Source organism: Paracoccus simplex (assembly GCF_042648325.1).
GTDB classification, from domain to species: domain Bacteria; phylum Pseudomonadota; class Alphaproteobacteria; order Rhodobacterales; family Rhodobacteraceae; genus Paracoccus; species Paracoccus simplex.
On the sequence record NZ_JBHRXE010000037.1, the window covers coordinates 221,667 to 270,496 of the forward strand.

The following is a 48,830-nucleotide window of genomic DNA, read 5'->3' on the forward strand; positions in this document are numbered from 1 at the left end:
CCCCCGCCGGTGGCCGGCGGGGGCATGCGGTCACTCTGCCGCCTCGGCATAGGCCTCAAGCGGCGGGCAGGTGCAAATCAGGTTGCGATCGCCATAGGCATTGTCCACCCGCCCGACCGGAGGCCAGTATTTGTCCACCCTGAAAGCGCCCGGCGGGAAGCAACCCTGCTCGCGCGAATAGGCGCGGTCCCAGTCGGCGACCAGATCCTCGACCGTATGCGGGGCGTGGCGCAGCGGGCTGGCCTCGGCGCTGATCCGGCCCTCGGCGATCTCGGTGATCTCGTCGCGGATCGCCAGGAAGGCGGTGATCAGCCGGTCGATCTCGGCCTTGGTTTCCGATTCCGTCGGCTCGACCATCAGCGTGCCGGCGACCGGCCAGCTCATCGTAGGCGCGTGGAAACCGTTGTCGATCAACCGCTTGGCGATGTCGTCCACGGTCACGCCATGGTCCTGGAACGGCCGCGTGTCCAGGATGCATTCATGCGCCACCCGGCCGCGATTGCCCATGAACAGCACCGGATAGGCCCCGGCCAGCCGGCTGGCGACATAGTTCGCGTTCAGGATCGCCACACGCGTCGCCTGGGTCAGCCCCTCGCCGCCCATCATCAGGATATACGCCCAGGAGATCAGCAGGATCGAGGCCGAGCCCCAGGGCGCCGCCGAGACCGCCCCCGAGCCGGTCCGCGGATCGGCGGGCAGGAAGGGCGCCAGATGCGCCTTGACCCCGATCGGCCCCATGCCCGGACCGCCGCCGCCATGCGGGATGGCGAAGGTCTTGTGCAGGTTCAGGTGGCTGACATCGCCGCCGATCTCGCCCGGCTTCACCAGACCGACCAGCGCATTCATGTTGGCGCCGTCGATATAGACCTGGCCGCCGTGCTCGTGGGTGATGCGGCAGACCTCGCGCACCGTGTCCTCGAAGACACCGTGGGTCGAGGGATAGGTGATCATCACCGCCGCCAGCCTGTCCCCGGCCTTCGCCGCATGTGCGGCGAAATCCTCCAGGTCGATATCGCCGTTCGGCGCCGATTTCACCACCACGACCCGCATTCCCGCCATCTGCGCGCTGGCCGGGTTGGTGCCATGGGCGCTGACGGGAATCAGGCAGATGTCGCGCGTTTCGCCGCGCGCCTTGTGATAGGCGGCGATGGTCAGCAGGCCGGCATATTCGCCCTGCGCGCCGCTGTTCGGCTGCAGCGAGAACGCGTCATAGCCGGTGATCGCGCAGAGCTTCTCGGTCAGGTCGGCAAAGACCTCGTGATAGCCGGCGGCCTGGTCCTCGGGCGCAAAGGGATGCAGCGCGCCGAATTCCGGCCAGGTGATCGGCATCATCTCGGCGGCCGCGTTCAGCTTCATCGTGCAGCTGCCCAGCGGGATCATCGCCCGGTCCAGCGCCAGGTCGCGGTCCGACAGCCGGCGCATATAGCGCATCATCTCGGATTCCGCCCGGTTCATGTGGAAGACCGGATGGGTCAGGTAGTCGCTTTCGCGGATCAGCGGCTCGGGGATCGCCGGCGCCTCGGCCGGCGCGGCCGGATCGGTGATGCCGAAAGCGTCCAGCACCCGGGCGATCACGCCCGCATCCGTGGTCTCGTCGACCGAGATGCCGACCCGATCGCGCCCGACCTTGCGCAGGTTGATGCCGCGATGCCGGGCGGCGGCCAGGATCCCCGCCTGCCCCACGCCCACCCGCACGGTGACGGTGTCGAAAAACGCCTCGGGCTGGAACTCGGCCCCGGCGGCGCGCAGCGCCTCGGCCAGGGTGACCGCGTTCAGATGCACCCGCTGGGCGATGGCGCGCAGGCCCACCGGCCCGTGGAACACCGCATAGAAGCTCGCCATCACCGCCAGCAGCGCCTGGGCGGTGCAGACGTTCGAGGTCGCCTTTTCGCGGCGAATATGCTGCTCGCGGGTCTGCAGCGACAGGCGATAGGCCTGGTTGCCCTTGGCGTCGATGGACACGCCGACGATCCGCCCCGGCATCGCGCGCTTCAGCTCGTCACGGCAGGCCATGAAACCGGCATGCGGACCGCCATAGCCCATGGGCACGCCGAAGCGCTGCGCCGAACCGATGGCGATATCGGCCCCCATGGCGCCCGGCTCCTTCAGCACGCAAAGCGCCAGCAGGTCGGTGGCCATGATCGCCACCGCGCCCGCCGCATGCAGCGCCGCGATCTCGGCGGAGTAGTCCCGGATCTCGCCGAAGGTGCCGGGATACTGGAAGATGGCGCCGAAGACCTGCGAAGGGTCGCATTGCCGGCCGCGGACGATCTCGATGCCCAAGGGCGCGGCACGGGTCTCGATCACGGCGACGGTCTGCGGATGCAGGTTTTCGCTGACGAAAAAGGCGCGGGCCTTGGACTTCGCCGCGCGCTGCGCCATGGCCATGGCCTCGGCGGCGGCGGTCGCCTCGTCCAGCAGCGAAGCATTGGCCACCGGCAGCCCGGTCAGATCGGCGACCATGGTCTGATAATTCAGCAACGCCTCCAGCCGGCCCTGAGCGATCTCGGGCTGATAGGGGGTGTAGGCGGTATACCAGGCCGGGTTCTCCAGGATGTTGCGCTGGATCGCCGGCGGCGTGACGGTGCCGTAATAGCCCTGCCCGATCAGGCTGGTCATGACCTGGTTCTTCGCCGCCACCTCGCGCATGCGCTGCAGCAGCGCCGCCTCGGACAGCGCCGGCCAGTCCAGCGGTTCGGATTGCCGGATGCTCGCCGGCACGGTCTGGCCGATCAGCTCCTCCAGCGTCTCGGTGCCCACGACCTTCAGCATCGCCGCCATCTCGGCCGGTGAAGGCCCGATGTGACGGCGATTGGCGAAATCGTCGGGATTATAGTCGGTCGGGGTCCATTTACCCATCACTGGCCTCGATGCATCGGTATGGTCTCAACATTGCCTTGGAAAAAGCGCAGAGGAACCGGCAACGCCCGCCCCGCCTTTTCCAAATACCCTCGGGGGGTCCGGGGGGCGAAGCGCCCCCGGCTTCCGCCGGGCCGCGGGGCCCGGCCATCTCAGCCGATCAGCGCCTGATAAGCCGCCTCGTCCATGAAACCGGACAGGTCGACCGAGACCGGCTTGATGCGGAAGAACCAGGCCGCCAGCGGGTCCTCGTTCACCGCACCGGGCGCGTCGGGCAGCGCCTCGTTGACGGCGGTGATCACGCCGGCGACCGGCGCCACGATATCCGAGGCGGCCTTGACCGATTCGATCACCACGATCTCCTCGCCCGCCTCGACCTCGCGCCCGACCTCGGGCAGCTCGACGAAGACGACATCGCCCAGCTGCTCGCTGGCATGGGCGGTGATGCCGACGGTGATCTCGTCGCCGTCCTGTTTCAACCATTCGTGGTCTTCGGTGTATTTCAGCATGCCTGGCCTCTCAGCGCTTGTAGCTCGGTTGGTGGAAGGGAAGCGGGGTGACGGTCACGGGCAGCCGCTTGCCGCGCAGCTCGGCCCACAAGGACGTGCCGGCGGCAAGCCCGGCAGGCAGGATCGCCATGGCGACCGGCCCGCCGACCGAGGGGCCGAAGCCGCCCGAACAGACCGTGCCGATCGCTGCGCCGCCCTCGGCCGCGTCGAAGATCTCGACCCCCTCGCGGATGGGCGCGCGGCCCTCGGGGCGCAGGCCCATGCGGCTGCGCGCCGCGCCTTCGGCCAGTTCCTGCAGGATCGGCCCGGCGCCCGGGAAACCGCCCGCCCGCGCGCCGCCCGCGCGGCGGACCTTGGGAATCGACCAGCCCAGCCCGGCCGCGCCCGGCAGGGTCGAGGCATCCATGTCATGGCCGTAAAGCGGCATCCCCGCCTCCAGCCGCAGGCTGTCGCGGGCGCCCAGCCCGATCGGCGCCACCTCGGGCTCGGCCAGCAGCGCCTCGGCCAGCGCGACCGTGCGGTCGCCGGGCACGGAAATCTCGAACCCGTCCTCGCCGGTATAGCCCGAGCGGCTGACCCAGAGCGTCGCGCCCTGCCAGTCGAACTCGGCCACGTCCATGAACTTCATCGCCTGCGCGCCGGGGACCAGCCGGGCCAGCACCTGCGCGGCCTCGGGGCCCTGCAGGGCCAGCAGGCCGCGATCCGTCACCGGCTGGACCGAGATGCCCGCGGCCTCCAGCCGGCGCAGATGGGCGATGTCCTGCTCGGCGCAGGCGGCATTCACCACCAGAAACAGGTGGTCGCCCTTGTTGGCGATCATCAGGTCGTCGAGGATGCCGCCCGCGTCGTTGGTGAACAGGCCGTAACGCTGCCGGCCCTCGGCCAGCCCGACCACATCTGCGGGCACCAGCGTCTCCAGCGCCTCGGCCGCGCCGGGGCCGCGCAGGATCACCTGACCCATGTGGCTGACATCGAACAGGCCGGCATGGCTGCGGGTATGCAGATGCTCGTTCAGCACGCCCATCGGATATTGCACCGGCATGTCCCAGCCGGCAAAGGGCACCATCTTCGCGCCGCGCGAAAGGTGCAGGTCGTATAGCATCGTGCGCCGAAGCTCGGCCATGGGCATCCCCTGTCTTGCGGGCGGACCGATCCCGCCCGGTTAGATGCCCCCTCTGTCCCTACCCCAAATGGGGGCGCCTGAGATCGTTATCCCTTCGGCGGGCGGCGGCGGCCGCCTCTCTCCAGAGCGTACATTGGAAAACGGTCCCTTTGCCTGAGAGATTCCCGGGGCGGTTGCTCCTTCGGCCCTAGCTTGCGCCAATGTCTCCCGATTTCCTACTTTTGTCGTAGCCGGGCGGCAGGGTTCTGGCAAGAGCCTTCCTGCGCCCGCCCGGCTACCCGCGCCCTCAGATCGAGATATTCGCGGCGCCGCCGTCCAGCAGGATGTTCTGCCCGACGATGAACCGGGCATGCTGGCTGCACAGGAAGGCGCAGGTGGCGCCGAAATCCTCGGGCAGGCCATAGCTGCGGGTCGGGATGGTCGCCTCGCGGCGTTGGCGGGCCGCGTCGACGCTGATGCCCTCGGCCCTGGCGACGCCGGAATCCAGGCTGTCGGCGCGGTCGGTGGCATGGATGCCGGGCAGCAGGTTGTTCACCACCACGCCATGCGGCGCCACCTGCCGCGACATGCCGGCGACAAAGCCGGTCAGCCCGGCGCGGGCGGTGTTCGACAGGCCCAGGATGGCGATGGGCGTGCGCACCGATTGCGAGGTGATGTTGACCACCCTGCCCCAGCCGCGTTCCATCATGCCCGGCACCAGCGCCTGCATCAGCGCGATGGCGGTCAGCATATTGGCGTCGATGGCCTTGATGAAATCCTCGCGCGACCAGTCGGTCCAGCTGCCGGGCGGCGGGCCGCCGGCATTGTTGACCAGGATGTCGGCCTGCCCGCCCAGGGCGTCGAGCACCGCGGCGCGGCCTGCCTCGGTGGTGATGTCGGCGGCGACCGGCGTGACCGAAACGCCGTGCTTCGCCGCGATCTCCTCGGCCGTGGCCGTCAGCGCCTCGGCGCCGCGGGCGTTGATGACCAGATCGACCCCGGCCTCGGCCAGCGCCTCGGCGCAGCCCCGGCCCAGGCCCTTTGACGCGGCGCAGACAAGGCCCTTCCTGCCCCTGATCCCCAGATCCATGGCTTCCCTCCTGTTCAGCTTGCCGACAAGGAAGCGCGGGGCGGCCGGATTGTCCAGTTCAGAAGCAGAGGATCTCGGCCTCGGCCTCGGCGCGGTGGAAATTCGCGACCATGTCGTTGGTGCCCATGTTGCGGAACGCGGCCGAGCGTTCGCCGCCCATCTGCCGCATGGCCATCACCGTCTCGGCCTTGACATAGGCGTCATAGGGCAGGATCTCGGCGATCTGGTCGATGGCGCAGCTGCATTTGTCCAGCACGTCGCGGGTTTGGCCGTTCGTCGCCATGCAGACGAAGACGTAATCGGCCCGCGCATTGGTCGGATAGTCGTTGACCGCCTGCGCCCCGGCCGTGCCGGCCCAGATCGCAAGCGCGGCCGTCAGGGTCGCCCGGATCATTTCAACACCATTTCGCTGTCATAGGCGGGCCGCCCGCCCGCCAGGGGTCCGGTCCGCGCCACCATGCTGCGGATCGGCTGCTTGGGATCGCCCAGGGTGAAGCGCAGCTCCAGCGTATCGAAGCCGGCCATGCGCTCGCGGTTCTTGTCGTCGCGGAACGGCGCGAAGCTGGCGATGGTGACGTCGCCCTCGTGCCGCAGCTCGCCGCCGCGGAACAGCGCATCCTTGAGGCGGTTGCGGATATAGAACGGGCTGCCGCCGGTCAGCGCCGCCATGTCCCGCGCGGTGGTTTCCAGAAAGAAGGTCAGCACCGGATCGCCGCCCGAAACCGGGAACGGCCCGATCCGGCGCTTGATGCGCGCCGTTTCCTCGGCCAGTTCCAGCACCGGCTTGCCGTCCGAGGGGTCTTTGGCGGCGCGCAGGGTGATCGTGCCCTCGCCCAGCGGCGTGAAGCCTTCGGCCACCGGCCCGGTCTGGCTGATCTGCCAGACCAGCGGCCCCTGCGCCAGGTTCCAGGGCCCGCGATCGGCAAAGACCAGGTCGCCCGCCTCGTCCGCCTGCAGCGGCGAGACGGCGGCGACAAGCCCGACCAGGGCCAGCATGCGCAAAACTCTCATGGCGGTTTCTTCCCTTCCCTGTTGCCGAGCCTGCCCCCGGCCGGCCGGCCGCGAAAGCCCGCGACCGGCAGTCTCGTGCTTTGGTCTTAGGCCAGCATGGCTTGCAGCATGGCCTGCAGATCCTCGGGCCGGATCGGCTTTTCCAGCAGCGGCACATCGACGGACTGGCTGGCGCGCGCCAGCTCGGGTGCCCGCTGGGCGGTGACCAGGATCGCCGGCACCGCCTGGCCCGCCGCCTGGCGCAGCGCCGCGATGGCCTGCAGGCCGGTATCGCCGTTGTCCAGGTTGTAATCGGCGATCACCACGTCCGGCGGCTCGTCCCCCATCTGCGCCAGCGCCTCGGCGATGCCGCCCGAGACGCGCGGCACCATGCCCAGCCGGTCCTTCAGCAGCAGTTCCAGCGCCCGGCGCATGGCGTCGTCATTCTCGACCACCAGCGCCACCCGGCCGCGCAGCGACGGGCCGCCGCCGGCGCCCTCGGCCCGGGCCGGCTCGACCCCCGGCGCCACCAGCGGCAGGCTGACGCGGAACACGGTGCCGCGCCCCGGCTCGCTGTCCATGGCGATGGGATGGCCCAGCTTGGCGCAGGCGCGGCGCACGATCGACAGGCCCAGCCCCATGCCCGGCACGCCACCGCCCTCGCGGCCGATGCGCTGGAACTCGTCGAAGATGCGGGCGCGGTCGGGGGCGGCGATGCCGATTCCGGTGTCGTAGATCTCCAGCCAGGCGCGCTCGCCGCGCTTCCTGACGCCCACCAGCACGCCGCCGCGGTCGGTATACTTGATCGCGTTCGAGATCAGGTTCTGCGCGATGCGCCGCAGGAAGGTCGGGTCGCTTTCCACCACAGCCATGGTCGGCGCGAAGCTCAGCCGCAGGCCCTTAGCCTCGGCCATCGGCGCGTATTCCACCGCCAGGCGGCGGAACATGTCGCCCAGATCCACGGGCTTGCGCTGGAACTCGATGCGCTGGCTGTCCAGCCGCGAGATGTCCAGCACCGCATGCATCAGCTCCTCGACCGATTCGAAGGCGCCCGACAGCCGGTCGGTCAGCTCGCGCTGCAAGGGGTCCAGCGTGGTGTCCTTCAGCGCCGACAGGAACAGCTTGGCCGCCGACAGCGGCTGCAGCAGGTCGTGGCTGGCGGCACGCAGGAAGCGGGTCTTCGAGCGGTTCGCCTCCTCGGCCGAGGCGCGGGCCACGGCCAGCTCGCGGTTGCGTTCGGACAGGTCGGCCAGCGCCTGTTCCAACTCGCGGGTGCGGACCTGCACCTCCTGCTCCAGCGCCACGGCGGCCTGGAACATCGACCAGGCCGAGCCGCGGCTTTCCTCCAGCCGGTCGATGCGTTCGACCAGCACATCGGCGATGCGCGTCAGCTTCTCGACCCGCCGGCCGGGGGGATCGTCGTCACGCAGGAACATGGCTCATCCCGCCTCGGGGGGCATCAGCGCCATGCCGACGAAGGTCTGGTTCACATGCATGCCGCTGTGCTGCTCGCCATAGGTGTTGAAGCCGACGACGCGGTAGCGGGCCAGCAGCTCGGACATCTGCCCGGTCATGCCGGCGCGTTCCAGCGCCAGGCGCCGCAGGATGCAGTCGAAGCCCAGCACCATCAGCGGCGGGCGCGGCAGCGCGTCCATCACCTCGGCAAAGCCGCGGGTCATGTCCATGGCCCGGCCCAGCGTCAGGATGTGGCCGGGCTCGGTGCCCGAAAGCAGCTCCAGCCCGCCCTCGCGGGTGATGGCGCGGATGGCCCGGACATGGTGGCGCTTGCCGGTGCGCAGCAGCAGCGGATGGCGGGCGAATTCCGTCTGGGTCAGCGCATGCAGCGGCACGCCGGCCAGCCGGGCATATTCCTGCGCCGCCGGCTCGGCGTTCAGCTCCAGGATGATGCGGTTATGGGTGTCGGCGGCGGTGACCACGGCGCGCTTGTCGGTGGGGCTGAAATGCGAGAACAGCACCTCGGAAATCGCCAGGTCGGTCTCGATCAGCACGAACAGCGCCGCGCCCTCGTGCACCGCGCCGTCGACCATCTGGCAGGTCGGCGCGAACAGCATCCCCTCGGCGCTGGAGCCGCCGACCACCGGCAGGCCGGGGATCGCCGCGTCCAGCGTCGCGGTCAGCACGTCCTCCTGCCGGGCCAGCGCGTCGGGCAGCAGCACCCCGAAGCTGGACCGGCGCAGGTCCGGCCGGAAATCGACATGGAAGCGGCGCAGCGTCGCCATCCATTCCGAGACCGGCACCAGCGCCTGGTCGCGCAGCACGCAGACGCCGACGCGAAAGCTGGCGGCGGGGAAACCCACGGCCGTCACCGTGGCCGCGCAATAGCCCTGCGGCCCGATCTCGCCGGCCGAGGAACAGCCGACCACCCGGCAATCCGGGCCAAGCCGCCGGCGCAGCTCGGCACCCAGCGCGGGCAGGCCCTCGGCCGGCATGCCGAACAGCAGGACCAGCGCCGGTTCCTGCGGCGCCATCGCCTGGGCGATGCAGGCGGCGGCATCGGCGCCGGCGGCCGGGACCGAGATGGCGACGGGCGCCGGCGCCAGGACCGGCCGCGCCCTGGCCCGCCGGCGCGGGCCTGGCCAGGGCTCGGGCGAGGCGGTGCTCATGCCGGTTCGAACAGCCTGACGCTATTGGCCAGCAGCACCGCCTGGGTGCGACGGCGGGCGTTGATCTTGGACATGATCGCGGTGATGTGGGTCTTGACCGTGGCCTCGGCGATGGACAGCTCGTAGCTGATCTCCTTGTTGGCCTTGCCCTGGCAGATCAGCCGCAGGATCTTCATCTGCTGCGGCGTCAGGCTGGCGAAGCGGCGGGCCAGCTCGGCGCGGGCGGCGTCCTCCTCGCCGATGCTGTCGGGCTGGTAGCTGTCGGGGGTCACCCGCTCGCCCTCCCACATGCGGCGCAGGCTGTCGACCAGCGCCTCGCGGCCCAGGGACTTGCTGATATAGCCCTGCGCCCCCGCCGCCATCGCCGCCGAGATCATGGCGTTCTCCAGATCGGCCGAGATCATGGTGATCGGCACGTCCGGGATCTGCCGGCGCAGCGTGACCAGCCCCTCGGCCCCGCGGGCATCGGGCAGGTTCAGGTCCAGGATCACCGCGTCCGGCGCCCCTTGGGCGCGAATCTGCTCCTGCGCGGCCGCCAGGCTGCGGGCGGTGCGGACGTTCTTCAGCCCGAAGCTGATCTTCAGCGTCAGGGCGAGCGCGTCGCACATCAGCGGATGGTCGTCCACGATCAGGATCTCGCGGACCCGATCAGCGGAGAGCCTTGGCGATGCGGCGCGGTCTTGCGACTGCATTTCGGCTGAGGCCATCGTTCTCCTCCCAAAGAAACGATAGGGGCCGGGGCTGTGGCGCACGCCGGCCTGTTGCTCCATCTTAAGACCACCGCCCGCCGGCGCAAGCCTGTTGGACCACGAACCCGGTTTCGGGTTACGACTTCCGATGTATTGGCCTGGATTCGGGCCCGTGTCACTTTCAACCAGTCCAAGGGGAAAATCAGCATGCGACTCAGCCGGAGAATCACCCTGATGGCCGGGGCGGCCGCCCTGGCCGGGCTGGCGCTGCCCGCCCGCGCGCAAACCCCGGTGATCCGCATCGGCACGCTGGAGAACGGCACCGTCAACTGGGAGATCGAGACGATCCGCAAGCGCGGCCTCGACACCGCGAACGGCTTCACGCTGCAGCCGATGATCCTGGCCGGCAACCCCGCCACCCAGGTCGCCATGCAGGGGGCCGAGGTCGACACCATCGTCTCGGACTGGCTGTGGGTGGCGCAGCAGCGGGCGCGCGGTACCGGCTTCCGCTTCTTGCCCTATTCCACCGCCGTCGGTGGGGTGATGGTGCGCGGCGACAGCCCGGCGCGATCGCTTGCCGACCTGAAGGGCAAGAAGATCGGCATCGCCGGCGGGCCGGTGGACAAAAGCTGGCTGATCCTGCGCGCCTGGTCGCGCGAGAAGCTGGGCGAGGATCTGGCCGAGGTGACGCAGCAGGTCTTCGGCGCGCCGCCGATGATCCTGAACGCCGCCGAGACCGGCGAGGTCGATGCCGCGATCAACTTCTGGCATTTCCAGGCCAAGATGAAGGCGCGCGGCATGCGCGAGATCATGTCGGTCGGCACGGCGGCGGCCGATCTGGGCCTCGATCCCTCGACCCCGCTGCTGGGCTATGTGCTGCGCGACGACTGGATCGCGGCCAACCCGCAGCTTGCCGCCGGCCTGGCCCGCGCCTCTCGCGCCGCCAAGGAGCTGCTGGCCCGGGACGACGCCGCCTGGGACGAGCTGCGCCCGCTGATGGAAACGGCCGACGATGCCGAGTTCCAGGCGCTGAAGGCCGGCTGGCGCGCCGGCATCCCCGCCCCCGGCCCGGTGAACGCCGAGAACGCCCAGAAGATGTTCGCCACCATGGCCGAACTGGGCGGCGAGGAACTGACCGGCGGCGTCACCGCCCTGCCCGAGGGCCTGTTCTGGTGGCCGGAGTAGCCCCGACTTGACCGGAACGCCGAAGCCCCTGTCGCCCCGCCCCGGCCTGGTGCCGGGGATGCTGTCGATCCTGGCCATGCTGCTGCTGTGGACGCTGGCCTCGCAGCTGACCGACCGGCCGCAGACCCTGCCGGCGCCCTGGGATGTCGCGGCCCGCATCGGCCGGCTGGCGGCGACCGGCGAGCTGTGGTTCAACGCCGGCATGACGCTGTTCCGCGTCGCCGCCAGCTTCGCGCTGGCCATGGCGGCCGGCATGGCGCTGGGGCTGTGGATGGGCCGCTGGCGCGGGGCGGACCAGTGGCTCAATCCCGGCGTCATCATCCTGCTGAACGTGCCGGCGCTAGTGGTGATCGTGCTGTGCTACATCTGGATCGGCCTCAACGAGACCGCCGCCATCCTCGCCGTGGCGCTGAACAAGATCCCGGTGGTCACGGTGATGATCCGCGAAGGCACCCGCGCGCTGCGCCCCGACCTCGATGACATGGCCCGCGCCTTTCGCATGGCGCCGCTGGCGCGGCTGCGCCACGTCGTGCTGCCGCAACTGGCGCCGCATATCGCCGCCGCGGCGCGGGCCGGCATCTCGCTGATCTGGAAGATCGTGCTGGTGGTCGAGTTCCTGGGCCGCTCGAACGGCGTCGGCTTCAAGATCCACCTGCTGTTTTCCAGCTTCGACGTGACCGGGGTGCTGGCCTGGGCGCTGGCCTTCGTCGCCGTCATGCTGGCCATCGACCTGTTCCTGCTGCGGCCATGGGAGGCCCGCGCCAACCGCTGGAGGCAGGATGCGGCTTGAGCTGGAAGCCAAGACCTTCGGCCCGCGGCCGGTGCTGGGGGGCTTGTCGCTGGCGGTCGCGCGGGGCGAGCGGCTGGCGATCCTGGGCCCCTCGGGCATCGGGAAATCGACGCTGCTGCGCATCCTCGCCGGGCTGGACCGGAACTATCGCGGCCGGCTGGACGGCGCCGACCGCCTGGCCGTGGTGTTCCAGGAGCCGGTGCTGCTGCCCTGGCGCGACGCGGTGGCGAACATCGCCATCCCGACCGGTTGCGATGCGGCCACGGCGCGGGACTGGCTGGCGCAGGTCGGGCTGGCCGGGCACGAGGCGAAATTTCCGCGCCAGCTTTCGCTGGGCCAGCAGCGGCGGCTGGCGCTGGCCCGCGCCTTTGCCGCCGGCCCCGACATCCTGCTGATGGACGAGCCCTTCGCCTCGCTGGATGCCGATACGGCGGCGCGGATGCTGGCACTGACCGATGCGCTGCTGACCCGCAGCGGCGCCGGGCTGGTGCTGGTCACCCATGACCCGCGCGAGGCCGAGGCGCTGCATGCCCGGCCGCTGCTGCTGACGGGCCAGCCGGCGCAACTTCAGACCCGGCCTCAGAACGACTGATCCCAGACCCGGCCGTCGGTGTCCTGGGCATGGACCGTCACCGGCCCCTCGCCCGGCGCATGGGCAAAGCGGAACACCGGGTCTTCCGAGATCGAGATCCCGGCCTCCATGGTGAACAGCGGCGTCTCGCCCTGCTTGACCTCCAGCACCTGGATGAACTCGGCCGGGATGGTCAGCAGCGTCACCTGGTCGCGCTGCAGGCCCGAGAAATTCGGGTGCCGGATCATCAGCGTGCCGACCTGCCGCCCGGCCTCCTCGGCCTGCCGGAACTTCATCTGGCCCATGGCGGCGCGCACCTCGTCCATGCTTTTGCCGGCCGGCGCCGCGCAGCCGCCCGAAGCCTTGACGAAGCGCCCGGCCATGACCTTGCGCCCGTCGGCCAGCGTGGCGATGGCGCGCAGGTCGGAATAGCTGTCCACGCGCACCCGCACCTCGAAATCCAGCGGCATCAGCGCCTCGCCAAAGGTGAACTCGGCCGCGACCGGCGCCGGATTGCCGTCCACCACCAGGGTCAGCGCGGTGATCGCCGGCGCGCCGGGCGGCTGGGTGATATGCACCGGCACCAACGCCGGATTGTCGGCGCGCGGCGGGGCATCCAGATCGAAGACCGCCGGATCGACCGGCGGCTCGGCCTCGGTGCCGATCACCGCCAGCCGCATGTCGTCCCACAGGGCCGAGGGCTGCATCGGGTTCGCCACCTCGGTCGCCCCCGCTTTCTGGACCAGGGCCGGCGCGGCCAGCAGGGCCATCACAAGGGCCACAATCAACGAATGTCTCATATCCGTTTCTCCTTCGCCATGCGGCGATAGACCAGCGCGGTATCGTCGCTGGCGGCATCCGCCTCGGCCTCGGCCCGCAGCCGGGCGTTGAAGGGCGAGCGCGAGCAGACCGGATCGGTGGCCCGCGCCGTCCCCGCCATGACCATGGCCTGGCAGCGGCAGCCGCCGAAATCCAGGTCGCGCCGCTCGCAGGACTGGCAAGGCTCGGGCATCCAGGCGGTGCCGCGAAAGGCGTTGAAGGCGTCGCCGTGATGCCAGATGCGCGCAAGCCGCACCTCGCGGATGTTGTCGAAATGCAGTTCCTTGATGGTCTGGGCGGCATGACAGGGCAGCACCGTGCCGTCTGGCGCGATGTTGAGGCCGGTCGAGCCCCAGCCGCCCATGCAGCTTTTCGGATAGGCGGCGTGATGGTCGGCCGGGACATAGTCGATGACCATGCGGCCGCGCAGCCGCTCGCGCGCCGCATTCACCACCTCGCGCGCCCGGGCGGCCTGGGCCATGGTCGGCATCAAGGGCCGGCGGTTCAGTTCGGCCCAGCCGTGGAATTGCACCGTCGCCACCTCGATCCGGCGGCAGCCCAGCCGCTCGGCCAGGTCGATCATCTCGGGCAGGCGGTCCAGGTTCTGGCGATGCACCACCGCGTTCAGGGTCAGCGGAAAGCCGATGGCGCGCACCCAGTCCGCCACCTGCATCTTGCGGGAAAAGCTGCCGCCATAGCCGCTGATCCAATCGGCCATGGCGGCGTCGATGCCCTGCAGCGACAGCTGGATGTGATCGACGATCCCGTCCAGCTCGCGCAGCCGCGCCTCGGTCAGGCCGATGCCCGAGGTGATCAGGTTGACGTAAAGCCCGGCGTCGCGGGCCGAGACCGCGATCTCGGTCAGGTCGCGGCGCGAGGCCGGCTCGCCGCCGGACAGATGCACCTGCAGCACCCCCAGATCGGCGGCCTGGCGGAAGACATTCGCCCATTCCGCCGCCGTCAGCTCGGCCTGGGCCCGGGTCAGTTCGACGGGATTCGAGCAATAGGGACAGGCCAGCGGACAGCGATGCGTCAGCTCGGCCAGCATCGCCATCGGCAGGCCGGGCCGGACCGGATTGCCGTCGATGTCGCGGGGGACGGGTTCGCCGGGGACGGGTTCGCGGGGGGCTGGCGCATCCATCATGCCGCGTCCTCCCGCTCGTCGCTGCCCTCGGCGCAGGCCAGGAAGACCATGCGCCGGTCCACCAGGCCGCGGATGAAATCGTGCACGTCGCCCTCGATCTGCTCGGCGGGGGTGGCATAGCGCCCGCACAGGTTCAGGATGACCTCGGCCAGGCTGCGTTCCCCGTCCAGCTCGGACAGGATGGCATCGCCGACCGCGTCCAGCTGCATGGCCCGTTCCGGCGCCAGAAGCACGCGGATGCCGCGCACGCGGTCGTCATGCAGCCGCACGCCGCGCGGCAGATAGGGCACGCAGGCGCCGCTGATGCGCCCCCCGGTCATGGGACCGCAGCCGCATTGGGGGCCGGGCCGGAAGCGGAAGCGGCATCGGGCGCCGGCTCGGGAATGGCCGAGTCCAGCAGCCCTTCGCCCGACCGCCAGGCGCCGGGGGGAAGCCGCCCCTCGACATAGCCGTGCCACAGCGCGTCGAGCTGCGCCCAAAGCACATCGGTCTTGAAGATCAGCGCCGCCGCCGCCGCGTCCTGCTTTTCCAGCGTGTCGGCATGGTCCAGCACATAGGTCAGGCCGAACTCGACATCCTTCGGCGCCTCGGTCAGCCGGTTGCGGAAATAGGCCAGGCTGGTCTCGTCGGCGAAATCGTAATGCTTCAGCAGCCCCTCGATGCGCTCGGCATGGATCTTGGGCGCGAACATCTCGGTCAGGCTGGCGGCCACGGCATCCAGCAAGGGCATGTCGCGCACGAAGCGGACATAGGCATCGACGGCGAAGCGCGTCGCCGGCATCACCCCCGCGCCGCCGGCGACGTAATCGGGATCGAGGCCCACGGCGCGGGCCAGTGCCAGCCAGCGCCGGATGCCGCCGCCCTGATCGACGCCGCCGTCGTGATCCTCGATCCGGTGGCGCCAGATGCGGCGCAGCTGCGGGTCGTCCAGCCGCGACAGGAAGGCCGCGTCCTTCATCGGGATGCGCGACTGGTAATGCCAGCGGTTGATGACCCAGGCCCGCACCTCGTCCGGCGTGCACTGCCCGCCATGCAGGCGTTTGTGGAACGGGTGACGGTCGTGATAGCGCTCGGCGCCGATGCGCTTCAGGCGCTCGTGGAACTCGGCGCGGGTCTGGGCGCGGTGGTCGGCAAGTTTCATGGCGCGATCTCCATACCGTCATGGCCGATCTGCCAGCCAGCCGCCTGCGCCTGCGCGCGCTCGGGGCTGGCGGGATCGACCAGCGGGTTCGAATTGTTCAGATGCACATAGATGCGGGCGCCCAAGGCCACCTGGCGCAGCCCGTCCAGGCTGCCGCCCGGACCCGATACCGGCACATGGCCCATGCGCCGCCCGGTCTTGGCGCCCAGCCCGGCGCGGACCATCTCGTCATCGGTCCAAAGCGTGCCGTCGAACAGCAGCGCATCCGCGCCTGCGATGCGGTCGCAAAGCCAGTCCGGAACCGAGGCGCAGCCGGGGATGTAGAACGCCCGCCGGCCATTGGCGGCCAGTTCGACACCGACGGTCTGCTCGCCCATCAGCCCGGTCTCGACCCGCGCGCCCTCCAGATACAGCGGCACCTTGCCGGGCACCGCGAACAGCGTGGCGGTCAGGCCCGGCGCCAGGGCGAAAGCGCGGTCCAGCGTCACCTCGCGCCGCGGCACCAGGCCGGGGGCCAGCGCCGACAGCATCGGATTGCCGGCCAGCACGGCATGAATGGCCGGGGTCGCGAACAGGTCGAAACCCTGCCCTTCGCGCAGGGTCAGCAGGCCGGCGACATGGTCGATGTCGCCATTCGTCACCAGCACCGACCGGATCGGAGAGCCGCGCAGCCCCTCGGGCCGCAGCGCCGGCGTCGCGGCCAGCTGCTGGCGCAGGTCGGGCGAGGCATTGATCAGCGCCCAGTCCCGGCCATTGGCGGATATGGCGATCCCGCTTTGGCTCATCGCGGGAATGCGCCCATTGCGCGCGGCATCGCAGTTGCGGCAACCGCAGTTCCACTGCGGCACACCACCGCCTGCGCCGCTGCCGAGAATCACGATACGCATGGTCAGGGGTCCGGCAGGCCCGGCCCCCGGCAAGCAGGGACCGGGCCCGGACATCGCCAGAACGGTTTAGAACAGGACCGGCTCGTCCTCGGCCGGGGCATACATGTTGATTTCCATGCCGCAGGCGATTTCCTTCAGCGCGGGTTTTGTCCAGGCCATATGGTTCTCCTCCTCCAGGTTGCCGCTTCGGGTGCGGACAAGTCGATGCTAGGCCACCGCGGTCGCCAGTCAACACGCCAAAGGTCGTAGATGGCCAGCCGACGGGGGCTGTGCTAACCTTGGATCCCGAAAGGAAAACGGATGTTCCATCTGGTCCTGGCCGCCTGCCTTGCCGCCCAGCCGGGCAGCTGCGAATCGCGGCTGCTGCCGGCCGGCGAGGCGGCGACGCGCGAGGATTGCCAGTTGCGCGCCGAGCCCATCGCCCGCGACTGGCTGGCCCGGCATCCCGACCTGGCCGATGGCGGCGGCACCCGCTGCGTCGAGACCGCGGAACTGCCCGCCCTGACCATGCAGGAGGTGGCCGAGGGCATCCACCTCCACCAGGGCGCCATGGCGGCGCTGTCGCCGCAGAACCGCGGCCGCATCGCCAACCTGTCCTTCGTCATCGGCGAGACGGTGGCGGTGATCGACGCCGGCGGCAGCCGGGCCGAGGGCGAGGCGCTTTACGCCGCCATCCGGCAGCTGACCGACAGGCCGGTCAGCCACGTCATCCTGACCCACATGCATCCCGACCACATCCTGGGCGCCGAGGTCTTCTCCGAGGCCGGCGCCACCATCGTCGCCGATGCCCGCCTGCCCGAAGCGGTGGCGCGGCGGGCGGAAAGCTGGATGATCTCGGTCCCGCGCCAGATCGGGGCGGCGAATTTCGCCGGCACCCGCATCGCCGCCGTGGACCACAAGGTCACCGCGCCCGAGACCATCTCGCTGGGCGACCGCAGCCTGCGGCTGACGCCGGTGCCGCCGGCCCATACCGACAACGACATGACGGTCCTGGACGAGGAAACCGGCACGCTGTTCACCGGCGATCTGGTCTTCCAGGGGCTGACGCCGTCGCTGGACGGCTCGCTGGCCGGCTGGCTCGACTGGATCGGCCGGCCCCCCGATCCGCCGCCGACGCTGATCGTGCCGGGCCATGGCCCGGCGGTGGAAGGCTGGGACGCGGCGGTGACGCCCGAGCGCCACTACCTGACCGCCTTGCGCGACGCCACGCGCGAGGCGCTGCGCCACGGCCTGGCGCTGTCGCGGGCCATTCCGGCGATCAGCCTGGCGATGAAGCCGGTCTCGGAGGGATGGGCGGGTTTCCAGGCCGTCACCGCCCGGAATGCCGCCACGGCCTTTGCCGAACTGGAATGGGAATAGATTGCCTCGCCCGCGCCCCGGTGCCACAACTATGCCGAGCGCAAAGGAATGGGGATGGTCATGGCACGTCTTGCCCGGCACGGTTTCATCGCGGCGGTCCTTGGCGGGCTGCTGCTGGCGGGCACGGCCCATGCGCAGGATGATGCCCCCCTGCCCGAGCGGCGGCTGTCCCTGCAGGCCGATACCGACCTGCCGGGCGGCGATCTGGGTCCGATCTTCGACACCACGCTGCAAGCCTGCGTGCAGGCCTGCCTGGGCAACGATGCCTGCACGGCGCTGACCTATAACGAACGCGCCCGCGCCTGCTTCCCCAAGGGCGAGGGCACCGGCGCCGCGGCCGGCTTTGCCGGTGCGCTGTCGGGCCATGTCGTCGCCGCCACGGCCGAGGAGCGGCTGCGCGCCGAATCCCGCGCCGGCGCCGCGCCCGTCATCGGCGCGCAGGATCTGGGCGCCGCGCGATCCCTGGCCCGCAGCTTTCCGGCGCTGCACCCGCCGCTGGCCGAATATGCCCAGGGCAGCGCCCAGCAGGCCGAACGGGGCGGCGACCTGGCGCTGGCGGCGCGCATCACCGCCGCCGAGGCGGCGCGCTACGACCGCGCGGCCGACTGGACCAACCTGGCGCGGCTGACGCTCTACACCAGCGACCAGGGCGACCGCGAGGCCTCGGCGGCCATCGCCTCGATGGCGATCAACGGCTATCTGCGCGGCGCCGAGGATGCGGTGGCCGCCCGGGCGCTGTCCTGGCTCGCCATGGCATGGGAGCGGCTGGACCGCGGCCACGACGCGCTGGCGGCGCTGCGGCTGGCGGCGAGGCTGTCGCCCGCCGATCCCGAGATCGCCTCGGCGCTGACGGAATCGCAGGCCCGCAACGGGCTGCGCGTCACCGACACCCAGGTCGAAGCCGAGGGCAAGACGCCGCGCTTCTGCGCCATCCTGTCGCGCGAACTGTCCTCGGGCACCGATTACGCGCCATTCCTGCGCCTGCCCGGCCGCGACCTGACGGTCGAGGCGGATGGCGAACGGCTTTGCGTCGCCGGCCTGACGCATGGGCAAGAGGTCGAGCTGACCCTGCGCGCCGGCCTGCCCGCCGCCGATGGCGAGGTGCTGGCCCGCGACGTGACGGTCAAGGGCTATGTCCGCGACCGCGCGCCCTCGGTCCGCTTTCCCGGCCGCGCCTATGTGCTGCCCGCCTCGGGCGACCAGCGGCTGTCGATGGTCACGGTCAATGCCGACACCATCAGCCTGCGGCTCTTGCGGATTTCCGACCGCAACCTGATCCGCGCCATGGCCGAGGACATGTTCGCGACGCCGCTGGACAGTTGGCAGGCGGATTACTTCAGCGACCGCATGGCGCGCGAGGTCTGGAAGGGCACGGCGCAGGTCGCCAAGCCCATGGGACAGGAGAGCCTGAACCAGGAGCTGACCACCAGCCTTGCCATCCCCGCCGAGGCCGGCCCGCTGGAGCCCGGCATCTATATCGTCGAGGCCGGGATCGAGAACGAGAGCGTCCAGGACACCGGGCTGGCCACACAATGGTTCGTGCTCTCGGATTTCGGGATCTCCACCTTCTCGGGCGCCGACGGGCTGACCGTGGCGGTGCGCAGCCTGGCCGACACCTCGGCCAAGGCCGGGGCCGAGGTGGCGCTGGTCAGCCGCTCGAACGAGGTGCTGGCCAAGGCCCGGACCGACGCAGAGGGGGTGGCGCATTTCGCGCCGGGCCTGTCCATGGGCAAGGACGGCGCCGCGCCGGCGCTGGTCACGGTGACCGACTGGCAGGGCGAGGGCGCCGAGCGCGCGCCCCGCGACATGGCCTTCCTGTCGCTGTCGGACCCGGAATTCGACCTTTCCGACCGCGGGGTCGAGGGCCAGCCCCCTGCCCCGCCCATCGACCTGTTCCTGACCACCGACCGCGGCGCCTATCGCGTCGGCGAGACGGTGAACGCCACCGTGCTGGCCCGCAATGCCGAGGCCCGGGCGCTGGAGACCCTGCCGCTGACCGCGGTGATCCTGCGTCCCGACGGGGTCGAGGCGACGCGCCTGCCGGCGCGGGATGCCGGCGCCGGCGGCGCCACGGTGGCCTGGTCGATCCCCGGCAACGCCCCGCGCGGCACCTGGCGGATGGAACTGCGCACCGAGGCGGACGGCCCGGCGCTGGCCACGGCGCGGATGCTGGTCGAGGATTTCCTGCCCGAGCGCATCGACTTTACCCCGCGTCTGCCCGAAGGCCCGGCCCGCGCCGGCGGCACGCTGGAGCTTTCGCTTGCCGCGCATTGGCTGTTCGGCGCCCCGGCCGCCAACCTGCCGGTCGAGGGGCAGTTGCGCCTGTCCCCCACCCGCAGCCTGAAAGGCTTCGACGGCTATGTCTTCGGGCGCGAGGATGACGACAGCTCGCCGGTGACCGACAGCCTGCCGCCGGGCACCACCGATGCGCAGGGCCATTACCAGACGCAGATCGAACTGCCGCCGGCCGGCCAGCTCGGCCCCCGCCCGGTCGCGGCCGAGGTGGTGCTGGACATTCGCGAAGGCGCCGGCCGGCCGGTCGAGCGCAGCGAATCGCGCGTGGTCATGCCCGAGGCGCCGGTCGTCGGCATCCGCCCGCTGTTCGAGGGCGACACCGTGTCCGAAAACGCCGAGGCGCGTTTCGCGCTGGTCGCGGTCGGCCCGGACCTGAAGCCGGCCTCGGAGCCGGTGCGCTGGGTGCTGAACCGCATCGACACCGATTACCAATGGTATTCGCTGGGCGGTCAATGGAACTGGGAGGTGATCACCAGCCGCACCCGCATCACCGAGGGCGTGGCCGAGCCGGGCGAGGCCCCAGCCGAGATCGCCGCCCCGGTCGAATGGGGCCAGTATGAGCTGGTGGCCGAGCCGGCATCCGGCCAGGGCGGGCAAAGCTCGACGCAGTTCTATGCCGGCTGGGGCGCGGTGGCGAATGCGGGCACCGAGACGCCCGACCGGCTGCAGGTGGTGCTGGACAAGCCCGCCTATCGCAGCGGTGACGTCGCCCGCGTCCGGGTCGAGGCGGCCAACGAGGGGCTGGGCCTGGTCTCGGTGCTGTCGAACCGGCTGGTCTCGATGCAGACCGTGGCGCTGAAGGCGGGCGAGAACAGCCTGGACCTGCCGGTGACCGACGATTGGGGCGCCGGGGTCTATGTCACCGTCAGCGCCATCCGCCCGCTGGCCGAGGCGCGGCCCGGCGACCGCCAGCCGGTCCGGGCGCTGGGTCTGGCCCATGCCGCCGTCGATCCCGGCGACCGCAGGCTTGCCGCCAGCATCGAGGCTCCGGCCGAGACCCGCCCGCGCGGCATGGTCCCGGTGACGCTGAAGGTCGAGGGCGCCGCGGCCGGCGAGACGGTGCAGGCCACCGTCGCCGCCGTCGATCAGGGCATCCTGAACCTGACCCGCTTCCAGCCGCCGAACCCGTCGCAGCATTATTTCGGTCAGCGCCGGCTGGGCGTGGCGCTGCGCGACCTTTACGGCCGGCTGATCCTGCCCACCGGCGCCCCCGACGGCGCGCTGCGCGAGGGCGGCGACGCCAGCCTTGCCGGCAATGCCGAGGCGCCGCCGCCGACCGAAAAGCTGATGAGCTGGTTTTCCGGTCCGCTGACCGTCGGCGCGGACGGCACCGCCACCATCGAGGTGCCGGTGGACGATTTCAACGGCGAGGTGCGGGTGATGGCCGTGGTCTGGTCGGCCAGGGGCGTGGGCCAGGCCGATACCTCGGTCCTGGTGCGCGACCCGGTGGTGATGACCGTGACCGCCCCCGCCTTCCTGGCGCCCGGGGACCGGGCGCAGGTCGGGCTGCGGCTGACCCATGCCTCGGGTCCGGCAGGCGAGATGCGGCTGGCCGTCCAGCAGGTCGGCGGCGACGCGCCGCTGACCACCAGCCTGCCCACGGACAGCGTGACCTTGGCCGAGAAGGCCGAGGCGCAGGTGCAGATGCCGGTGACGGCCGGCGATGCCGAGGGGCTGGCGAACCTGCGCCTGACCCTGACCACGCCGGGCGGCGAGGCGCTGACCAAGGACATCGCCATCCCGGTGGCGCTGAACGAGGCCGACATCCAGCGCCAGGACCGCATCGTGGTCGAGCCGGGGCAGAGCATCTCTGTGCCGCCGAGCCTGACCGAAGGCATGCTGCCCGGCGCGCTGCTGACCGCGGCGGTCGGGCCCTATGCGCGGCTGGACGTGGCGGGGGCGCTGGCCCGGCTCTCGCGCTATCCCTATGGCTGCACCGAGCAACTGACCTCGGGGGCCATGCCGCTGCTCTACCTGCCCAGCCTTGCGGCGCTGGAAGGAGTCGAGGGCGGCGAGGGCGGCGACACGGCCGAGCAGGTGCAGAAGGCGATCACCCAGATCCTGACCCGGCAGGGCAGCAATGGCGGCTTCGGCCTGTGGTCTGCCGATTCGGGCGACCTGTGGCTGGAGGCCTATGTCACCGACTTCCTGTCGCGGGCCCGGGCGGCGGGCTATCAGGTGCCCGATACCGGCTTCCGGCTGGCCATCGACAACCTGAGGAACCGCGCCAATTACGCCACCGAACCCGGCGCCGCCTCGGCCGAGGAAAACGCGGCGCTGGCCTATGCGCTGGCGGTTCTGGCCCGTGAACGCGCCGCCACCGTGGGCGACCTGCGCTATTACGCCGATACCGCCGCCGGGTCGTTCTCGACGCCGATGGCGGCGGCCAACCTGGGGGCGGCGCTGGCCTCCTATGGCGACCAGGGCCGCGCGGACCGCATGTTCACCCAAGGACGCAACCTGCTGAACCTCGGCGCGCCCGAACCCCACGCCTTCCGCGCCGATTACGGCACCAGGCTGCGCGACGCCACCGCGCTGCTGGCGCTGGCGGCCGAGGCAAAGACCCAGGCCGTGGACGAGACCGACCTGACCAGCCAGATCGCCGAGCGCATCGCGCGGGCCGAGCAGGACGGCCGCAGCCTGTCCACCCAGGAATCGGTCTGGACGGTGATGGCGGCGCAGTCGCTGTCGCGCTCGACCCCGCCGGCGACGCTGAACGGCGTGGCGCTGACCCAGCCGATCGCCAGCCTGCCCGACGCCGGGGCCAGCCTTGCCAATACCGGCGACCGCGCGCTGGAGGTGACGCTGACCGCGACCGGCAAGCCCGCCGGGCAGGTCGCGGCGGGCGGCAAGGGCTATGGCATCGCCCGGCGCTATTACAGCATCGAGGGCGAGGCGCTGGACCCCGAGAACCTGCCGCAAGGCACGCGCATGGTGGTCGAGCTGGAGATCTCGCCGCAAGCCGAGGGCGGCGGCCGGCTGGTCATCGCCGACCCGCTGCCGGCGGGATGGGAGATCGACAACCCGAACCTGCTGCGCGCCGGCGACGTCTCGGCGCTGGACTGGCTGGAGGGCGAGACCTCGGCCGAGATGACCGAGTTCCGCGCCGACCGTTTCGCGGCGGCGCTGACCTGGACCTCGGCCGAAAGGTTCCGGCTGGTCTATATCGTCCGCGCCGTGACGCCGGGCCAGTTCCGCCACCCGGCCGCCAGCGTCGAGGACATGTATCGCCCCGAGTTCCGCGCCTGGTCGGATGGCGGCACCGTGACCGTCGCGCCCTGACCAAGAGCCCCCGGCCCGCATGGGCCGGGAAGCCACCGCGGCGCCCTGACGAAAGCATTGCTTGCCCCATCGGCCTTGCCGGGCAATAATCCCCGCCATCGCGTAAGGAAGGGGAGGACGCCTTGCCCGAGACCCGCCCGACGACGACGCCGCCCGCGACGCGTCACGAGGATCGCGTGGCCCAGGCTTCGCAATCGCCCGGCGCCGTCACCCGGCTTGCCGCAAGCTGGCGCCGCTCGATGGTCAAGCACGGGCTGGACCCCGCGCGCCCGCCCGTGCAGCACCGGCTGACCGAACGCGAACTGGCCCTGCGCATCGAGCGCATGGACCGCTTCATCGCCGTCGCCCGGCCGCAGCTCGACCAGCTGTTCCAGCTGGTTTGCCCGACCGGCTGCAACCTGCTGCTGACCGATCCCGAGGGCATCGTGCTGGAACACCGGGTCAGCGAGGGCGACGCCGCCACCTTCCGCGACTGGGGGCTGTGGCGCGGCATGGACTGGTCCGAGGAGGTGCAGGGCACCAACGGCATCGGCACCTGCCTGGCCGAGGGGCGGCAGGTCACCATCCATCGCGACGAGCATTTCTATGCCAGCAATACCGGGCTGTCCTGCATGGACGCGCCGATCTGGGGCCCGGACGGCCGGCTGATCGCGGCGCTGGACGTCAGTTCCGCCCGCGCCGACCATACCGAGCGGCTGAACGCGCTGATCGCGGCGCAGGTCGCGCACAGCGCCCGGGCCATCGAGGCGGCATTCTTCCGGGTTTCCTTCCCCGGCGCGCGCATCATCACCGCCCAGGCGCCCGGCTCGGACGAGGCGGGACTGCTGATCGCGGTGGACAAGGACGACCTGGCCATCGGCGCCAACCGCGCCGCCCGCCGCGCCTTCGGGCTGGAGAAGGAGGGCCAGCTGCGGCCCCGGCCCGCCTCGGACCTGCTGGGCCGCGACGACGACACCACCGGCTTCGAGAAGGCCGAGCGCGCCGCGGTGATTCGCGCCCTGGCGCGGGCCGAGGGCAATGTCTCGGCCGCCGCCCGGGCGCTGGGTGTCGGGCGCGCCACGCTCTATCGCCGCATGCAGCGGCTGGGGATTTCGGAAAATCCGGGCAGACTGTCTCGGGGCTGAAACACATTCCGCGCTGCGGCATGGGGGGCGCGTTGATTTGCGGCCGCGCCCGTCCCAACCTTCTGGATGAACCGGCAGGAGGAGCCGGTCAGGACAGGAGGAAACCATGCCGAACGACCAGACGCATGACTTCAAGGGCGTCAACGTGATGCCTTTCGCCAAGCGCTACGACAACTATATCGGCGGCGAGTGGGTCGCGCCGAAATCCGGCAAGTATTTCACGAACACCACCCCGATCACCGGCGCCGAGATCGGCGAGATCGCCCGCTCGAACGCCGACGACATCGAATTGGCGCTGGACGCCGCCCATGCCGCCAAGGACAAGTGGGCCCATACCGCCCCGACCGAACGCAGCAACATCCTGCTGCGCATCGCCGACCGCATGGAGCAGAACCTGGAGCTGCTCGCCACCGCCGAGACCTGGGACAACGGCAAGCCGATCCGCGAGACCATGGCCGCGGACGTGCCGCTGGCCATCGACCATTTCCGCTATTTCGCCGGCGTGCTGCGGGCGCAGGAAGGCTCGATCTCGGAAATCGACTCGACCACCATCGCCTATCACTTCCACGAGCCGCTGGGCGTGGTGGGCCAGATCATCCCCTGGAACTTCCCGCTGCTGATGGCCTGCTGGAAGCTTGCCCCGGCACTGGCCGCCGGCAACTGCGTGGTGCTCAAGCCGGCCGAGCAGACCCCGGCCAGCATCATGGTCTGGATCAGCCTGATCGGCGACCTGCTGCCGCCGGGCGTGCTGAACGTCGTCAACGGCTTCGGTCTGGAAGCCGGCAAGCCGCTGGCCTCGAACCCGCGCATCGCCAAGATCGCCTTCACCGGCGAGACCACCACCGGCCGGCTGATCATGCAATATGCCGCCGAGAACCTGATCCCGGTGACGCTGGAACTGGGCGGCAAGTCCCCGAACGTCTTCTTCGCCGACGTGGCGCGCGAAGACGACGACTTCTTCGACAAGGCACTGGAAGGCTTCGCGATGTTCGCGCTGAACCAGGGCGAGGTCTGCACCTGCCCGTCGCGCGTGCTGATCCAGGAATCGATCTACGATCGCTTCATGGAACGCGCGGTCAAGCGCGTGCAGGCGATCACCCAGGGCGACCCGCGCGACGCCGCCACCATGATCGGCGCCCAGGCCTCGAGCGAGCAGAAAGAGAAGATCCTGAGCTATCTCGACATCGGCCGCAAGGAAGGCGCCGAGGTGCTGACCGGCGGCAAGGCCGCCGATCTGGGCGGCGAGCTGTCGGGCGGCTTCTACATCGAGCCGACGATCTTCCGCGGTCACAACAAGATGCGGATCTTCCAGGAAGAGATCTTCGGCCCGGTGGTCTCGGTCACCACCTTCAAGGACCAGGCCGAGGCGCTGGAAATCGCCAATGACACGCTTTACGGTCTGGGCGCCGGGGTGTGGTCGCGCGACGCCAACATCTGCTACCAGATGGGCCGCGGCATCAAGGCCGGGCGGGTCTGGACCAACTGCTATCACGCCTATCCGGCCCATGCGGCCTTCGGCGGCTACAAGCAGTCGGGCGTCGGCCGCGAGAATCACAAGATGATGCTGGACCACTATCAACAGACCAAGAACATGCTGGTCAGCTATTCGCCGAAGAAGCTGGGCTTCTTCTGACAGGGGCGGCGGCCCCGCCCGCGGGGCCGCTGCCTTCGGCGCGGGTATTTGGCAAAGGGAAGGGCATCATGGACCGGGTCACCGCCACCCCCGCCGCGCTGGAGCTTCTGGCCGAAATCGTCGCCGATCACGGGCCGGTGCTGTTCCACCAGTCCGGCGGCTGCTGCGACGGCTCCTCGCCCATGTGCTACCCGCAGGGCGATTTCCGCGTCGGCGAGCGCGACGTGAAGCTGGGCGAGATCGGCGGCATGCCGTTCTATATCTCGGCCAGCCAGTATGACACCTGGAAGCACACGCGGCTGACCATCGACGTGGTGCCGGGACGGGGCGGCATGTTCAGCCTCGACAATGGCCGCGAGAAACGGTTCCTGGTTCGGTCGGATATCTGCCGGATCTGACCGCCGGCGGGCGCGCGTCCTCCCCCAAGGCACCCGCGCGCCCGCGCTTTTTCCTCAGGCGCGGATCTGGCGTGCCTCGTCCAGCAGCATGATCGGGATGCCGTCGCGGATCGGAAAGGCCAGCCCCGCGGCGTCCGAGATCAGCTCCTGCGCCTGGGCGTCATAGCGCAGGGTGGCATGGGTCACCGGACAGACCAGCGCCTCGAGCATGTGGCGGTCATAGCCGCGTTCGGTCGTGTCGGTCACTGGATCGTCTCCTCGTTGTCGCCGCCATGCAGGGCGTATTCCAGCAGCCCGTCCAGCAGGACGCGGCGTTCGGACAGGGTCCGCGCCTCCAGCAGCGCCTGCTTTTCCTCGGGCGCGAAGGGCAGCAGCATGGACAGCGAATTGATCAGCGTCTCCTCCTCGGACGCCTCGGCGGCGTCCCAGTCGGTCGACAGGCCGCGCTGCTCCATGTAGCGGCCAAGCCGCGCCATGAAACCGGGGCGGTCGAAGCGCGGATCCTCCTCGGGCTGGACGGCCAGGTCCGGTTCGTAGCCGCGCCAGTCCACCTGGCCGCGCAGATAGGGGGTGAAGCCGGGCTGCACCTCGTTCAGCCGGAAGCGCGAGCGCGCCTTCAGCGAGATCATCAGCCGACCGTCGTCCAGTTCGGAAAAAGCCACGATGCGTCCGGCACAGCCGACCTGGGCCAGCGCGTCCAGCCCACCTTCGGCCGGCTGGATCATGCCGATCAGCCGCGAGGGGGTCTTCAGCACGTCCTCGACCATCTGCAGGTAGCGCGGCTCGAAGATCTGCAGCGGCAGGCGGGTGCGGGGCATCAGCACCGCGCCCGGCAGCGGGAACAGCGGGACGGTCTCGGGCAGGTCGATGCCGCGGGCCATGTCAGGCGAAGATCAGCGAGGACAGCCGGCGCCGGCCCTTCTGCGCCAGCGGATCGGTGGGCTTCAGGGCATCGAAGATGGTCAGCAGCTGCGCCTTGGCGGCGCCGTCGTTCCAGTCGCGGTCGCGGCGGAAGGATTCCAGAAGCTGGTCGATCGCCTCCTCGACCTGACCGGCGGCATGCAGCGCCGTGGCATAGTCGAAGCGCGCCTGCTGGTCGGCCGGGTCGGCCTCGACCTTCTGGCGCAGCTCGTCCAGCGGCCCGGCCTCGGCGGCCTGCCGCGCCAGCTGCAGCTGGGCGCGGGCAGCCTCGATGGGCGCGGCATTGGCGATGGCGGCGGGCACCTGCGCCAGGGCCTCCTCGGCGCGGTCGGCATGGCCGGCGGCCAGATGGGCCCGGACCAGCCCGCCCCAGGCGGCGGCGTTCTCGGGTTCTTCCTCGAGAATCGCGGCAAAGGTCTCGGCCGCATCCTCGGGCGCACCCTCGGCGATCATCGCCTCGGCCGCGTCCAGCGCCTCGGCCAGACCGCCGTCATCGCCGCCCATCGCCGCCAGCTTCTCGACGAACTGCTTGATCTGGCTTTGCGGGATCGCGCCCTGGAAGGCGTCGACCGGCTGGCCCTGGAAGAAGGCATAGACCGTCGGGATCGACTGCACGCGCAATTGCGCGGCGATCATCTGGTTCTCGTCCACATTGACCTTGGCCATGCGGACACGGCCTTTGTGGCGGGCGACCTCGGCCTCGAGCTGCGGGCCAAGCGTCTTGCAGGGGCCGCACCAGGGCGCCCAGAAATCGACAATGACCGGCACCGTCATCGAGGCATCGACCACATCGGCCATGAAGGTCGCCTCGGTCACGTCCTTGATGATATCGGCGGGGGCGGCATCTTTGGGGGCGGAGCCAAGCTCGAGCATCGGGTATCCTCATGCGACAGGGTTGCCCCCTAGATGGCGCAGCGACCGGCGCGATGCAAGATTGGGCCGGCCGTGCGGGGCACTGCGGCAAAGCGCCGCAGCGCAGGATCAGAGATCGAAGCTGGCCAGCACCGGCACATGGTCGCTGGGCTGCTGCCAGCCGCGCAGCGGCCGCAGGATGCGGCTGCCATGCCCGGCATTGGCGATGTCGGGCGTGGCCCAGATGTGATCCAGCCGCCGGCCCTTGTCGGCGGCGTCCCAGTCGCGCGCCCGATAGCTCCACCAGCTGTAAAGCAGGCCCTGGGGAATGTCCTTGCGGGTGATGTCCACCCAGCTGCCGGCATCCTGTGCCGCCCCCAGATGCTCGATCTCGATCGGCGTGTGGCTGACGATCTTCAGCAATTGCTTGTGCGACCAGACATCGTCCTCGCGCGGGGCGATGTTCAGATCGCCCACCATGATCGAGCGCGCGGGCTTGTCGGCGTGGAAGGCGTCGCGCATCTCGGTCAGGAAATCCAGTTTCTGGCCGAATTTCAGGTTTTGCTCGCGGTCGGGAATGTCGCCGCCCGCCGGCACGTAGAAGTTGTGGATGGTGACGCCGTTCTCCAGCCGGGCGGCGACATGGCGGGCATGACCAAGCCCGGCATAATCGCGGTCGCCCGCATCCTCGATCGGCAGCTTCGACAGGATGGCGACGCCGTTGTAGCCCTTTTGCCCGCGCGCCACGAAATGCCGGTAGCCCAGCGCCCGGAACGCCTCCAGCGGGATCTTCTCGACCGGGCTCTTGGTCTCCTGCAGGCACAGGATGTCCGGCGCCTCCTCGGTCAGGAAGCGGGCGACCAGCGCCTCGCGCAGGCGGACCGAGTTGATGTTCCAGGTGGCGATGGTGAACATGGCAGCTTCCTTTCGGGGACGGACCCTAGGGGCGCGAAGCGGGCTTGTCCACCGCCGGACCCCGCCTCACCGTTTCGCAAATACCCTCTGGGGGTGCGGGGGGCGAAGCACCCCCGCGGGACCGCGCCGAAAGAAAACCCGGCCGCCGGGCAGGCCGGGGCCGGGTCATCATGTGGCCGCATCCTCCGACCACCGGGCTTCGCAGGCAGAACCCGCAAGTCGGGCGCCGGTTCCGCCGGTGAACATTGATCAGGCCACGAGACGATAGCCGCCGGATTCCGTCACCAGCAGCCGCGCGTTCGAGGGATCGGGCTCGATCTTCTGGCGCAGGCGGTAGATATGCGTTTCCAGCGTATGCGTGGTCACGCCGGCATTGTAGCCCCAGACCTCGTGCAGCAGCACGTCGCGCGGCACCACCCCGTCCTGGGCGCGATACAGGAATTTCAGGATGTTGGTTTCTTTTTCCGTCAGCCGGATCTTGCGCTCCTTGGCGTCGATCAGCATCTTCATCGCCGGCTTGAACGTATAGGGGCCAAGCTGGAAGATCGCGTCCTCGGACTGCTCGTGCGTGCGCAGCTGGGCGCGCAGCCGCGCCAGCAGCACCGGGAACTTGAACGGCTTGGTGATGTAGTCGTTCGCGCCCGAATCCAGGCCCAGGATGGTATCGGCATCGGTATCGTGCCCGGTCAGCATGACGATGGGGCATTTGACGCCCTGCTTGCGCAGCCGCTTGCACAGCTCGCGCCCGTCGGTGTCGGGCAGGCCCACATCCAGCACCACCAGATCGAAGATGGCGCCCTTGCTCTTCTCGACCGCCTCGTGGCCCGAGCCGGCCTCGAACACCTCGAAATCCTCGGTGGCCACCAATTGCTCGGCCAACGCCTCGCGCAGGTCTTCCTCGTCGTCGACGAGCAGGATCTTTTTCAGTCCGGCCATTCTTGCCTCCTTTGGCGATATGGCGGAAAACTGTGGCGCGGCGCGGCAGGCGTCCAGCGGTTTGCAGCAATTCTCACATGGAGTTGTCGGAAATCCGCCCTATGTTTCAGATTGTTTCAACCGCACTGGCCCGATGACCCTGATCCCCACCCTGACCGAGACCCTGTCGCGCGCCCGCGCCGACCTGCGCATGGGCTTGCCCGTGGTCATCGGCGGCCAGCTGGTCGCGGCGGTCGAGACGCTGCGCGCCGACAGGCTGGACGCCATGCGCGCCCTCGGCCCCGCCGTGCTGGCGATCACCGAGCCGCGGGCCGAGACGCTGAAGGTCCGGGTCTATGACCGCGACCTGGCGCGCGTCGCGGTGCCGGGCGATGCCGATCTGGCCTGGCTGCGGGCCGTGGCCGATCCGGCCGGCGACCTGATGACGCCGATGAAGGGGCCGTTCCGCAGCCCGCGCGGCGGCGATGTGGACGCGCATCGCGCCGGCATCGCCCTGGCGAAATCGGCGCAGCTGCTGCCTGCGGTGCTGGTGGTGCCCGTGGCCGCGCCGCCCGAGGGGCTGACGCGGCTTTCGCCCGGCCCGGCCTTGGCGCAGATGGCGGCCGAAGCCGCGATGGCCCCGGTCGCCGCCGCGCGCCTGCCGCTGCTGGCGGCCGAGAATGCCAAGCTGCACATCTTCCGCCCCGATACCGGCGAGGCCGAGCATTACGCGGTCGAGATCGGCGCCCCCTCGCGCGCGGCGCCGGTGCTGGCGCGGCTGCATTCGGCCTGCTTCACCGGCGACGTGCTGGGCAGCCTGAAATGCGATTGCGGCCCGCAGCTGCATGCCGCGCTGGCCGCCATGGGCCAGGCGGGCGAGGGCGTGCTGCTGTATCTGAATCAGGAGGGGCGCGGCATCGGCCTGGCCAACAAGATGCGCGCCTATGCGCTGCAGAACCAGGGCTTCGACACGGTCGAGGCCAATCACCGGCTGGGCTTCGAGGATGACGAGCGCGATTTCCGCATCGGCGCCGGCATCCTGAAGAAGATGGGCTTCGACGCGGTGCGGCTGATGACCAACAATCCCAAGAAAGTGGCGATGCTGGAGGGCCACGGCATCCGCGTGGCCGAACGCGTGCCGCTGATCACCCCGCGCAACCGCCACAATACCGGCTATCTGGACGTGAAGGCCGCGAAATCGGGCCATCTGCTGTGAGGCTGCTCTTGACCCCGATGGGGCTGCGGGCGGGGTCGCGGCTTATCCCCTGCGCGGTCGGGCGCGGCGGCATCCGGGCCGACAAGGCCGAAGGCGACGGCGCGACCCCGGTCGGCCGGCACCGCATCGTCGGGCTGCTCTATCGTCCGGATCGGCTGGCGCGGCCCAGCGGCTGGGCGCGGCCGATCCTGCCGGGCGACCTGTGGTGCGACGCCTCGGGCCATCCGGCCTATAACCAGCCGGTGCGCGCGCCCTTCGGCCCCAGCCACGAGGCGATGCGGCGGGCCGATCCGCTTTACGACATCGTGCTGGTGACGGACTGGAACTGGCCGCAGGCCCGGCCCGGCGCGGGGTCCGCCATCTTCCTGCACCAATGGCGCCGGCCCGGTTTTCCGACCGCCGGCTGCATCGCCATGGCGCGGCGCGACCTGATCCGCCTGGCTTCCGCCATCGCGCCGGGCGATGTGCTGGAGATTCCCGCCCTGCCGCGCTGGCCGGCGCGCAGGCCCGCCAGCCGGCACGGCAAGGACTGAGCGTCACAGCGCCGTATAGCCGCCGTCCACCAGGTGATAGCTGCCGGTGATGAAGCTGGCGCGGTCCGACAGCAGGAAGACGACCAGCCCCGCCACCTCATCCGCCCGGCCCAGCCGGCCGATGGGGTGCCGGCCGACCAGCGCCTTCTTGGTGTCGCTGTCCAGCTGGTCGAGCAAAGGCGTGTCGATGAAGGCCGGGCCGACCGAGTTCACCCGGATGCCCTTCTGCGCATATTCCAGCGCCGCGTTCCTGGTCATGCCCACCACCGCATGCTTGGCCGAGACATAGGCCGCCGCCCCGTCGAAGCCGACCGAGCCGAGGATCGAGGCCATGTTCACGATCGCCCCGCCGCCGGCGTCCAGCATGGCCGGGATGCCGTAGCGCATGCCGTAGAAGACCGCGTTCAGGTTCACGTCGATGACCCTTCGCCAGCCGTCCAGCGGATAGTCCCCGACCGGCGCGCTGGGGCCGCCGATGCCGGCATTGTTCACCAGCAGATGCAACCCGCCCAACCGCTTGGCGACCTCGACCGCCTTCTGCACCTGCTCGGGGTCCGAGACGTCGCCCGCCACCGCCTCGGACCGGCCGCCGGCCGCGACGATCCGGGCGGCGGTGGCGCGGGCGGTTTCCTCATGCAGGTCGGCGGCCACCACCGTGGCGCCCGCAGCGGCAAGCTCCAGCGCGATCGCCTCGCCCAGCCCCGAGCCGGCGCCGGTCACCAGCGCGATCCTGTTGTCGAAACGAATGTCCATGCGACCCTCCTGCGCGGTTCCGGGGCATCATAGCACCTGCGGGGATCACGTCCCTGCGGCCGATCGTATCAATGCCGCGCCGCCGGCCGGGATGCCCCGGTCACAGCGGCCCAGTCACAGCGGCCCGGTCTGCCACAGCCGGATCTTCAGCCCGCCATGCGCGACATAGGGGCCCGGTTCGCGAAACGGCAGGCCGGTGGCGCGGGCCAGCGGCGCCTCGCTGGTCACCAGCCCGACGCGCCAGCCGCGGAAACGCTCGCGCAGCGCCTCGCCCAGCGCCGCATGCAAACCGAACAGCGGCCCCTTGTTGCCGATGCGCGCGCCATAGGGCGGGTTGACGATGACAAGGCCCGGCAGTCCCTCGGGCCGTTCCAGTTCGCCGATCGGGCGGTTCTCGAAGCGGGTCCAGCTTTCCAGCCCGGCGCGCTCGGCATTCTCGCGGCTCATGCGGATGGCGCCGGGGTCGCGGTCGCTGCCGTGATAGCGGATCGCGGCCGGTGCCGGCGGGATTGCGGGGGCGGCGCGCATCGTCTCCGATGCCGGCGCGTCGAAGCCCGGAAGCTGCTCGAAGGCGAAATGCCGCATCCGGCCGGGACGCAGGCCCGCCGCGATCTCGGCCGCCTCGATGACGAAGGTGCCCGAGCCGCACATCGGGTCCAGCACCGGCTCGCGCCCGTCGAAGCCGCATTGGCGCAGGAACATCGCCGCCATGGTCTCGCGCATCGGCGCCTTGCCGACCGCCTGCTTGTGGCCGCGCCGGTGCAGCGACTCGCCGGATGTGTCCAGGCTGATGGTGCAAAGGTCGTCTTCCAGGCGGATCTTCAGCGTGACCGGCGCGTCCTCGGCGACCGGGGCGCCGAGGCTGTCGCGGATCGCGGCCTCGATGCGCTGGGTGATGGCGCCGGCGTGATAGATGCGCGACTTGCGGCTGCTGGCCTCGATGCGGATCGGCACGTCCGGGCGCAGCCAGTCCGCCCAGGGAAAGCGGCGCGCCCGCTTGTCGAGCTGCGCCGGGTGCATGGCGCGAAAGGCGCCGATGCGGGCCAGCACCCGGGTCGCGCCGCGGATGTCCAGGTTCACCCGCCAGACATCGGGCCAGCCGCCGGTGAAGCTGACACCGCCGGGCTGCGGCTGCGCGTCGTAGCCAAGCGCGCGCGCCTCCTCGGCCAGCGGCTGCTCGAGGCCCGGGGTGGCGACCAGGAAGATCTCCATCCGCCCCGGATCGGCGGCCAGCGGCGCGGCCTCGGGCTGCGGCCGGGGCGGGGTCTTGCTGGGCGGGGTCTGGGCGGTGCGGGGTTTCATCGGGTTCCGGCAGGCGAAAGGGTCCCGCATCATGCGCCGCGGCGCAGGCGAAGGCAATCATCCCCTTTCCGGCGACAGTGTTCCCCGACTGGCGCCATTTTCAGCCATGCCGGCCGCGCCTATCTTGGCGGCAACGGAGAGTCCTTCGGGAACAAGGAGATCATCATGGCCAGCAGCGATGCCCCCATCCAGATCGGCCGGGTTGCGCTGATCGTCAACGACCTGGACAAGGTGGGGGATTTCTATCGTTCCGCCATCGGCCTCGAACGGCTTTCGGGCGGCGGCGAGGAGCTGGTGCTGGGCGCCGGCGACCTGCCGCTGCTGGCGCTGCGCCGCGACCGCGCCGCCCGCCATCGCCCGCGCGAGGCCGGGTTGTTCCACACCGCCTTCCTGCTGCCCGACCGCGCGGCGCTGGGGCGCTGGCTGCGCCATGCCGCCGACCGGCAGATCGGCCTGGACGGCGCCTCGGACCACCTGGTCAGCGAGGCGCTTTATCTGCGCGACCCCGAGGGCAACGGCATCGAGATCTATGCCGACCGGCCCCGCTCGGCCTGGCAGACCGATGGCCGCGCGGTGCGGATGGACAGCATCGCGCTGAACCTGCAGGGCCTGCTGGATGCGGCGGATGCGCCCTGGGCCGGCGCACCCGCGGGCAGCGTGGTCGGCCATGTCCACCTGCAGGTCGGCAATGTCGCCGAGGCCGAGACATTCTACATGAACCGGCTTGGCATGGATCGCAGCGCCCATATGTTCGGCGCCAGCTTCTTCGCCACCGGCGGCTATCACCATCACCTGGCGGGAAACATCTGGAACAGCCGCGGCGCGGGGCCGCGCAGCGCCGATGCGGCCGGGCTGGCCGAGGTGGTGCTGGCGGCCGATGCCGATGCGCTGGCGGCGCTGGGGGCGGTGGAGTTCAGCGATCCCTGGGGCACGAAGCTGCGCGTCGAACCGAAGGGTTGAGCCGGGGGGCCGGGGGCTCTGCCCCCACGCCTTTCCGGCCCCGCGACGGGGCCGGAAAGGCGTTCCCCCGGGGTATTTGGAAACGGTGAAATCAGGCCGGGCGCCAAAGGCCGTGCCGCCGGGCGAAGCGCAGCTCTTGCCGCGGGCGGAAGCCGGGCTCGTCCATCGGCGCGACATGGCGTTCGACGATCAGGTCCGGGCCGCGGAAATCCAGCACCGCGAATTCGTTCTGCCGGTCGTCCGGCCGAGCGCAAAGCGCGGTGCCCGCCTGCACCTGCAGGACCGGGCGGCCGGTTTCGCCCAGGAAGGCACCGATCGACCACAGGTGCAGGTGGCCGCTCAGCACCAGCTGCACGCCGTCGGTCTCGAAGCGCGTCAGGGCCGGTGCGGCGCCCTTCATCAGCGCCTTGTCCACCTGCGGGCGTTGCTGCAGCGGGTGGTGCAGGGCGACGATGTTGGTGCAGGACGGGTCCAGCCCGGCGATCACTCGCGCCACCTGCGCCGGGGTGATGATGCCGCGCTGCCAAGCCATGGGATCGACGCTGTTCAGCCCCTGCACCCGCACCGCGCCGACATGGCCGACCGGCTCGAGCGTTTCGGCGATGGCGCGGCGCCAGCGGACATAGGGCTGCATCATGCGGTCCGAGAGCTTGTAGAGCGGGATGTCGTGATTGCCCGGCACCGCGATCAGCGGCGCCTCGATCCGGCGCAGGAAGGCCGCCGCCCGGGCGAATTGCGCCGAGCGGCCGCGATGGGTCAGGTCGCCCGTCACCACGACCAGATCGGCGCGGGCGGCATTCACCAGGTCCAGCAGCGGTTCGATCAGCGAAGCGCGTTCATAGCCGAAATGCAGGTCCGAGAGATGCAGGATGCGCGTCATGCCGCGTCCCGCCCGCCGCTGCCGGCCGGCACGAGCACCTTCAGCGCCCCCTTGCGCACCCGGATGGCAAAGGGCGAATCCATCCAGGTCTTTTCGCCGTCATGGGCGACATATTCATGGCGCGGCACGGTCTCGATCTCGAAGGATTCGGCGCAGATCAGGTCGAAATCGGCATAGCGCGCCGTCTTGCCCATGGCCAGCCGCAGCGCCGAGCGCACCAGCGGCGTCGGGCGTCGGGCCCGCGCCACCAGCAGCGCCAACTGGCCCTGGCGCACGCAATCGGCGCCCTCGAGCCCGAACATGTCGAGCTGGTAGGCGCTTTTCGCCACAAAAGCGAGCGCGGTGGTGAAGCGCTGTTCCCGCCCCCTGGCGCGCACCGTCAGCCGCAGCGGCCGGCGCAGCGTCCAGAGCGCCACCAGCGCCGACCAATAGGCCGCCACCCGCGACCGGCCCCAGCGCCGGTAGATATTCTCGCGCCGTTTCAGGATTTCCGGATAGGCGCCGAAGCTGACATTGTTGAGAAAGATCGTGCCGTTCATCTCGCCGATGTCGACGGCGCGGATCCGGGGGGACTCGAAGACCTTCAGCGCCTCCTCGACCGTCTCGCCCGAGCCGAGATCGCGGGCGAAATAGTTGAAGGTGCCGCCGGGGATCACCGCCATGGCGCTGTCCGTGCCGGCCACGGCGCTGGCCACCGCCGCCTGGGTGCCGTCGCCGCCGGCCGCGACGATCAGGTCGAAGCCCTGCGCGACCGCCTGTCGGGCCATGGCGGGCAGGTCCGAGCCCGCCTCGGTGCCGCGGATCTCCAGCGCGGCCACCCGCCCCTGCAGCGCCTTGCGCAGTTCGCCGGCGATATCGCGACCCTGCTTGCGGCCCGAGCCCATGTTGACGATCGTGCAGACCCGCGCCGTGGCAAGGGAAAACGCCGCCCCGGCGGGCGGATCGCGCTGTTCTGTCATATTCTGGCCTCATCGCGGTTGCCTGCCGGAACACGGCGCGGGGGCGGCCGGTTCCCGACGGTCTTGACGGGCGGTTGCGGCTTTTCGCCCCTGCCGGATAATCCTGATCTTTTTACTTGCCTTTGGCCGGCGGCTTTGCCAGATTGCGCGCGGGAAGCCGAGGGGCGGGGTGCTGGTCATCCGGTCCCGGCCAGCCGCGCCGTTCCGGGCCAGCGGCGGCTCGCCACCCGAAACGGCCATTGCCTGAACCCAAAGCGGGAGAAATTCTGCCCCGAAGACCCGACCGCAGCATGGGCCATGACTGCGTCGCCCGCGCCCATCCGGCCGCGCGCCCCTGCCCTGATTGGGGACGAAATCCTTTGAAACGAGATGCATGATGAACATCCGCCTGTCCGAGGCGCCCAAGAAGACGGCGTCGCTTGTGCCTGATCCAGTCCTGTTCGGTTTCGAAGGTCCGTCGGGGCGCGTGCTTGGCCGCGGCGCCGCCCGGCGCCTGCCGCCGGGCAATGCCGCGACGCTGGACGCACGGGTGACCGGGGCCTTGGCCTCGATCCCGGCAGAGGGGGTGATCGGCGGCGCCCTGCCCTTCGACCGGGCGGCTGAGGACTGCCTGTGGCAATGCGACGGCCAGCCGGCCCCGGCCCCGAATGGCATCGCCCCCGCGGGCCTGCCCCTGCAGGACTGGCGGCTGACGCCCGAACCGCAGGCCGGCGACTATGCCCGCGCCGTGGCCCGGGCGCTGGCGGTCATGTATGAGGAAACCGGCCGGCAGGACGCGCTGGAAAAGATTGTGCTGGCCCGCAGCCTGCTGGTCGAATCGACCGCGCCCATCCCGGTCGAGGCGCTGATGTCGCGACTGCATGCCGACCGCACCGTCACCGCCTTTCGCGTCGCCCTGCCCTCGGGTCCGGCGCATCCGCAGGGCCGGATGCTGTGCGGGGCCACGCCCGAACTGCTGGTGGAAAAGACCGGCAGGCGCATCGTCTCGCATCCGCTGGCGGGTTCGGCGCGGCGGCTGGCCGATCCGGTGGCCGACCGCGCCGCGGCCGAGGCGCTGTCCAATTCCGGCAAGGACCACCGCGAACATGCGCTGGTGGTGGAATCCATCCTCGACACGCTGGCGCCCTGGTGCCGCGCGCTGAGCTGCCCCGAGGGCACCTGCATCACCTCGACCCGCAGCATGTGGCACCTGGGCACCCGCATCGAGGGGCGGCTGCGCGACGCGGACACGCCCTCGGTCGTGCTGGCCTCGGCGCTGCATCCGACGCCGGCGGTCTGCGGCGTGCCGATGGCGCGCGCGGCGCGGCTGATCGGCGAGCTTGAACCCGTGGCCCGGGACTTCTATGCCGGGGCGGTCGGCTGGTGCGACGCCCGGGGCGACGGCGCCTGGTATGTCGCCATCCGCTGCGCCGAGATCAGCGGCCGGCAGGCGCGGCTTTATGCCGGGGCGGGGATCGTTCCCGGCTCGGACCCGATGGCCGAGGCCGCCGAGACCGGCGCGAAATTCGGCGCTTTCCTGGCCGCACTGGGCCTGCCGCAGGATGCGGGCCTGGCCGGGGTGGCGCGCAAGGATGGAGAGAACTGATGGCCCTGCCCGGCATCGCCCCCTATGCCCCCCCGACCGAGGCCGAGCTGCCCAAGGCGCGCGGTCCCTGGCAGCCCGACCGCGACCGGCTGGCGTTGCTGATCCATGACATGCAGCGCTATTTCTGCCGCCCCTATCCCGAGGGCGCGCCGCTGGCGCCGGTGGTCGGCAATATCGCGCGGCTGATCCAGGCGGCGCGGGCGGCGGGCGTGCCGGTGTTCTACACCGCGCAGCGGGGCGACCAGTTCCGCCCGGATCGCGGCCTGCAGGCCGACCTGTGGGGGCCGGGCATGAGCGCCGTCCCCGAGCACGAGGAGATCCTGCCCGCGCTGGCCGCGGCCGCGGGCGACATCGTGCTGGTCAAGCATCGCTACAGCGCCTTCCAGCGCTCGAACCTGGACCATCTGATGCGGGCGCGTGGCCGCGACCAGCTGATGATCTGCGGCGTCTATGCCCATATCGGCTGCCTCGCCACCGCCGTCGAGGCGTTCCAGCGCGACATCGAGGCCTTTGCCGTGGCCGATGCGCAAGCCGATTTCTCGCGCGAGAAGCAGGACATGGCCATGGCCTGGATCGCCGCCACCTGCGGCGTGGCCCTGTCCACCCGGCAGGCACTGACCGCGCTGCAAGCAGAGGTGAAGTCATGCGCCTGACCGGATTTCAGGGCAAGACCGCCATCGTCACCGGCGCGGCCGGCGGCATCGGCCGGGCCGTGGTTGCCGCGCTGCTGGAGGCGGGGGCGAAGGTCGTCGCCACCGATACCGAGACCGCGCTGGCCGCGAACCCGGTCGCGGGCGCCGAGAACCGGGCGCTGGACGTGCGCGACGGCGATGCCGTCGAGGCGCTGGTGGCCGAGGTCGAGGCCGCGCATGGCCCGCTGGGGCTGGGCGTCCATGCGGCCGGGGTGCTGGCCATCGGGCCGCTGCTGGACCTGGCGCCCGAGGAATGGGAGCGGGTGATCGGCGTCAATGCCACGGGCAGCTTCAACGTCACCCGCGCCTTCGGCCGCGCCATGGTGCGCAACGGCGGCGGCTCGATCGTCGCGGTCAGCTCGAACGCGGCGGGGATTCCGCGCCTGAACATGGGGGCCTATGCCGCCTCGAAGGCGGCGGCGACCATGCTGATCCGCTGCCTGGGGCTGGAACTGGCGGCGCAGGGCGTGCGCTGCAACATCGTCGCGCCGGGCTCGACCCTGACGCCGATGCAGACCGGCATGTGGACCGAGGACGGCGGCGCCGGCGAGCGCGCGGTGATCGAGGGCAGCCTGGAGGCCTATCGCACCGGCATCCCGCTGAAGAAGCTGGCGACGCCCGAGGACATCGCCGGCGCGGTGATGTTCATGCTGTCCGAGCAGGCGGGCCATGTCACCATGGCCGACCTGTATGTCGATGGCGGCGCGACGCTGCGCGCCTAGATCCGGGACGCGATCAGCGCCCACCAGTTGTCCAGCGTCGGCTCGCGCGCCAGTTCCTCGAAACTGGCCTCGATGCCCATCTGCTTCAGCTCGGACGAAAAGGTCATCACCGCGATGGAATCGAGCCCGTAAAGGACCAGGTTCTCGCCCGGCTCGATCTCGCATTCGTCCTCGATCATCGCGGCCACGCGGGCGGCCAGCCATTCGGGGCTGAGATCGGTCTTTTCGGCACTATCCATCATTCGTCCTTTCAGGCGGTTTCGGCCACGAGGCTGTCGCGCAGGCGGCGCTTGTCGATCTTGCCCACCGCGGTCAGCGGCAGTTCGGGCAGGAAGCGGAACCGGTCGGGCAGCTTGTATTCGGCCACGCCCAGATCCAGCAGGTGCCGGCGCAGCGCCGGCGGCGAATGCTTGCCCGCCCCGTCGCGCAGCACCAGGAAGGCGCAGCTTTTCTCGCCCAGATGCGCATCGGGGGCCGCGACCAGCGCGGCATGGGTGATGTCGGGATGGCGCACCAGCAGGTTCTCGATCTCCTCGGCGGCGATCTTCTCGCCGCCGCGGTTGATCTGGTCCTTGATGCGGCCGACGACACGCAGATTGCCGCCCTGCCGCAACACCACGTCGCCCGAGTGATAGAAGCCTTCGGCGTCGAAGGCCTTCGCATTGTGCTCGGGGCTGCGGTAATAGCCCCGGAAGGTATAGGGGCCGCGGGTGGCCAGCGCGCCGGGCGTGCCGTCGGGCACCGGGTTGCCGTGCTCGTCCAGGATGCGGACCTCGTCAGCCGGGCTGATCGGCCGGCCCTGGGTGGTGAAGACCACCTCATCCGGGTCGGTCAGGCGGGTGTAGTTCACCAGCCCCTCGGCCATGCCGAAGACCTGCTGCAACCGGCAGCCCAGCAGGTCCGGCACCCGCCGCGCCGTCGCCTCGGCAAAGCTGGCGCCGCCGACCAGCATCAGCGCGAGGCTCACGATCTGCGCCCGGCAGGCCGGCTCGCCCTCGACCGCGCGCAGCCACAGCGCCACGGCGGGCGGGACCAGCGGCACCATGGTGACGCGTTCGCGTTCGATGATGCCGAAACAGGTCAGCGGTTCGGGGCTGGGGGCCATGACCACCGTTCCGCCGGCGTGGAACACCCCCAGCACGCCGGGCGAGCTCATCGGGAAGTTGTGCCCCGCCGGCAGCGCGCAAAGGAACCGCGTGGCCGAGGTGACGCCGCAGATCTCGACGCTGGCGCGGATGCTGTAGTCGTAATCGTTATGGGTGCGCGGAATCAGCTTCGGCGTGCCGGTGCTGCCGCCCGACAGCTGGAAGAAGGCGACCTGATCCGCCGGCGTCGGCCCGGCCTCCGCCGGCAGCGCAGCGCCATCGGCCAGCCAATGGGTCAGGCTGCGTTCGGGCGCGTCCTCGCCCAGCAGCAGCACATGGCCCACCCCGCCGGCGCGCAACGCGTCCGCGAAGGCGTCGTCGCGGAACAGCTCGTGCTGGCGCGAGGCGATGACCACGCGCGGCGCGATCTGGCGGACATATTCCGAAAGCTCCAGCCGGCGATGGCTGAACAGCGCGTTGACCGGCGCCACGCCGATGCGCAGCAGCGCAAAGAAGACGATATAGAACTCGGCCACATTGGGCAGTTGCACCACCGCCGTGTCGCCATGGCCCAGCCCCTGCCCTGCCAGCCGCGCGGCCAGGTTGCGCGACAGCCGGTCCAGCTCGGCATAGCTGAAGCGCCGGTCGCCGCAGACCAGCGCCTCGGCCCGGGGATTGGCGGCAAGCTGGGCGTCGAGGATATGGGTCAGCGGCTGGTCGATCCAGTAGCCGGCCTCTCGATAGCGTTGCGCGAGATCCTGGGGCCAGGGACTGAATTCGATCATGGGGCACCTGCTTTGGGTCGGCAATTCCGTGGCAACAACCCGCACACGGCGCCTGCGGCACCTTGACGGGTGTTAATAGTTGAGTATTTTTATCCCGCTTTCTCTCTCGAAGCAAGCCAGCCGCGGCTTCCGGGTCGCAATCAAGCCAGCACTCTCTCGGTCCGACGCCAAACTCCCTTGGGGGAGAGGGGATTTCATGACGCATCACCACGCCGAGGGGCTCTGGATGCCCTTGACCCTGGCGCAACTGGATTTCTGGGAAGAATTCCGTTTCCATCCCGGCGAGGCCGTCTCGACCGTCGCCCATGCCGTGGAATTGCGCGGCGTCGCCGATCCCCCGGCGCTGGCCCGGGCCATCGAAGGCACCATCGCCGAAACCGACATCATGGCGCTGCGCTTCGGCCTGGGCGCCGACGGCCAGCCGGCCCAGCGCATCGAGCCCCAGCGCCGGCCGATGCTGCGCCAGATCGACCTGTCGCAGCGCCCCGATGCCCGCGACCATGCCTTCGCGCTGATGCGGGCCGATGTCGATGCGGCGCTGGACCTGCTGGAGCAGCCCATCGCGGCGCAATGGCTGATCCGGCTGGCCGAGGGGCATTACCTCTGGTTCAACCGCGGCCATCACATCGCGCTGGACGGCTATGCCATGACGCTGATCGAGCAGCGCTGCGCCCGGCTTTACGCCGCCGCGCTGGACGGCAAGGATCCCGGCCCGGCGCTGCGCCCCTTCGCCGCCTATCTGAACGAGGAACTCGACTATCGCGCCAGCCCGCGCCATGCCGCCGACGGCCGGCACTGGGCCGGGGTCCTGGCCGCCGAGCCGCCCCCCAAGGTGCTGCGCAAGGGCTCCGAGAACTACCCGGCCGAGGCGCTGGCGGCGGCACACGACCTGTCCGGCCTGCGCGACGCGCTGCTGCGCCAGGCGCAGGCGGTCGGCATGGGCTGGCCGGACCTGCTGACGGTGCTCTGTTCGGCCTGGGCGGCGCTGCATCTGCCGGACGGCTCGGCCGAGCGCCTGCGCGACGCGCAGGACCGCGTCTCGATGCCGGTCTGGCTGCCCTACATGAGCCGCATGGGCAGCGTCGCGGTCTCGGTCCCGGCGCTGGTGGTGAACATCCTGCCGCTGGACGTGACGCTGGACGAATCCGAGCCGCTGGCCGAGGCGCTGGCCCGGCTGGGCACGCGGCTGCACAAGCTGCGCCGGCACGGCCGCTATCGCATCGAACAGATCGCCGAGGATTACGGCATGGAGCCACGCAGCCGCTTCTTCTTCTCGCCGCTGATCAACGTGCTGCCCTTTGACGAGGCGCGCTTCGCCGGCTGCGACACCACGCGGCATGTGCTGTCGAACGGGCCGGGCGACGGCTTCAACATCACCATCCGCAGCGATAGCGGGGCCCGCGGCCTGGAACTGCTGGTCGAGGCCGATCCGACCCTGACCCCGCCCGGGGATTTCGCCCGATTGGCCGGGGCGTTGCCCCGCTTTCTGGCCGCGGCGCTGGCGCCGGAAAACCTGTCGCGGCCGCTGTCGGCCCTGGCCTGACGGCTTGCCTTTGTCCCCGGCCCGCGCCCATCCTGCGCGGACCGGGGATAAGGAAGGGATCATGGACAGCGACATCCGGCCGGCCGGCGCAGACGACCTTTCCACGGTCGCGGCGCTGGTCGAGGACGCCTATGGCCATTACGTCGCGCGCATCGGCCGCAAGCCCGGCCCGATGCTGGCCGACCACGCCGCGCGCATCGCCACCGGCGAGACATATCTGCTGGACGACGACGGCGCGGTGCTGGGGCTGATCGTGCTGGTCGCGCAGGCCGACGCGCTGCTGGTCGAGAATGTCGCCGTGGCGCCGGGCGCGCAGGGCCGGGGCCTTGGCCGACGGCTGAGGGGGTTCGCCGAAAACCGCGCCGGCGCCCTGGGCCTGCCCCGGCTGCGGCTCTACACCCATGTCGCCATGGTCGAGAACCGGGCCCTCTATGCCCGGCTCGGCTATGCCGAGACGCATCGCGTCTGCGAGGCGGGGCTGGACCGGGTCTATATGGAAAAGCCGCTGCCCTAGTCGCGCCCGGGAATGGGCGCCGCGGGGGCTGCCGAAGCGCTGGGAAGATAGTCGCGGCGAACGCAACCCTCCGCATCGCGGTCGCGCAGGCCGGGCGGCCGGTCCTCGGGCAACTCGAACCCGGCGCAGAGGCGATAGCTGCGCGGCCCGGTCACCTCGTAGCGATAGGGCGCGCCGGTGAAGGGATCGGCCAGCCGCGCCTGCCAGTCGCATTGCGGCGTGGTCTCCAGCCGCGCCGGCAGCCGCCGGCCGTTGTTGTCGGCCAGGCAGCGCACCAGCGTGGCCAGCGCCGAAAGATCGCCCTCGCGCTGGCGGTCGCGGCGTTCCTTGCGGGCCTGGCCGGGGCCTCCGGTCAGCGCCAGCCCCAGCACGATGGCGATGGCGGCCAGCAGGCCGATGGCGATGGTCGGCCAGCGCCTAGTCATTCAGCTCTCCCCGGTAATAGGCGAAGACCAGCCCGGCCACTCCGGCCACCAGCGCGGCCTTGGCGGCGAACCGCGCCGTCAGTTCGCCGTTCAGCAGCGCATAGATGACGTAGATCCCGTCGCCCAGAAACACCAGCGAGGCGACCAGCAGCGTCAGCGAGGCGAACCACTTGCGCACCAGCGACCGCCGGCGCCCGGCATCGCCCCGGCTCATGCCCGCGACCTTGCGGTTGAGCAGCAGGAACACCGGCGCAAAGGCGATCAGCGAGGCGATGGACCAGCGCGCCGAACTGCCGGAGCGATAGGAATAGCCCTCGGCCGGGTCGGGAATCAGCCGGTCGATCAGCGCCATGCCCAGGTCGCAGACATGCCAGCCGATCATGCCCAGCGACAGGAACAGCAAGCCGTAAAGCAGCGCCTCCTGCGCCGAGGCATAGGGCCGCGGCCGCGGCACCGGCGGCAGGCCGGGCGACACCTCCCAGCCGTGGATCGCCTCGTCGATCTCGGGCTCGGACCAGCCGGCATGGGTCAGCGCCCGCGCGATCTGGTCCCGGTTGCCGCCCTGGGCCATGGCGTGGCGGACGAATTCGGATAGCTGGTCGGCTGGTTTCATCGGTGTCCCCTTCGCCGGCAGGTTTCGGCATGGCGGCCCGGCGGTCAAGCCCGGCCACCCGCCCGGCGGCCGGTTTCGCGCGCGGCAAGCGGCCGGCCGCGACCGCCGCGAAAATTTTCCCGGCGGCACGATTTTCCCCTTGCACGCTCCGGCGCGCTCCCATAAATGACGCCTCACCGAAGGCCAAGCGCCATCGGATACGGAGCGCGGGCGTAGCTCAGGGGTAGAGCATAACCTTGCCAAGGTTAGGGTCGTGAGTTCGAATCTCATCGCCCGCTCCAAAATCTTCCTTCGGGAATCAGCGAAAAGCGGCCTTCGGGCCGCTTTCGGCTTTTTGCGCGGCGATTCGCCGATTCGCGCCATCGCGCTGCCCCCTCTGGTCATTTTCCGCGAATCGGGTCTAGTATCGCAGCCATGTTGCCCCGCCTGTCATCCGGGACATCCGTCAGGAACAAGCTGCCGCGCTTCGCAACGACATCACCACCCGATTCGCGGCCAGCCCTAGCGTGAGGTGCTCATGCCGGCTCTGGAAGCTCTGATCGAAACCAAGTTGCAGCAACTCTCCGTGCCGCTGGGGGTGCGCCTGCCCTCGGGTAAGCGGCTGGGGCCGCCGGGGGTGCCCGTCACCCTGGCCTTCGACCATATGTCGGCGCTGGCGCAGCTCGCCGCCGGCCGGCTGGGCCGGCTGGGGGACGAGATCGTCACCGGCCGCACCCGGGTCGAGGGTTCGATGCGCGACCTGATGCAGGTGGTCGCGGCGCTGGCCCCGGCCGAGGGCCAGGCCCTGCGCCCCTCGCTGTGGCAGCGGCTGAAGAGCCGCGTCCATTCCGCCCTGCATCACAGCCGCGCACGCGACGCCGAACAGATCCGCTCGCATTACGATGTCTCGAACGAGTTCTATGCGCTGTGGCTCGACCCGCTGCGGGTCTATTCCTGCGCCTATTTCCGCGACCCGCAGATGTCGCTGGCCCAGGCGCAAGAGGCGAAGCTGGACCTGATCTGCCGCAAGCTCGACCTGCGCCCGGGCGAGCGGTTCGTCGATATCGGCGCCGGCTGGGGCGGGCTGCTGATGCATGCCGCCCGCCATTACGGCGTGGATGCGACCGGCATCACCCTGTCGCGCAACCAGTTCGAACATGTCAGCCGCCTGATCGAGGCCGAGGGCCTGGGCGAACGGGTGCGCATCCGGCTGTGCGACTATCGCGACCTGCGGCCCGAGCAGCCCTTCGACAAGCTCGCCTCGGTCGGCATGTTCGAGCATGTCGGCCGCGCCAACATGCTGACCTATTGCGAAACGCTGCGCCGGCTGCTGAAACCCGGCGGCATGGCGCTGAATCATGGCATCACCGCCGCCGGGCTGGACGACGCCATGGTCGGCGGCGGGCTGGGCGATTTCATCGAGAAGCACATCTTCCCCGGCGGCGAGCTGATCCATGTCAGCCACGCCATCCGCACCCTGTCGCAGGCCGGGCTGGAGATGGTCGATACCGAGAACCTGCGCCCGCATTACGCCAGGACGCTGTGGTGCTGGTCCGATGCGCTGGAATCGCAGCTGCCGCAGGCCGAACAGACGCTGGCCCGTTCCATGCCCCCCAGCCGGGCAGCCGAGGTGCTGCGCGCCTATCGGCTTTACCTGGCCGGCTGTGCGATGGCCTTCGAGCGGGGCTGGGTGGCGCTGCATCAGATCCTGCTGATCAATCCCGACCCGGCGCGCGGCTCGGAAGACATGCCCGGGGCGCATTCCGGCTATCCGTTCCGGCGCGACTATATCTATCGCTGAACGGCCGGGGCGCGATTGTGCCCCGCCGCCGTTAACGGTAACATCCGCTCCCTGGATAAAGAACGGAGACGAGGGGCGATGACGCAGGCGACAATCGGGTTGATCGGTCTTGGCACCATGGGCGCGGCCCTGGCGCTGAACATCGCCGAGAAGGGCTTTCCCGTCGCGGTCTGGAACCGCACCACCGCAGTCACCCGCCGCTTCCATGCCGAGGCGGGCGCGCTGGCCGATCGCGTGATCCCGACCGAAAGCCTGGTCGAGCTGGTCGCCGCCATCGCCCCGCCGCGCGCCATCATCCTGATGGTCCCCGCCGGTCCGGCCGTCGACGACCAGATCGCGGCGCTGGCGCCGCTGCTCGGCCCCGAGGATCTGGTGATCGACGCCGGCAACGCCAATTTCCACGACACCGACCGCCGCGCGAGCGCCGGCCTGCCGATGCGCTTCCTGGGCATGGGCGTCTCGGGCGGCGAGGAGGGGGCGCGCCACGGCCCCGCCATCATGGGCGGCGGGGCGCGGGCCGACTGGGACCGCATCGCCCCGGTCATGCAGGCCATCGCCGCCCGGGCCGAGGACGGCACGCCCTGCGCCACCTGGATGGGCGAGGCCGGCGCCGGCCATTTCGTCAAGACCGTGCATAACGGCATCGAATATGCCGACATGCAGATGATCGCCGAGGTCTACGGGCTGATGCGCGACGGGCTGGGCCTGCCGGCCGCCGCCATCGGCGAGACCTTCGCCGGCTGGAATCAGGGCGCGCTGAAATCCTATCTGGTCGAGATCTCGGCCGCCGTCGCCGCGGCCGCCGATCCGCTGACCGGGGCGCCGATGCTGGACGTGATCCTGGATGCCGCCGGGCAGAAGGGCACCGGCCGCTGGACCGCGATCGAGGCGCAGCACCTCGCCGCGCCGATCCCGGTGATCGAGGCGGCGGTGATGGCGCGCAACGTCTCGGCCCGCATCGCCGAGCGCCAGGCGGGCGAGGCGCGCTTTGGCGCCACCCCGCAGCCGCTGGACCTGACGCCCGACCAGTTGGAGCAGGCGCTGATCGCCGGCAAGATCCTGTGCTATGCGCAGGGTTTCGCGATGATCGAGGCGGCGGGCCGCGCCTTCGGCTGGCAACTGGATCTGCCGGGGATCGCGCGGGTCTGGCGGGCGGGCTGCATCATCCGCTCGGCGATGCTGAACGACATGGCCACGGCGCTGGCCGAGGATCCGTCGCGCAACCTGGTGCTGGCGCCGTTCTTCGCCGAGAAGCTCGAGATCGCGATGCCGGCGCTGCGCGCGGTGGTGGCGCGGGGGATCACGGCCGGCCATGCCTTGCCGGCGCTGGCCTCGGGGCTGGGCTGGTTCGACATGATGCGCACCGGCCGCGGCACGGCGAACATGATCCAGGCGCAGCGGGATTTCTTCGGCGCGCATGGCTTCGACCGGCTGGACGGCCGGGACAGCCATCACGGGCCCTGGGGCGCCAAGGCCTGAACGAAGGACGCGCCGCCGCCGCCCACGCCAGGCGGTGGCGAAGACGAAACACGGCGCCGGCGCGATACCCCCTTGACCCCGCGCCCTGAAAACCCTAGCAAACCCGAGGCTCCGGCGGGTTGGCGGAGAGGTTACGCAGCGGATTGCAAATCCGTGAAGACCGGTTCGATTCCGGTACCCGCCTCCAAGTCTTTTCAAGAGCTTGTGCCATATCGGGCTTTCCCTTTCTTCCGGCGTTTACAGTAGCGTTTACAGTTTCGTTCACTTTGCGCCCCCTTTCACCCGAGCGAGCTTGACCAGAATACCATCTGATTCATCGGGCGAAACACGGGCGTAATGCTCGATCACCGCCGCCGCGTAGCGCACCGACCAGCCCATGTGTGAGGCGATCTCGGCCAGCGTAAGGCCGGCATTCAGAAGCCGTGTGGCAGCCGTTCCGCGCGTGTCCTGCAACCGCAGGTCATACCCTAGGGCTTCGGGCGTCAGCCCCGCTTTATTGCGCCAGTAGCGCAGACTGTCCGAGGCGTGGCGCCCAGTCATGGGCTGGCCGCGATCACTAACCAAGATCAACATGCGACCGGCCGGCGTGGCATCGATCAGCGCGGCCATGGCCGGAGTGACGGGGATCGTGGCGGTGCGCTTTCGCTTGTTCGTCCTGATGCGAATGCGGCGCCCCTGTGGCGTCTTCTCGATCTGATTGCGATGCAGGCGCACCAGATCGGCCGGCCGCAGCCCGGTTTCGCACCCGGCCGTAAGGATGCGCTGCACCCACTCTGGCGCATGGGCACAGACAGCCTCGCGCTGCGCCGGGGTCCACACGATTTCCGAACGGTCGACCTGGCTCTGTTGCACAAATCGGCTTAAGGCCGAGGTTCCCCTTTCCCCGGACGGACTTATCCCACAGCTTCCG

General features: G+C 70.3%; 47 protein-coding genes, 2 tRNA genes and 1 riboswitch. Of the genes, 20 read left to right on the forward strand and 29 right to left on the reverse strand.

The genetic code is table 11. The features are described from left to right. Positions 1 to 30: 30 nt before the first annotated feature. From gcvP to ACFOMP_RS13910, 9 genes are all read right to left on the reverse strand, one after another. The gene (gcvP, locus tag ACFOMP_RS13870; protein WP_379031534.1) at positions 31 to 2,859 is read right to left on the reverse strand and encodes an aminomethyl-transferring glycine dehydrogenase; all 2,829 of its coding nucleotides are present in this window, start codon (positions 2,857 to 2,859) and stop codon (positions 31 to 33) included. Positions 2,860 to 3,011: 152 nt separating this feature from the next. After that, positions 3,012 to 3,368, reverse strand: a complete 357-nt coding sequence (gene gcvH, locus ACFOMP_RS13875) for a glycine cleavage system protein GcvH (RefSeq protein WP_289892968.1) — start codon at positions 3,366 to 3,368, stop codon at positions 3,012 to 3,014. A 10-nt stretch (positions 3,369 to 3,378) separates the two neighbouring features. After that, complete coding sequence (gcvT, locus tag ACFOMP_RS13880) at positions 3,379 to 4,491, reverse strand: glycine cleavage system aminomethyltransferase GcvT (protein ID WP_379031537.1); 1,113 nt, start codon at positions 4,489 to 4,491, stop codon at positions 3,379 to 3,381. Positions 4,492 to 4,622: 131 nt separating this feature from the next. Continuing rightward, a riboswitch (glycine riboswitch) is annotated at positions 4,623 to 4,711 on the reverse strand. 66 nt (positions 4,712 to 4,777) lie between these two features. Beyond that, the gene (locus ACFOMP_RS13885; RefSeq protein ID WP_379031540.1) at positions 4,778 to 5,560 is read right to left on the reverse strand and encodes an SDR family oxidoreductase; all 783 of its coding nucleotides are present in this window, start codon (positions 5,558 to 5,560) and stop codon (positions 4,778 to 4,780) included. Between the two features lie 58 nt (positions 5,561 to 5,618). Beyond that, the gene (locus tag ACFOMP_RS13890) at positions 5,619 to 5,954 is read right to left on the reverse strand and encodes a hypothetical protein (RefSeq protein ID WP_289892965.1); all 336 of its coding nucleotides are present in this window, start codon (positions 5,952 to 5,954) and stop codon (positions 5,619 to 5,621) included. Beyond that, complete coding sequence (locus tag ACFOMP_RS13895) at positions 5,951 to 6,571, reverse strand: hypothetical protein (RefSeq protein ID WP_379031543.1); 621 nt, start codon at positions 6,569 to 6,571, stop codon at positions 5,951 to 5,953. Before ACFOMP_RS13895 ends, ACFOMP_RS13890 begins: the two co-directional genes overlap by 4 nt. A gap of 86 nt (positions 6,572 to 6,657) precedes the next feature. After that, positions 6,658 to 7,986 carry an ATP-binding response regulator gene (locus tag ACFOMP_RS13900; protein WP_289892963.1) on the reverse strand — a complete coding sequence of 443 codons (1,329 nt, stop codon included), beginning with the start codon at positions 7,984 to 7,986 and terminating at the stop codon, positions 6,658 to 6,660. Between the two features lie 3 nt (positions 7,987 to 7,989). Then, positions 7,990 to 9,174, reverse strand: a complete 1,185-nt coding sequence (locus tag ACFOMP_RS13905) for an FIST N-terminal domain-containing protein (RefSeq protein ID WP_379031546.1) — start codon at positions 9,172 to 9,174, stop codon at positions 7,990 to 7,992. Beyond that, positions 9,171 to 9,881, reverse strand: a complete 711-nt coding sequence (locus ACFOMP_RS13910) for a response regulator transcription factor (RefSeq protein WP_289892961.1) — start codon at positions 9,879 to 9,881, stop codon at positions 9,171 to 9,173. Before ACFOMP_RS13910 ends, ACFOMP_RS13905 begins: the two co-directional genes overlap by 4 nt. A gap of 189 nt (positions 9,882 to 10,070) precedes the next feature. Between ACFOMP_RS13910 and ACFOMP_RS13915 the strand changes: the two genes are divergently transcribed. From ACFOMP_RS13915 to ACFOMP_RS13925, 3 genes are read left to right on the forward strand one after another with little or no spacing between them, the layout of a single operon-like run. After that, positions 10,071 to 11,048 carry an ABC transporter substrate-binding protein gene (locus tag ACFOMP_RS13915; protein WP_379031550.1) on the forward strand — a complete coding sequence of 326 codons (978 nt, stop codon included), beginning with the start codon at positions 10,071 to 10,073 and terminating at the stop codon, positions 11,046 to 11,048. Between the two features lie 7 nt (positions 11,049 to 11,055). After that, complete coding sequence (locus tag ACFOMP_RS13920) at positions 11,056 to 11,838, forward strand: ABC transporter permease (protein ID WP_289892959.1); 783 nt, start codon at positions 11,056 to 11,058, stop codon at positions 11,836 to 11,838. Further along, on the forward strand, positions 11,828 to 12,430 hold the full coding sequence (locus ACFOMP_RS13925) for an ATP-binding cassette domain-containing protein (RefSeq protein WP_379031553.1): 603 nt from the start codon (positions 11,828 to 11,830) through the stop codon (positions 12,428 to 12,430). The genes ACFOMP_RS13920 and ACFOMP_RS13925 overlap by 11 nt, the downstream gene beginning before the upstream one ends. On the opposite strand, the gene ACFOMP_RS13930 is transcribed toward ACFOMP_RS13925, so the two are convergent. From ACFOMP_RS13930 to pqqA, 6 genes are all read right to left on the reverse strand, one after another. Then, complete coding sequence (locus ACFOMP_RS13930; RefSeq protein ID WP_289892957.1) at positions 12,418 to 13,179, reverse strand: quinoprotein dehydrogenase-associated SoxYZ-like carrier; 762 nt, start codon at positions 13,177 to 13,179, stop codon at positions 12,418 to 12,420. The genes ACFOMP_RS13925 and ACFOMP_RS13930 overlap by 13 nt on opposite strands. 26 nt (positions 13,180 to 13,205) lie before the next feature. After that, entirely contained in the window at positions 13,206 to 14,282 is a 1,077-nt protein-coding gene (pqqE, locus tag ACFOMP_RS13935) for a pyrroloquinoline quinone biosynthesis protein PqqE (protein ID WP_379031633.1), read from the reverse strand. Positions 14,283 to 14,368: 86 nt separating this feature from the next. Further along, on the reverse strand, positions 14,369 to 14,692 hold the full coding sequence (gene pqqD / locus ACFOMP_RS13940; protein WP_289892956.1) for a pyrroloquinoline quinone biosynthesis peptide chaperone PqqD: 324 nt from the start codon (positions 14,690 to 14,692) through the stop codon (positions 14,369 to 14,371). Continuing rightward, positions 14,689 to 15,513: a pyrroloquinoline-quinone synthase PqqC gene (gene pqqC, locus ACFOMP_RS13945; RefSeq protein WP_289892955.1), complete on the reverse strand. Its 825-nt coding sequence runs from the start codon at positions 15,511 to 15,513 to the stop codon at positions 14,689 to 14,691. Before pqqC ends, pqqD begins: the two co-directional genes overlap by 4 nt. Continuing rightward, on the reverse strand, positions 15,510 to 16,400 hold the full coding sequence (gene pqqB, locus ACFOMP_RS13950; RefSeq protein WP_379031557.1) for a pyrroloquinoline quinone biosynthesis protein PqqB: 891 nt from the start codon (positions 16,398 to 16,400) through the stop codon (positions 15,510 to 15,512). Before pqqB ends, pqqC begins: the two co-directional genes overlap by 4 nt. Positions 16,401 to 16,466: 66 nt before the next feature. After that, complete coding sequence (pqqA, locus tag ACFOMP_RS13955; RefSeq protein WP_019353469.1) at positions 16,467 to 16,559, reverse strand: pyrroloquinoline quinone precursor peptide PqqA; 93 nt, start codon at positions 16,557 to 16,559, stop codon at positions 16,467 to 16,469. A 141-nt stretch (positions 16,560 to 16,700) separates the two neighbouring features. Here pqqA and ACFOMP_RS13960 point away from each other — a divergent pair, with 141 nt between their 5' ends. The 5 genes from ACFOMP_RS13960 (at position 16,701) to ACFOMP_RS13980 (ending at position 26,491) form a co-directional block, all read left to right on the forward strand. Next, positions 16,701 to 17,759 (forward strand): quinoprotein relay system zinc metallohydrolase 2, encoded by a 1,059-nt coding sequence (locus ACFOMP_RS13960; RefSeq protein WP_379031561.1) that lies wholly within the window; start codon positions 16,701 to 16,703, stop codon positions 17,757 to 17,759. Positions 17,760 to 17,819: 60 nt separating this feature from the next. Then, a complete protein-coding gene (locus ACFOMP_RS13965) occupies positions 17,820 to 23,336 on the forward strand; it encodes an alpha-2-macroglobulin family protein (protein WP_379031564.1) in 5,517 nt (1,838 codons plus the stop codon). Positions 23,337 to 23,458: 122 nt separating this feature from the next. Then, a complete protein-coding gene (locus ACFOMP_RS13970; protein ID WP_289892951.1) occupies positions 23,459 to 24,460 on the forward strand; it encodes a GAF domain-containing protein in 1,002 nt (333 codons plus the stop codon). A gap of 106 nt (positions 24,461 to 24,566) precedes the next feature. After that, entirely contained in the window at positions 24,567 to 26,093 is a 1,527-nt protein-coding gene (adh, locus tag ACFOMP_RS13975; RefSeq protein WP_289892950.1) for an aldehyde dehydrogenase, read from the forward strand. 68 nt (positions 26,094 to 26,161) lie between these two features. Next, entirely contained in the window at positions 26,162 to 26,491 is a 330-nt protein-coding gene (locus ACFOMP_RS13980; RefSeq protein ID WP_379031568.1) for a DUF779 domain-containing protein, read from the forward strand. 54 nt (positions 26,492 to 26,545) lie between these two features. Here ACFOMP_RS13980 and ACFOMP_RS13985 read toward each other — a convergent pair whose 3' ends face one another. The 5 genes from ACFOMP_RS13985 to ACFOMP_RS14005 all read right to left on the reverse strand — a co-directional run bounded on the left by ACFOMP_RS13985 (position 26,546) and on the right by ACFOMP_RS14005 (position 30,115). Beyond that, positions 26,546 to 26,737 carry a Trm112 family protein gene (locus ACFOMP_RS13985; protein WP_019353171.1) on the reverse strand — a complete coding sequence of 64 codons (192 nt, stop codon included), beginning with the start codon at positions 26,735 to 26,737 and terminating at the stop codon, positions 26,546 to 26,548. Next, positions 26,734 to 27,372: an LON peptidase substrate-binding domain-containing protein gene (locus ACFOMP_RS13990; RefSeq protein ID WP_289892948.1), complete on the reverse strand. Its 639-nt coding sequence runs from the start codon at positions 27,370 to 27,372 to the stop codon at positions 26,734 to 26,736. The genes ACFOMP_RS13985 and ACFOMP_RS13990 overlap by 4 nt, the downstream gene beginning before the upstream one ends. 1 nt (position 27,373) lies before the next feature. Beyond that, positions 27,374 to 28,285 carry a thioredoxin gene (trxA, locus tag ACFOMP_RS13995; protein WP_289892947.1) on the reverse strand — a complete coding sequence of 304 codons (912 nt, stop codon included), beginning with the start codon at positions 28,283 to 28,285 and terminating at the stop codon, positions 27,374 to 27,376. Between the two features lie 108 nt (positions 28,286 to 28,393). Next, the gene (locus ACFOMP_RS14000; RefSeq protein ID WP_289892946.1) at positions 28,394 to 29,179 is read right to left on the reverse strand and encodes an exodeoxyribonuclease III; all 786 of its coding nucleotides are present in this window, start codon (positions 29,177 to 29,179) and stop codon (positions 28,394 to 28,396) included. A 249-nt stretch (positions 29,180 to 29,428) separates the two neighbouring features. Then, positions 29,429 to 30,115, reverse strand: coding sequence for a response regulator transcription factor (locus tag ACFOMP_RS14005; RefSeq protein ID WP_019352522.1), 687 nt, complete (start codon positions 30,113 to 30,115; stop codon positions 29,429 to 29,431). Between the two features lie 133 nt (positions 30,116 to 30,248). Here ACFOMP_RS14005 and ribA point away from each other — a divergent pair, with 133 nt between their 5' ends. After that, complete coding sequence (gene ribA, locus ACFOMP_RS14010; RefSeq protein WP_289892945.1) at positions 30,249 to 31,310, forward strand: GTP cyclohydrolase II; 1,062 nt, start codon at positions 30,249 to 30,251, stop codon at positions 31,308 to 31,310. A gap of 17 nt (positions 31,311 to 31,327) precedes the next feature. Then, positions 31,328 to 31,843, forward strand: a complete 516-nt coding sequence (locus ACFOMP_RS14015; protein ID WP_379031636.1) for a L,D-transpeptidase family protein — start codon at positions 31,328 to 31,330, stop codon at positions 31,841 to 31,843. Positions 31,844 to 31,846: 3 nt separating this feature from the next. Here the strand turns inward: ACFOMP_RS14015 and ACFOMP_RS14020 are convergent, their stop codons facing one another. After that, positions 31,847 to 32,596, reverse strand: coding sequence for an SDR family NAD(P)-dependent oxidoreductase (locus ACFOMP_RS14020; RefSeq protein WP_379031576.1), 750 nt, complete (start codon positions 32,594 to 32,596; stop codon positions 31,847 to 31,849). 114 nt (positions 32,597 to 32,710) lie between these two features. Then, a complete protein-coding gene (locus ACFOMP_RS14025; RefSeq protein WP_379031579.1) occupies positions 32,711 to 33,898 on the reverse strand; it encodes a THUMP domain-containing class I SAM-dependent RNA methyltransferase in 1,188 nt (395 codons plus the stop codon). A 165-nt stretch (positions 33,899 to 34,063) separates the two neighbouring features. On the opposite strand from ACFOMP_RS14025, the gene ACFOMP_RS14030 reads away from it, so the two are divergent. After that, entirely contained in the window at positions 34,064 to 34,858 is a 795-nt protein-coding gene (locus ACFOMP_RS14030; RefSeq protein ID WP_379031582.1) for a VOC family protein, read from the forward strand. A 91-nt stretch (positions 34,859 to 34,949) separates the two neighbouring features. Here the strand turns inward: ACFOMP_RS14030 and ACFOMP_RS14035 are convergent, their stop codons facing one another. Both ACFOMP_RS14035 and ACFOMP_RS14040 read right to left on the reverse strand, forming a co-directional pair. Then, positions 34,950 to 35,738 (reverse strand): metallophosphoesterase family protein, encoded by a 789-nt coding sequence (locus ACFOMP_RS14035; RefSeq protein WP_379031585.1) that lies wholly within the window; start codon positions 35,736 to 35,738, stop codon positions 34,950 to 34,952. After that, a complete protein-coding gene (locus ACFOMP_RS14040) occupies positions 35,735 to 36,697 on the reverse strand; it encodes a diacylglycerol/lipid kinase family protein (protein ID WP_289892939.1) in 963 nt (320 codons plus the stop codon). The genes ACFOMP_RS14035 and ACFOMP_RS14040 overlap by 4 nt, the downstream gene beginning before the upstream one ends. Positions 36,698 to 37,070: 373 nt before the next feature. Between ACFOMP_RS14040 and ACFOMP_RS14045 the strand changes: the two genes are divergently transcribed. The 3 genes from ACFOMP_RS14045 to ACFOMP_RS14055 are packed head-to-tail and all read left to right on the forward strand — an operon-like array spanning position 37,071 to position 39,696. Next, positions 37,071 to 38,282: an isochorismate synthase gene (locus tag ACFOMP_RS14045; protein WP_379031588.1), complete on the forward strand. Its 1,212-nt coding sequence runs from the start codon at positions 37,071 to 37,073 to the stop codon at positions 38,280 to 38,282. Then, on the forward strand, positions 38,282 to 38,935 hold the full coding sequence (locus tag ACFOMP_RS14050; RefSeq protein ID WP_379031591.1) for an isochorismatase family protein: 654 nt from the start codon (positions 38,282 to 38,284) through the stop codon (positions 38,933 to 38,935). Before ACFOMP_RS14045 ends, ACFOMP_RS14050 begins: the two co-directional genes overlap by 1 nt. Continuing rightward, complete coding sequence (locus ACFOMP_RS14055; RefSeq protein WP_379031594.1) at positions 38,926 to 39,696, forward strand: SDR family oxidoreductase; 771 nt, start codon at positions 38,926 to 38,928, stop codon at positions 39,694 to 39,696. The genes ACFOMP_RS14050 and ACFOMP_RS14055 overlap by 10 nt, the downstream gene beginning before the upstream one ends. On the opposite strand, the gene ACFOMP_RS14060 is transcribed toward ACFOMP_RS14055, so the two are convergent. Next, positions 39,693 to 39,938 carry a phosphopantetheine-binding protein gene (locus tag ACFOMP_RS14060; protein WP_379031597.1) on the reverse strand — a complete coding sequence of 82 codons (246 nt, stop codon included), beginning with the start codon at positions 39,936 to 39,938 and terminating at the stop codon, positions 39,693 to 39,695. The genes ACFOMP_RS14055 and ACFOMP_RS14060 overlap by 4 nt on opposite strands. Before the next feature lie 8 nt (positions 39,939 to 39,946). Then, on the reverse strand, positions 39,947 to 41,566 hold the full coding sequence (locus tag ACFOMP_RS14065) for a (2,3-dihydroxybenzoyl)adenylate synthase (protein ID WP_379031600.1): 1,620 nt from the start codon (positions 41,564 to 41,566) through the stop codon (positions 39,947 to 39,949). Positions 41,567 to 41,762: 196 nt separating this feature from the next. On the opposite strand from ACFOMP_RS14065, the gene ACFOMP_RS14070 reads away from it, so the two are divergent. Further along, positions 41,763 to 43,109, forward strand: coding sequence for a condensation domain-containing protein (locus tag ACFOMP_RS14070; protein WP_379031603.1), 1,347 nt, complete (start codon positions 41,763 to 41,765; stop codon positions 43,107 to 43,109). Between the two features lie 61 nt (positions 43,110 to 43,170). After that, on the forward strand, positions 43,171 to 43,623 hold the full coding sequence (locus ACFOMP_RS14075) for a GNAT family N-acetyltransferase (RefSeq protein WP_379031606.1): 453 nt from the start codon (positions 43,171 to 43,173) through the stop codon (positions 43,621 to 43,623). Here the strand turns inward: ACFOMP_RS14075 and ACFOMP_RS14080 are convergent. Together ACFOMP_RS14080 and ACFOMP_RS14085 are read right to left on the reverse strand one after the other, a co-directional pair. Next, entirely contained in the window at positions 43,620 to 44,048 is a 429-nt protein-coding gene (locus ACFOMP_RS14080) for a hypothetical protein (protein ID WP_289892931.1), read from the reverse strand. The genes ACFOMP_RS14075 and ACFOMP_RS14080 overlap by 4 nt on opposite strands. Next, entirely contained in the window at positions 44,041 to 44,661 is a 621-nt protein-coding gene (locus ACFOMP_RS14085; RefSeq protein ID WP_289892930.1) for a DUF5671 domain-containing protein, read from the reverse strand. Before ACFOMP_RS14085 ends, ACFOMP_RS14080 begins: the two co-directional genes overlap by 8 nt. 206 nt (positions 44,662 to 44,867) lie before the next feature. On the opposite strand from ACFOMP_RS14085, the gene ACFOMP_RS14090 reads away from it, so the two are divergent. The 4 genes from ACFOMP_RS14090 to ACFOMP_RS14105 all read left to right on the forward strand — a co-directional run bounded on the left by ACFOMP_RS14090 (position 44,868) and on the right by ACFOMP_RS14105 (position 48,107). Then, a tRNA-Gly gene (locus tag ACFOMP_RS14090) sits at positions 44,868 to 44,942 on the forward strand. Positions 44,943 to 45,211: 269 nt separating this feature from the next. Beyond that, positions 45,212 to 46,441 (forward strand): class I SAM-dependent methyltransferase, encoded by a 1,230-nt coding sequence (locus ACFOMP_RS14095; protein WP_289892929.1) that lies wholly within the window; start codon positions 45,212 to 45,214, stop codon positions 46,439 to 46,441. Positions 46,442 to 46,519: 78 nt separating this feature from the next. Beyond that, positions 46,520 to 47,920, forward strand: coding sequence for an NADP-dependent phosphogluconate dehydrogenase (gndA, locus tag ACFOMP_RS14100; RefSeq protein ID WP_379031610.1), 1,401 nt, complete (start codon positions 46,520 to 46,522; stop codon positions 47,918 to 47,920). Positions 47,921 to 48,033: 113 nt separating this feature from the next. Then, a tRNA-Cys gene (locus ACFOMP_RS14105) sits at positions 48,034 to 48,107 on the forward strand. A 74-nt stretch (positions 48,108 to 48,181) separates the two neighbouring features. Here ACFOMP_RS14105 and ACFOMP_RS14110 read toward each other — a convergent pair. Further along, a partial coding sequence (locus ACFOMP_RS14110) for a tyrosine-type recombinase/integrase (protein WP_379031613.1) occupies positions 48,182 to 48,830 on the reverse strand: 649 nt, incomplete at its 5' end.

Bases quoted from the DNA above. Each gene is read 5' to 3' on its own strand.
- adh (WP_289892950.1), top strand. From the start codon at position 24,567: ATGCCGAACGACCAGACGCATGACTTCAAGGGCGTCAACGTGATGCCT.
- ACFOMP_RS14065 (WP_379031600.1), bottom strand. From the start codon at position 41,566: ATGATCGAATTCAGTCCCTGGCCCCAGGATCTCGCGCAACGCTATCGA.
- ACFOMP_RS13925 (WP_379031553.1), top strand. From the start codon at position 11,828: ATGCGGCTTGAGCTGGAAGCCAAGACCTTCGGCCCGCGGCCGGTGCTG.
- ACFOMP_RS13905 (WP_379031546.1), bottom strand. From the start codon at position 9,174: ATGAGCACCGCCTCGCCCGAGCCCTGGCCAGGCCCGCGCCGGCGGGCC.
- ACFOMP_RS13910 (WP_289892961.1), bottom strand. From the start codon at position 9,881: ATGGCCTCAGCCGAAATGCAGTCGCAAGACCGCGCCGCATCGCCAAGG.
- ACFOMP_RS14040 (WP_289892939.1), bottom strand. From the start codon at position 36,697: ATGACAGAACAGCGCGATCCGCCCGCCGGGGCGGCGTTTTCCCTTGCC.
- ACFOMP_RS13890 (WP_289892965.1), bottom strand. From the start codon at position 5,954: ATGATCCGGGCGACCCTGACGGCCGCGCTTGCGATCTGGGCCGGCACG.
- ACFOMP_RS14055 (WP_379031594.1), top strand. From the start codon at position 38,926: ATGCGCCTGACCGGATTTCAGGGCAAGACCGCCATCGTCACCGGCGCG.
- pqqB (WP_379031557.1), bottom strand. From the start codon at position 16,400: ATGCGTATCGTGATTCTCGGCAGCGGCGCAGGCGGTGGTGTGCCGCAG.
- ACFOMP_RS14030 (WP_379031582.1), top strand. From the start codon at position 34,064: ATGGCCAGCAGCGATGCCCCCATCCAGATCGGCCGGGTTGCGCTGATC.
- gcvH (WP_289892968.1), bottom strand. From the start codon at position 3,368: ATGCTGAAATACACCGAAGACCACGAATGGTTGAAACAGGACGGCGAC.
- pqqC (WP_289892955.1), bottom strand. From the start codon at position 15,513: ATGAAACTTGCCGACCACCGCGCCCAGACCCGCGCCGAGTTCCACGAG.
- pqqD (WP_289892956.1), bottom strand. From the start codon at position 14,692: ATGACCGGGGGGCGCATCAGCGGCGCCTGCGTGCCCTATCTGCCGCGC.
- ribA (WP_289892945.1), top strand. From the start codon at position 30,249: ATGACCCTGATCCCCACCCTGACCGAGACCCTGTCGCGCGCCCGCGCC.
- ACFOMP_RS14085 (WP_289892930.1), bottom strand. From the start codon at position 44,661: ATGAAACCAGCCGACCAGCTATCCGAATTCGTCCGCCACGCCATGGCC.
- ACFOMP_RS14025 (WP_379031579.1), bottom strand. From the start codon at position 33,898: ATGAAACCCCGCACCGCCCAGACCCCGCCCAGCAAGACCCCGCCCCGG.
- pqqA (WP_019353469.1), bottom strand. From the start codon at position 16,559: ATGGCCTGGACAAAACCCGCGCTGAAGGAAATCGCCTGCGGCATGGAA.
- pqqE (WP_379031633.1), bottom strand. From the start codon at position 14,282: ATGGCGATGCTGGCCGAGCTGACGCATCGCTGTCCGCTGGCCTGTCCC.
- gcvP (WP_379031534.1), bottom strand. From the start codon at position 2,859: ATGGGTAAATGGACCCCGACCGACTATAATCCCGACGATTTCGCCAAT.
- ACFOMP_RS13895 (WP_379031543.1), bottom strand. From the start codon at position 6,571: ATGAGAGTTTTGCGCATGCTGGCCCTGGTCGGGCTTGTCGCCGCCGTC.
- ACFOMP_RS14060 (WP_379031597.1), bottom strand. From the start codon at position 39,938: ATGATGGATAGTGCCGAAAAGACCGATCTCAGCCCCGAATGGCTGGCC.
- ACFOMP_RS14045 (WP_379031588.1), top strand. From the start codon at position 37,071: ATGATGAACATCCGCCTGTCCGAGGCGCCCAAGAAGACGGCGTCGCTT.
- ACFOMP_RS13990 (WP_289892948.1), bottom strand. From the start codon at position 27,372: ATGGCCCGCGGCATCGACCTGCCCGAGACCGTCCCGCTGTTCCCGCTG.
- gndA (WP_379031610.1), top strand. From the start codon at position 46,520: ATGACGCAGGCGACAATCGGGTTGATCGGTCTTGGCACCATGGGCGCG.
- ACFOMP_RS14070 (WP_379031603.1), top strand. From the start codon at position 41,763: ATGACGCATCACCACGCCGAGGGGCTCTGGATGCCCTTGACCCTGGCG.
- ACFOMP_RS13930 (WP_289892957.1), bottom strand. From the start codon at position 13,179: ATGGCCCTGCTGGCCGCGCCGGCCCTGGTCCAGAAAGCGGGGGCGACC.
- ACFOMP_RS13960 (WP_379031561.1), top strand. From the start codon at position 16,701: ATGTTCCATCTGGTCCTGGCCGCCTGCCTTGCCGCCCAGCCGGGCAGC.
- ACFOMP_RS14005 (WP_019352522.1), bottom strand. From the start codon at position 30,115: ATGGCCGGACTGAAAAAGATCCTGCTCGTCGACGACGAGGAAGACCTG.
- ACFOMP_RS13980 (WP_379031568.1), top strand. From the start codon at position 26,162: ATGGACCGGGTCACCGCCACCCCCGCCGCGCTGGAGCTTCTGGCCGAA.
- ACFOMP_RS14075 (WP_379031606.1), top strand. From the start codon at position 43,171: ATGGACAGCGACATCCGGCCGGCCGGCGCAGACGACCTTTCCACGGTC.
- ACFOMP_RS14000 (WP_289892946.1), bottom strand. From the start codon at position 29,179: ATGTTCACCATCGCCACCTGGAACATCAACTCGGTCCGCCTGCGCGAG.
- ACFOMP_RS13915 (WP_379031550.1), top strand. From the start codon at position 10,071: ATGCGACTCAGCCGGAGAATCACCCTGATGGCCGGGGCGGCCGCCCTG.
- gcvT (WP_379031537.1), bottom strand. From the start codon at position 4,491: ATGGCCGAGCTTCGGCGCACGATGCTATACGACCTGCACCTTTCGCGC.
- ACFOMP_RS14015 (WP_379031636.1), top strand. From the start codon at position 31,328: ATGGGGCTGCGGGCGGGGTCGCGGCTTATCCCCTGCGCGGTCGGGCGC.
- trxA (WP_289892947.1), bottom strand. From the start codon at position 28,285: ATGCTCGAGCTTGGCTCCGCCCCCAAAGATGCCGCCCCCGCCGATATC.
- ACFOMP_RS13900 (WP_289892963.1), bottom strand. From the start codon at position 7,986: ATGTTCCTGCGTGACGACGATCCCCCCGGCCGGCGGGTCGAGAAGCTG.
- ACFOMP_RS13885 (WP_379031540.1), bottom strand. From the start codon at position 5,560: ATGGATCTGGGGATCAGGGGCAGGAAGGGCCTTGTCTGCGCCGCGTCA.
- ACFOMP_RS14080 (WP_289892931.1), bottom strand. From the start codon at position 44,048: ATGACTAGGCGCTGGCCGACCATCGCCATCGGCCTGCTGGCCGCCATC.
- ACFOMP_RS14050 (WP_379031591.1), top strand. From the start codon at position 38,282: ATGGCCCTGCCCGGCATCGCCCCCTATGCCCCCCCGACCGAGGCCGAG.
- ACFOMP_RS14035 (WP_379031585.1), bottom strand. From the start codon at position 35,738: ATGACGCGCATCCTGCATCTCTCGGACCTGCATTTCGGCTATGAACGC.
- ACFOMP_RS13965 (WP_379031564.1), top strand. From the start codon at position 17,820: ATGGCACGTCTTGCCCGGCACGGTTTCATCGCGGCGGTCCTTGGCGGG.
- ACFOMP_RS14020 (WP_379031576.1), bottom strand. From the start codon at position 32,596: ATGGACATTCGTTTCGACAACAGGATCGCGCTGGTGACCGGCGCCGGC.